Here is a 53,906-nt window from a genome sequence, read left to right on the forward strand (position 1 = left end):
ACCTCACCCGATACATTCTCCTCACTGAGGTTGCGATTCGGGAACTCATGAAGCAGCCGGAACGCGTGACGGATGATATTCTCTTCGATGCCATGAAGGATGAAAGCTTGGAGAGCGCCATCTACCAGGAACGGAAGCAAGGATGGCCAACATTCCACAGGTTCATCTCTTCACATGAGGCCAAAGCGGGTCTCATGCGCAGAGTGCCCGCGGAAGGGAGATGCGCATGGAAAGTGGAAGATGAAGCCGAAGCGGATGCATTATGGAGAAACCGCGAATCCGTCATGATTTCCGAGGATGTCAGTACGGCGTTTCAGATACTCCACACGGATACTACGGGATGGAACGTGGTGGCCTATAATGACATGCAACGTGTCGCCACCATGATGGGGGGGTTCATTACGCCGAGGACGCGTGAACAAATCGCAGAACGCATCCGGGACCCTTCCTTCTGCATCATTCGCGGCGGCGGGGAGGTGCGGAACGCCAACACCGGACAGAAGGAGTTCATTGCGCCCGCAGATATCCAAGTGCACCTTCCGAAGGATCTGCCACCGCATCCCATGATGCGGAAGGAAGACGAAGAGTATCCGTTTACAACTCCGGAAGGCTGGCAGCGGGGGAAGAGCCCGTATTTTTTGGGTGCGGAAGACGTGAGCGCGGATCTTATTTGTAACCCATTTTCCGTCGCAGCGGTGGAAGACTTGTGCTGTGCCTTCGGGTGGGAACACCATGGGTTCGCATCCTTTGCCCGCAAGGAAGCTGAACGGTACATCCGCGACGAGGTGAACCCAGGCCGTAAGAATCCCATACGCTGGCTCCTGGCAGAAATCTTTACCATCGATTCCCTCATTGATACGCAGCCGGGACGCCACGGCCTCAGCCGTTACCGGCACATTGATCCGCTGACGAATCAAGATCTCGGTCCCATGACGAACTACAACAGCCGGAACGTGCATCGCCAATTCCTGCCCGTTTGGGAGCGTCTCAAGGATGAGCCCATCTTTCGGCGGGGGAAGGACAAAGATCCGGAAAACCCCCGTTACCGGCTTCGCATCATCTGGCGCGCTGAGGCGTATCCCTTGGATGAGGAAGGAATGGACCTGATCCGGCGGGTCTGGAATTGCGATTAAGTGCCCGTAACGGGTTTCTGGGGGCAGAGGGAATCTGTACACTCTTCCCATGCCTATCCACCCCGACCGCATCCTTTGGGAAGATGATGCCTTCCTCGCCGTGAGCAAGCTCCCGCGGGAGCTGGTGGTGAAGGGCAGCGGCCCGGTGCAGCGTCTTCCCCTCCTGGATTTCCTCAAGAAGGACTATCCGGGGCTCCGTCCCGCCAATCGTCTCGATTTCGAAACGTCCGGCGTGGTCCTGTTCGCCAAGACCAAGGCGGCGCTGGAAGCGGCCATTGCCCAGCAGAAAGCGGGAGAGTGGGCCAAGACGTACCGGACGCTCGTCGCGGGCTATGTGAAGGCGGATCGGGGGGAAATCGCCAAGCCCCTCCCCGCGCGTACGGGCAAGGGGGACGCGCACGCCCTCACAAGGTACCGCGTCCTGGAGCGCTTCGCCGGAGTCACCTCCCTCGAGGCGGAGATCATCACCGGCCGCCATCACCAGATCCGGCGCCACTTCAGCCTCATCGGCAACCCTCTCGTGTTGGACCACGTGTACGGGGAAGAGAAGTTCAACAGGGCGTTCGCCCACGAGTTCCGGTACCATCACTTCTTCCTCCATGCGTTCTCCCTGGCCTTTCCGCACCCTTTTACGGGGGATAAGGTGCGGGTAGAGGCAAAGCTGCCGATGGCGTTTGAGGAAGTGTTGGGGAAATTGAGGGGAATACAACATGAGAAATGAGAAATGCAAAATGGCCGTCGGCGCCGTTTGGGGAAAAGGAGGCATTTCACATTTTGCATTTTGCATTTATCATTCCGGGGCATGCGTGTCCTCTCGGGTATCCAGCCCTCCGGCCAGCTCCACCTGGGGAATTACTTCGGTTCCATTAAGCCCAATCTGGGGTTCCAGGGCAAAGCAGACCAGGGCTTCTTCTTCATCGCGGATCTCCACGCCCTCACCACCGTGCAGGATGCGGGCGTGTTGCGCCAAGCGCGGGAAGATATTCTGCTGGATTACCTGGCCTGCGGTTTCGACCCCGCGAAATCCATTCTCTTTTGCCAATCGCACGTGCCGGAGCACACGGAACTGATGTGGATCCTCTCCACCGTCACGCCCATGGGCCTACTGGAACGCGCCGTGAGCTACAAGGAGAAGGTGGAGAAGGGGATGACGGCTTCGGCGGGGCTCTTCACCTATCCCGTCCTCATGGCTGCGGACATACTGCTGTACCAGGCGGACCGGGTGCCTGTGGGCAAGGACCAGAAGCAGCACCTGGAGATCGCGCGGGACATCGCGGTGAAGTTCAATAACCTCTACGGAGAGACCTTCACGGTGCCGGAGCCGATGATCCGGGAAGAAGTGGCCGTGGTCCCCGGCACGGACGGGCAGAAGATGAGCAAGAGCTACGGAAACACCATACCGCTCTTCGGCGACGAGAAGGCCGCGAAGAAGGCCATCATGGGGATCGTGACGGACTCCAAGGGGGCGGAGGACCCCAAGGATCCCGATACCTGCGTCATCTTCCAGATCCATAAGCTGTTCCTTTCGCCCGAGGGGCAAAAAGCCCTCGCCGAGGAGTACCGGTCCGGCCTTCCCTATGGGGAGGGGAAGAAGAAGCTGCTCCAGGCGTATCTCGATTTCAGCGCCCCCCTGCGCAAGAAACGGGAAGAGTATGCCGTAAAACCGGATCTCGTCCGGCAGATTTTGGAGGAAGGCGCGCTGAAGGCGAAGGGTATTGCGGAGGAAACGATGACAAAGGTCCGGGAAAAGGTGGGACTCCTCTGAAAACGTACGTTCCCCCTTCCTCTTACCCCTCATCCTAGCCCTCTCCCGCCCTTCGACCTCGCTCAGGGTCTGCGAGGAGAGGGCATACTCCTTCACAAGAAGATCTCATTCCCATGAATCAGAAGCTTATCCTCGCGTCGGCCAGCCCCCAACGGAAGACGCTTCTGGAAGGCCTGGGGCTGCCTTTCGACGTGATTCCGAGCACGTTGGATGAAGGGGTGCATCCGGAATGGGATGATCCCGCGCGCCGTGCGCGCCTGCTGGCGGAACTCAAGGCCAAGGAAGTGGCGCTGGCACACCCCCGCGATTGGGTGATCGGCTGCGACACGCTGGTGGAATCGCCCGATGGCGTCATCTTCGAAAAGCCCCGTGACGAGCGGGAAGCGCGCGCCATGGTTGCGGCGCAGAGCGGCAGGACGTCGGTCGTGCATTCCGGCCTCTTTGTGATCACGCCGGAGGGGGCGCATGTGGAGGGGGTGTCTTCCTCCCGGGTGCGCTTCAAGCAACTGACGGAAGGGGAGTTGGATTGGTGGATCCGTACGAATCAATGGCAAGGCCGTTCGGGATCCTTCCAGATAGACGGGCTGGGTCAGTTGATGATTGAGGAGATCACAGGGGATTGGACGGGTGTCGTGGGGCTGCCGGTGTTCCTCCTCGGGGAGTTGCTGCGGGAGGCGGGGTATCCTCTCCACGTGTAAAGACGAAGGGTGAAGTCAAAAATGTGTACACATGTGTGTACACAATATATAGGATAAGTCCGACTCGTTCGACAATAGACGGCATCCGTCTTCTCACTTACTTCACTTCATCCTCAATGGGGTCGTGCCCTTCGCCTGCCCTGGTGAGATCGTCGCCAAGGTTGCCGTCACCGTAGATGGCTTTATCGGATTGTTCCTCTTCCTCCTTCTTTTTCTTCGTGTCGTCATCATCTCCTCCAGATCCTTTCTTCTTGCCGCCGCCGATGTGCGCTTGGTTCGTCATGACCGTAGTATATATCTCTCCCTCCCGGCCTCACAATGCGGAAAGGCGGAATGTTCGCAGCTTCTTGCGGGCTTCCCGGAAGGCGGGGAATCCCGTTTCCACGGTCCGCCAGTAGGCTTTGGTATGTCCGCGGTGCAGGCGGTGTGCCAGTTCGTGCACGATCACGTACTCCAGCAGGTCTGCCGGGAGGAAGAGCAGGGCGGGATTGAGGGAGATGCGTCCCCGGGAAGAGCAGCTGCCCCATTGGGACGTGGCGTAGCGGAGGACCACGTCCCGCAGGGGGACGACGAGGGTGCCGCGGTTCACGCGCAGCACGAGCGCGGCCAGGGACGGGCGTTCGCTGCGGCAGAGGAGGCGCCAGAGGAAGCGGTGGAGCGTCCGTCTGTCCGTTTGCGGCCCCACGGCAATATCCCATCCGTCCCGCGTGCGACGTCCCAGGGTTCTCTTTCCCGGCCGGAGGGAAAAGCGGCAGATCCTTCCGTGGGAGAGGGCGAGGGCGAGGTCCGTTTGTCCTTCCAAGAGGGGGTGGAACGGACGGACGGCGGTCTGTGTACGCTCGCGGCGGAGGACATCCCGCATGCGGCGCAGCAGGATCTCCACATGTTCCCGCTCCTCACGAGCGGAAAGGTTGCGGGCGAGGCGGATGACCACGGTCTCCTCCCGCAGGACGGCGCGGGAGTGCCGATTTCTTGTACGCTCGATGCGGTGGTCGGGGTTGTTGTTCATGAGGAGGAACTCCCGCTTCCGGATTGCACAGCCTGCCCTGCGCATGCGTTGATCGTTCCCAATGCCACAGGGAGGACGTCGGTGCCCGCATCTCCTCGCTGGACGGCGCGGAGGGTGGCTTCTTCACTCAGGAGGCATGCTTGCAGCATACCGTGCACGGTGGAGCCGGAAGCGCCGGCCGCTTCCAGGTCCGAGAGGAGCAAGGACGTCCAGGCGAGGGCGCGGTCTGTGCGCAGCAGGGTGCGGGCGGCGAAGAACTTGGAACGGAAAACGCGCTGGAGCTTGCCGCGTGCATCGGCCACTTGGACGGTGTCCTCGTAGACGTCGCTGTCGATGCCGTTGATGATCAGTTGGATGGCCTCGCGGAGGGCATCGACCTGCGTGAAGAAAGCCTTGCGGATGCCGTCATCCACGCCGGCGAGCAGGGCGCTGTATTCGCGCTCGCGGCGCAGCTCCTCGCGTTCCAGGGAGAGTTCCGAGCGGTAGCAGCGCAGCAGCGTGGGGAGCTTGGTATCCCGGTTCGCCTGGCGCAAATCCGCGCGGCAGGCAATGCGGAGTTCCGTGCGCATGCGGAGGTAATCCGCATGTTCCCGCGCACGCGTGGCATCGCGTTTGGAGCCCGCCACCAATTGCTTGCGCATGTTCAACGCCCGTGCGGCGCGTTCGGCCTGCCAGGCATCGGCGGAAGAAGACCCGGATCCCGTGGGAACGGTTTGCGCACACACGGATCCGACCGTGAACACCAGGAGGACGGCAGGGAGGAGGAACAGGCGACGCATGGGAGGATGATAAATGCAAAATGAGAAATGAGAAATGAGAAATGGTCTAACCGCAAACTCCGCATGAGGAAATACCCTCGTCCTTCTTCATTCTTCATTTTGCATTCTTCATTCTTTACCGTCCCCCGTCCCTACCCGGCAGTTCCGTCCTCTGCAAGAAACGGAACGTGGAGAGGATTTGTTCCGGCTCCGTGAAGATGGATTCCAGGTCCTTGATCTTGGCCGCCTTCGCGGCCACGAGGTCCGGATCCGTGGTGCTGAGGGTAAGGGTGGCGCGGACGATGGTGTAGGTGCCATTCAAGCCTTGAGTGGGGAAATCCCGCACGAAGAGGTAGGTTTCCGAGAGGGAGCGGAGGTCGTCGTTGGTGAAGTACGGCGTGGTGAGTGCATAGGCCTGCCTATCCTGCACTTTCCATCCGGCGAGGCGCATTTCCGGCACCTGCTCCTTTTTGAGCGTGGAGCGGAGGGTGGTGAAGACAATCTGGTTGCGGACGCCGTTCTCCTCGGGAACCAAGGCTTCCAGAACCGTCGTCTTCCCTTCTTCACGCACGGCGTAGGTCTTGGGATAGCGGAAGGCGAAGGAATACTCGGCGGACCGGTATGTGTTCCAATCCGCGTCGCGCACATCCTGCACACAGCGGACGAAGGAGGAGGCAGGCAGAGGGGGAACGGCGCTCGCCGATCCCGCGTAGCGGCCTCCCAATGTCATCGCGCCGGTCGTGGTGAGGACGAGTCCGCAGGCGAAGCCCGTGAAGAATGTGGAGGCTTTGATGACGGGGAGTGTAGTTCCGAGAGGGCCGATGTATGCATTGCTCCGGTGCTAAATTGTTTTCTTTGATATCTCCTCCTCCTTCTCCAGGTATTTCAACACCGTTTCCACGAACGTGGAATGGCTCCATGTGAGGGGGGCGACGGAGAGGGGGGCGCCGGTCTGGGGATGGTACTGTTCGGCGAGGATACCCGCGGGGGAAGCCCGGCTTGCAGCCCAGTGCAGCGCTTCGCGGGCGTAGAGGAGGTCTTCGGGCTTCTTTGCCCGGGCGATGCTCCACTGGGCGTCCCAGAGCGTGGTGATGATCCAGGGGTTGCCGGGGAGATCTCCCCCCACGGGAACCACTTCCTGGTACCGGTCACCGGGGTACCGCGCCATGCCGCCTATGCCCATGCGCACCTTGAGCTGCTGCCGGAGCTGCTGCATGGTGGAGATGACACGGGGGTCATCGGGCGGGAGCACGTCCAGAAGCCATACGGCGGCCAAACTGGCGTCGGGCGTCAGGTTGCGGCTGAGGGTGGCGCCGTCTCGGCGCTGGATGTACTTCACGAAGCACTTCGTCCCCTCGTCGAAGAGGTGGAAGAGGAGCGCCTGCCGCATCTGGTCCGCCACGGTTTGGTACCGCTCCGAGTGCTGGTGGTGCCCCAGCACGTTGGCGATCTGCGCGGCGGCGTGCAGTCCGGCGATGGTGCAGGCGGTGGTGTACGTGAACACCCCCCGGAATTCCTCCCATGGGTCGTAGCTGGCGAGGGGAAGGCCGGTCTGCTCCTCGCGGAAATCGCACAGGAATTGCGCGGCCCGCTTGACGAAGGTTTCGAACATCTCCTGCAGGAACTCGAAATCCTGCTGGCGCTCGAAGTGCTTCCCCAAGGCGTAGATCACGAGCGCGGTCTCATCCTCCTGGATGGGCAGCTGCGGCTCGCCGTCCTTGAACCAGGGGTGCCACGTGGAGCCAGGGGAACCGTCCGGGTTGTACTTGTGCAGCAGGTAGCCGTCGGGCATCTGGATGGACGCGCAGAATTGGAAGAACTTGCGCGTCACCTCGCCGTACCCCGCCCGGTCCAGCGCCAACGAGACGAAGGCGCCGTCCCGCGGCCATACGTAGGAGTAGGTGTCGCGGTTGAAAGCCATGATGTCCGCGTCCGCCGCGGCCACAATGCCCCCCTGGCGGTCCACGTGCGTCCGGATGATGAGGAGGCTGCGCTTGAACAGGTCCACGATGTCCGGCGCCAGCGAGCCGAACGCCGGCTGCGTTTTGTTCACCCAGCTCTTCCAGTAGTTGTGGCAGTTGCGGTGCAGGCGGTCCGGCGTTTCCGTGAGGACGGTCTCCTGCAGGTGCAGTACTTCGTCCAGCGACATCCCTACGCACACCCACAGCACTGCTTCCGTTTCGCCGGCGGCAGAGACGTCGCAGTGGAGGCTCACGGTGGAATCCACGGAACCCTGCTCCACGGGATTGCGCGCCAGTACGCCGTCTTCGGCGTCTTTCCACGTCCCTTCCAGACCGCGGAAGTGAGATTTTCCCACCGTGAAATCCGAGAGCCCCGACCGGCGCAATTTCTCGCGGCTGCGGAGCGCGGTGGCGTACGTGCCGTCCCCGGACGCGGCGGGAGGGGTGGGGCGGGTGGCATCCGGCAGACCGCCGATGAGGAAGTAGCGCTTCTGGCGGAAGTGGATGACGCTGTTGGTGTACGGCTCGTAGAAAGCGGTGTCCTTCTGCTTGTCGCTGTAGATGTGGAAGTCATGGTTGAAGAAAATGCGTACCTTCTTCGGCTGGCCGTCCTTGCTCCGCAGGAAGAAGTGCCGCATGAGCAGGTTATGCACGGGATGGACGTAATCCCTCAGGGTAACGGACAAGCCCAGTGCGTCATTCTCGAGGAGGGAGTTCCCCACCAGCGTCTCTTGCGCGTACCGGGGCGCCACTTTCCACGAAGGGTCATTGAGCCAGGCGAAGCCTCTGCCCTCCACCCAAAAGCCCACGCGGTGCACTTTTCCGTACGTCGTCTGGTCCTCCATCCCCACGGAGGGGTAGTAGAAATCCCGCAGCTGCAGCGCTTCGTCGAACGTGGCGAGCAGGGTGCCGTTGCCGATGACGAGGGAGCGGGGCATCTGAGGTAAGCGGGAGAAGTGATTCTTCCGGAGAGTTTTCAGCTGTCAGCTCTCAGAGGATGGGAGAGAGGAACGCGCGCGCGTTCGTGCTGGTCGCTGAGAGCTGAAGGCTGACCGCTGTTGCTCCGCTTCCGCTGCGACGCGTTGTCGCAGGTCGCACAGCGCGTGGGAGTATCTCCGGTACGCCTCGTAGGGGGATTCGTAGGGGCTGAAGTACTTGTGCACGTCCCCGTCGCTCCAGTACTTGGTGGACATGTAGTAGAAGTGGTCGGAGGTCTGCAGCTTGCGCCAGATTTCCAGGAGGAGGGGATTGTCCAATGCCTTCACCTGCTTCTCCAGCGCGTAGACGGCCTCCAACGCCGCGCCCTGGATGCGGTTGCCCTGCCAGGCGGAGAGGTCGCGTTCCATGTCCGCCCAGGAGATGAAGTGGTGCGCGTCGTATTCTTGCGTGTGCTCCCGTTCCCACACATCGATCACTTCCGAGGGCGTCGCGGTACGGATGCCCCGTTCGCGCCAGATGCGGGGGAGTGCCTTGAGGAACTCGAAAATCCCCGTATCCGCCCACTGGTGCTCGCCGAACGTCTCGTAGTCCATGAAGAGGTTGATGCAGTGTCCCCCGCTGGCCAGGAGCCAATCCGTGAAGGTGTCCGCATGGAGCGGGAAGCCGATCCAGGACTTGTCCGAGAAGCGGAAGGCCACGTCGTCGGAGAGGCGGTAGTTCTTGAGGAGCACGTGGATGTGCTCGGCGGGGCGGGGGAGGGGGCGCTGCTTCCGTATCGTCGCTTCCATGGTGCGGGAGAGGCGGAAGGAAGGCGGGACGAACGGTTCGTTGGGGCTCCTGCCCCGCAACAGGTGGTCGGCGCCCTCGGCCAGCACGCCGTGGAACCCCATGAGGCGCGCGATGTGCGCGAGCTCGTTGCGGTAGATGAGCTCCGTATTGCGGAAGATGCGGGGCGTTTGGCCGAACAGTTCCCGTACGGTGCCCACGTGCTTCTTCACCTGGGAGACGAACTCCGGGATGGATTTGAGGGAACTGAGGGAGTGGTAGTACGTCTCCGCCAGGAACTCCACCCTGCCCGTGGCCGCGAGGTCCCGGAAGGACTGCAGCACGTCCTGCCCGTACTCCCGGCACTGGTCCAGGAACACGCCGGAGAGGGAGTAGGAAATCCGGAAATCGTCGTACGTTTGCAGGAGCTCCAGCATCAACTTGTTCGCGGGCAGGTAGCACTTCTCCGCCACCTTGCGGAACACGGCCTTGTTCTTGTGCTCATCGAAGTACTGCGGCTCCCCTTGGCCGATATCCCCGATCCGCAGGTCGCGGAGGCGGTAGGGTTGGTGGACCTGAAAGTAGAAAGAGATCAGAGGGGTCATGGGAGTGGAGGGAGGAGGGGAGAGAGGAATCCGAAGAAACCGAGGAAACCGAAGAAAGACGATGGAATGACTCCTCGGACTCTTCGGTTTCTTTGGATTCCTCGGTTTCTTTTTGCCAGATACTGCATTGCAGAACAAACAGGCATGTTCAGGAATGGGAAAGGTTAGAATAAATAGACCTCACCTTGTCCGCCTGGTTCCTCCACGTGAGCCGCTGCAAGATCCGCGGAGCCTCCGTCTTGAGCTGCAGGGCGAGCGGCTCTTCCCGCAGGATCGTGAGGATGCAATCCGCCATCTTCTCCGCGTCCCAATAATCCACCTTGAACGCGTGGTCCAGCACTTCCGCCACGCCCGATTGCTTGCTCACGATCACGGGCGCGCCGTGCGCTATGGCCTCCAGCGCCACCAGACCGAATGGCTCCGAAAGAGACGGCATCACGAACACGCTGGCCGCTTGGTAGAGCGACTGCACCTCCCGCTTGTCCACCTTGCCTGTGAAGATCACGCTGTCTTGCAAGCCCAATGCGCAGGCGCGGTCGATCAATTGCGGCATCATGGGGCCGTCCCCCGCCATCACGAATTCCGCATCCGGACGGTGCGCGCGAACAAGGCGGGCGATTTCCAAGAACTGCCAGGGATTCTTCTGCACCGTGAGCCGTCCGAGGAACAGGATGAGGGGATGCCTACGGCTGCCGTAACGCGCCAGGAGGGCGGGGGGGGCCACGTCCCTGGGCTGGTCGTGACCGTTATGGACCACGGAGATCTTTCCGGACGGGATCCCGTAGTGGCTCACGAGGAGCTTCTTGGTGTAGTTGCTTACGGCGATCACCCGGTCGGCGGCCATCAGCCCCCGGCGCTCCCTCTCTGCGATCCAGGAGTTGGGATGGAAGTCCGTGCGGTCGAATTCCGTCGCATGGATGTGCGTGACGAGCGGTTTCCCGTGATGCTTCGCCGCGCGCAAGCCCGCTTCATACGTCATCCAGTCGTGGCAGTGCACCACGTCCGCAGCCACATCCTTGGTCAACTCCACGCTCAATGCCGTGAACTGTTCCACGGCCTGGGCAAGGTCCGGCCCGTAGAGGTGCGGGTTGTCTTTGGCGATGCAGTCCTTCTGCCACCGTTCCTCATACGAGCGTACGCCGTCGTAGGGGTCAAGGATGCTTGGCACCAGCACCTGCGACTTCATTTCTTCCGTGGGGAAGCGCACATCCAACTGGTCTTCCCCCTCGCCGAGGTTGTGCGGCAAAACCAACGTCACACGGACGCCGTTCCCCAGGAGCCCGCGCACGAGTCCCTGGCATGCGACACCCAATCCTCCCGAATGGTGCGGGGGGTACTCCCAGCCAAACATCAGCGTATGGAGTTTCATGGAATGGTGTTTGTGTCTGCGTGTCCGTTCTCTGAAAAATTCTTCAGAGAATCAATAGATTGTATCACAAATCATTTTGTTGGGCTATGGCTTATCCGCCCCCTCAAGACAGGGAAGCAAAGAACCTATGGACGAATGCAAAAAAGTATCTCTCAATACTATGTTGATGACCCTTCCCCTCAGGATGCGGTGCGGAACATCTTGATGATCGCCAAAAGAATGATGGCACCGATGGTTGCGGTGACGATGGAACCCGCAAAACCGTACTGCGTGATGCCCAGTAGGCTGAAGATGTAGCCGCCGATCACTGCACCAACGATACCCACGATAATGTCGCCCACAAGGCCAAGGCCGTACCCTTTTACCACTTGGGATGCGATCCAGCCTGCAATGAGACCGATGAGGAGGTACGCAAGAAGATCCATAGAATAGAGGGGGAGGAACTGGAAAATCGTATGTACGACGGGGACCGGAACGGGCACTTACAGCCGGTATTGCGGTTTGGGATGGTCAAAACGCGGGAAAACATGGTATACTACTCAGATTTCCTCGCTCATGCGGGGAAATGCAACATGGTCTCCCTTTTCGCCTCTTTCTGGCAGGTGTTGATCACCACCCTTCCGGGACAGCTCTTCCTCTTCAGCGGGGTGGTGCTGGTCATCGGCTTGGGTTTGAAGGTGTGGGACCGGGCTGTGCAGTGGTCGTTCGTCAACACCATGGCCCTCGCCGATATTGAGAAACGTCACCCGCACCTGCCGTCCAGCAAGATCATCGCCATCATTTTCCTGTGCAATATCCAGCTCCTCGTCCTCTCGATGTACACGGTGAGCGGTTCGCTGTTCCTGCGGGAAGCGAATTACTACTGGCTCTACCTGGCCGTCATCTTCATCATCAGCACCGTCCTGTGGATTTTTGCGGAGATGCGCGGGCAACGTTCCGCCGAGTACGGCCTTGCGTTCAACGTGGGGACGACAGTGGCGTTCTTCTTCCTGCTCCTGCAACTGAGCTTGATGCAGTCGGGAGGCGTGGAGCTGTGGCTCCTTCTTTCGCTCTTCGTCTGCTGCATCATCCTCATGTGGTTCGTTCTCTCCCGCATCCTGTTGCGGGCGCCACGCATCGTGCTCATCGCCACATTCGCATTCTGGCTCCTGCTTTCGCAGCTCCAGTAAGCCCATGGAATCCGCGCAGCCCCAGCGGCCTTGGAATATCTGCCTCACCCGGCAATGCAGCGTCGCCGATATCCTCGTGGGCATCGGGTTGGCCGGCATCCTCCTCGCCGTCATCTTTGCGCTGCGCAGCGAGCACGGCCAGCCTCCGGGAGCGGTTTCGGGGGGGAAGGGGACGCCGGACAACCCCTACCGCATCGCCAATTGCCGGGAACTCCAGAACATCGCGGACGTGCCCGCCGCCGCCTACGTCCTCCTGCGGGACATCGATTGCTCCGCCACGGCGCAGTGGAACGGTGGCGCGGGATTCTTCCCCATCGGGTACTACGATTACGGCTTTTCGGGCATGTTCGACGGCGCGGGGCACATGATCCGCGGCCTCACGATCAACCGGCCGTCCACGGATTACCTGGGGCTCTTCGGGAAGACGGACGTGGGCAGCGTGGTGCGTGACATCACGGTGGAAGCGGACGTGCGGGGCAGGGATTACGTGGGGGGGGTGGTGGGGTGGGCGGTGGGAGGCTCGTTCACCAACGTGTATGTGCAAGGCAGGGTGAAAGGGCGCTCCGGCGTAGGAGGCCTGGCGGGGGTGAGCCAGGGGGGGCTGCAGGATACGAGCGCCGATGTGCGCGTGCAAGGGCTGGGGAAGTGGATCGGAGGACTCGTGGGATGGAACTACACGCGGGGGGTGGTGGATGGAAGTTCCGCCACGGGGGATGTGGATGGGGATGAGTACGTGGGAGGCCTGGCGGGGGTGAGCCATGGAGGCTTCATCCGCAAATCCTTCGCCTCGGGGAATGTGAAGGGGCGGGAGAGCGTGGGGGGCTTGGTGGGATACGTGGTAGGAAACGACGAGAACCCGAGCATCGTGCGGAACTGTTACGCCTCGGGCATCGTGTCCGGCACGTCCAAGGAGGGGGAGGTGGTGGGGTGGACGGATGACAACGCCGTCGTGGAAGAGTGCTTCAGCTTGCGGGGGGCCGCTCCGGAACCGGGGCGCTGAAAAAAAGGCGTGAGGTCCGCTCACGCCCGGAAGATACAGCGTATGTCGGTGTTATTCGTCGGTACTCGTTTTCAGGTTGTCAATCTTGTCCTGGAAACTGCTCATCTGACGCTCGTACTTCGTTTGGAGCGCCTGTAGGTGGGTGATCGTCCGCTCTATGGCCGTCCGGCGATTCGCGTTCTCCGCTTCGGCAAGCTGGTCGTTCTTCTTCTCGATGAGAACCTCCAACTTTGCGATGTTCTTCTTCAACGTCGTGATCCTCACTTCCAGCGTGCGGATGAGCAAGGCAGCTTTGTCCGCGGCCGGCGCCGGGGAAGGCTGCGGGTTGGATTCCGATACCGGAGCGGGGGATGGTTGGGGATTGGATTCGGAGACGGGTGACGGGGAAGGCTGCGGGTTGGATTCCGACACGGCTTCCGTTCCCGTCCTCTTCTTCACGCCGTTGAGGATTTCCTGCCGGCGCTCCTGCACGTTGCTCTTGATCTCCTGGCGCCTCTCCTTTGCCTGCTCGCGGAGCTCCTGCAATCGATCCTTCGCGTGCTGCCGGAGTTCCTGGCGTTTCTCCTGTGTTTCTGCCCGAACCTCCTGGCGCCGCTCCTTGACGTCGCTCCTCACTTCTTGGATCCGCTCCTTCGCCTCGGTACGCAGTTCCTGGCGCGCCTCAACGGCATTTGTGCGCGCTTCCTGTATGTTCTCCTTCGCCGCCTCCCGTATCTCTTGCCTGTTCTCGATGACGGTCTCACGTACGGTGTCTGCTTGCGGCACGGCCGCCGCGGGTGTAGTGACCTGTTCGGCCGCGGGCCGGATTTCCGGCGAGACGATCGAGGCGTTCAAGCCCATGTAGGTTGTACCCGTCGTAACGGCCAGTGACACGGCGGAGACCATGAAGGCGGTGGCGAGCACGTGGAGTCGTGTTTGTGTGTTCATACTGTGGGGGGAAAGAAAGGAAAGAGCGGAAAGATCGGATAGTGTAAATTACTGCTGCGATGCCGCGGAAGAAGCATCCTTGGCATCTGCCAGTTCCTCCTGCAGTTCCTCGAGCGCCGCCCGCATTTCATCCAGACCGTCCTGCATGTCCTCCACTCCCTCCTCCATATTCATCATCATCTCTTCGTAGAATTCGATACGTTCCTCAATACGCTCGATCTTCTCCTCATCGTCCGTTTTCTCCAGCTTGGCGTTCTCCTTATCGATCTTCTTCTGCGTATTCGCGATTCTCTTCTCCAGGTTCGCCATCTTCTTTTCGGTGCGCTTGATCTGGTTCGCCAGCTTCTTCACTTCCTTTTCCATCTGTTTCTTGGGCGAGCCGAACATGTCCGCGGAGCCTTGGCCTTGCATCGAACCGTTCGCCGGCCCGAAGTTCTGTTGCCCCTGTGGGGAACCCGTCGTGGGCACGCCGTTTATCCAGTAAATCTGGGCGTTGGGATTGGGGGGTGCGGTATTCAGAGGCGAGTAATTCTGGATCGGCATCAGTCCCTGGTACGGCTGTTGCGTACCCGTATCCCCGGGCATGGGTTGTACCGGCTGCATGGGTTGCTGCGGTGGCATCCATGGCTGGGGAGACATCCCTCCTCCGCCGTTTCCGGCGGGGGATGGGGCGCCCCACGTCTGTCCCTGCGAGGAAGCGGTTCCACCATCCGTTGCCGGCTGCAGGCCGTAATCCTGCGCGCGGTAGATGGTCCATCCGGAAGCGTTACACACGGTGACATTGCCTTCCCATTTGGTCGTTCCGGTCTCAAAGCACACGTCATGGCCGCCATTGGCTTTGATCGCCTGCGCGATGACGTCGGCGGAGAGGCTTGCGCCCGGGACCATCGTGTCGCCCTGGGCGGAGGAGCCGCCTGCGCCGCCGGCCGTATTGGCGGGAACCACTTGTGCCACGAAGCTCGTGCCCGTTATGGCCGTGAGCGACACGGCCGCCGCCACTATCCCCGTGGTGAGAAGGTGGATATGTTTTTGTTTGGACATAGAGAATGAAGGAAAGACATGTATATAATACAACAATATGACAAAATGAGCAATGAGTGAGATTTACGCAGCAGAAAGGAACAAATTGATGATTTGTCATCAATAATAAACACTCATTCCCCTTTCGGCGCGTCCCGTAGGCCCAAAGGCAGCTCATTCCCTTTTTTGAAGTACGCTTCGCATTTCTTATCTTCCACCAGGATGTGGTTGACCAACCATTCCCTTGCGTAGGTGACGATGCGGCGGAAGAGGGAAGGGAGGTCCGCTGCGGAGGATTCCACTTCCTCCAAAAACAACGCAATGCGGTCACGGAAGATATCGTGCTGCCGGCGGTGGAATGCGATGCCGGGGTAACGGTACCGTTCCAGGTACTCCTCCTCGGAAGCGAAGTGGTAGAACGCGTAATCGCTGAGGGATTGGAGAAGAGGGAGTACGTCGGCGCGTTTGATATCCCGCGTATCCGCCAGCGCCCCCATCACATTCAGTATCCGGAAGAATTCCTGATGTTGCTCATCAATCTGGTCCAGGCCGACGGAGTAGCGGGCTTCCCAAACAAGTTTCGCGTCCATGCGAAAAGGAATGTAGGTGGAAGAATACAGTATTCCGCATGGGTGCATCCACAACAACGGTTCATTCCGTCGTTTTCCCGTCGAAATGGTCATCATGGTCCCGAAGTGCGTCCGCCTTGGTGGCATGGACCACGCTGTCCTTATGCTCGGGAGGGGAGTAGATGGTGTACAGCTTGAGGTCGGCGGTCGGGGAAACGTTCACGACGTTATGGCGCGTTCCGGCGGGGATCACGATGCCGTCATCATCCTTCACGGGGTGTTCCACGCCGTCCAGCAGAACCTTCCCTTCCCCCGCCTCCACGCGGATGAACTGGTCCAGCTCGTGCACTTCCTCGCCGATGTCCTCCCCGGGCTTGATGCTCATGAGCACCAGTTGGCTGTGTTTGGCGGTGTAGAGGACGCGGCGAAAATCGGTGTTCTCCCGCGTCACGGTATTCAGATTGGTGATGTAGCCGTGCATAGACCTCCTTATAGCACGGAAGAGGCGGAGAGGCCAGAAAAGATTCGGCTATCAGGCGGTGCGCGCATGGCGGAGGCGCGCGCGGGTGTGCCAGCCGATGCTGCGCATCCGTTCCCACGAGAGCGCATCATCCTCCTGCCTTTCCTCATCAAGGGCGTCCTTCTTTCTCCGGTTCCACGGGCGGAGCGGATGGAAGAACAAAGCGAACGATCCGGTGAGGAAGAGGAGCGGCGCGAAGGGGGAGCGGAGCAACCGGGGGAGGGAATGCGGGGCAGCCCTCCCGCTCCTGCCGAGGAGGAGCCACAGCGTTCCCGCGCGCTTGTACAACATTCCAGGCAGCCGGAATGCAAAGAGGGCGCTTTGCAGGAGGGCATGCAGGAGACCCCGCAGGAATGCCCCTACGCCTCGCAGAATAGCCCGGAGGACGCTGCGGAAGAGGGAGAGGGAAAACTGCGAGGTGGCACGGAACAGCAGCGAGAGGGGCCGCAGAAACAGCGTACGAGGAAACCGGAGTGTTCCGTGGAGGAGTCCTCTCAAGAGGGAGCGCACAAGGAACCCCAACGTGCGGGTGAAGAAGGATCGGACGGCATTGAGGAGCGGGCGGAGGGATCGGAACACGGTGCGAAGCAGGGAACCGAAGGCATGGAGCAGGTGCCGGAGGATGGAGAAGAGGGACGCGAGAAGGGGCACGGCAAGCTTGGCCAGCAACACCGCCGCTTCACCGGCGAACCGAAGGAGCATGAAGAAGAGCAGGAGCGGCACGGCGATCAGCGCGAAGAGGCTGTTGGCCCCACCTTTATCCTTCCGTTCTCCCTCCGTGGTTTCCCCGGGGAGTAAGTCGTCCACCAGCACCCAGACCACAAAGAAGCCGGCAATGGTGAGGAGGATTGCTTGCAGCATGAAAGTATTGCATAGTACAATATAATCAAAAGAAAGCAATACCCAATCCGTAACCGCTCACTCTTTTCTCTCTCAACAAAGAAGGGGGTTGGCGCGCCGCGGGGGGTGAAGGGGAAGGCCCTGCTTCGACATGGCCAGCCGACGAGTCAGCCCCGAAACCTTGCAGGGGCTGACGAGGAGGCACAGGGCCGGGCGGAGGGGAGTTCGGCGCGCCGGCGTTTTGGCCACTTTTTCGCCGGAAAAAGTGGCATCACAAAGAAATAAAGTGAGCGGTTACCTCAATCCATAGCTAACCAAAACTGGGAAAGCCGTCCATTCCGCTTCCTCACTATTCCGAAATCACCTCTGATGAGTCACATTCTCGAATCTCTCTAAGGGCAGAGCCGTCTGTCTCATGGAGGTTATTGGCAACAGAAGACGTTTCGGAATAACGCATCAACCTCCTCCACGAGCTGTTGTACATCCGCTTGAGGATCAAAACTCGCGCCGGCCTCCCGGTTCCGTAAGACCTTAACCAAGCGGCTCTGCTCCGAACTCAAATCCTTGGCTCCTTCGAGCGCATCGAGCATTTGCGCAACGTCGTCGGTGTGCATGCTGTCCATCATGGTTATGGGAAGGGAAGGGAATCGGGGAAAGAAGGTATTCCGCTGCCGGACGCGAGTCAATCATCAGCACGGTCGAGAGGCTCCGTTCCGTTTTGCGGAGCCGAGAGAGCGTCGTGTTCCTCCTCGGGATGGAGCCATGTGATGGTTCCGTCGCGGTTGCACCGGAACTCTCGGAATCCGTTCTTTGCCTTCAGCGCGGTGAAATTCTTTTCGAATGTCAGGTCTTCCGCAGGCCACACGTCCTTTTCCGTTGTCATCCAGTCCACGTGCAACTGCCGCAGGTCGAAGGTGCAATAACCTCGCAAGGTCTGGAGTTGGTGGCGATGGAGACTGGGAGTGTAGTTGTCACCGTAGGAAAGGATGAGGTCTCGCACGTTCTTGAAGATGGGGGGCCGTCCCTTCAAATTCGGTTGCTGTGATTGTGCAATGGATCCCCATTTACCTCTTTCCCGGAAGAGAAAGAGCAAATGGTCAAAGTCTTCGTCAGCTTCCATGCACGCGAGAAGGGGTGGATAGCCGTGGTGGGCAAGAATGGCCGCCGCCGCCAAGGCCCCCTCGAAGCAGTGGGCTACCCTGTCCCGCACCACCCTGCGAAACGAGCGCAGCCGCGCCACACCGTCGGATTCGAAGTTATACGCGATCGTGTTGATGAAGTCCTGGGTCTCTTGAGGTGTTTTGCAGGCGGCGATGATGTTCCGTTCTTCTTCCGTAAAGCGCTCTTGGTCATGGGGAAGGCAGAGCTTCATGCTGTGCATTATGCAGATGGAAGCTCGGATTGCAATGTGACGGAGAGTGCAGTGGGCTCCCTGCCCTTGCGCCCGGCATTATCGTACCGTGGAGGCACGCGAAACCCTCCGTCTCCCTTGGAAGGGTGGAAGCCTCGTGTTCCTATTTCGAGAGCCGCTCACGCCACTGGCGCAGGGAATCCTGAATGATGTCCGAAATGTTATCGCGGAGAGGGGGCATGTTATGGCTCCATTCCACATCGCCGTTGGGATGGATGCGGAAGAGAGATCCCTCAAAGGAACAGTACATGGGGACATTCTTCTCCTGCGCCATCTGCGCTATTTGCTGAATATTCTCTTCAAACGCCGCAGGCCGGAAGGGATCATCAAGGGTGCCGAGTCCGCCCAAAGGGAGGGGTTCCGCATGCAAAGACATGTCTCCAACCTGGTCATCAGAGAAGTTATTCATAGTAATAATATAATAGCGAAAATACATCAAATGTCAATATATCATCCAGAGCCATGCATCGTTTCCCTTTCCCGGTACGGGAATGGCTCGTCTTCGCCACGCACTGCAAGAGATTGTTCCCGCGCACGTCACAACAAAGGTGCATATCAACAGGCTGTATTGGATGGCTCTCCTTCACTTTTTGGCGATGTACGCGCTCATGTACGCCATGGTCGACAGGTTCAGCAATGTCTACCTTAACCTGAACACCTTCTACATGGCCGGTCTCATGACTACCCCCATGCTCATCCTCGAAGGCCTCTTGATGGGAGCCATGTACCACAATACGAAGGCTCTCGTAGCCGTCATGGCGGCGGGCGCAGTGCTCTTTGTCGCGTTCTTCGTCTTCATCCGACAGCAGACCGCGATCCGTGACCGCGCATTTCTCCGTTCCATGATCCCGCACCACGCGGGAGCCATTCTCATGTGCGAAAAGGCTTCCCTAGAAGATGCGGAGATCCGGAACCTGTGCGGATCCATCGTGCAGTCCCAGCAGTCAGAAATAGACCAAATGAAGGGGATATTGCGACGATTGGCGGAATAGATTCAGTCCTCAGAGCCGGATGAAGCCGTGTGGAGCGGGCGAGCGGAATCGAACCGCCATTCCCAGCTTGTCCTTCGACTCGTCCGCCTCGGCGGACTCGCTCAGGGCAAAATTCTCTTCGAGAATTTTGGAGCGGGTAACGGGAGTCGAACCCGTGTGTCCAGCTTGGAAGGCTGGCGTACTACCGCTGTACTATACCCGCTTACGGTGATGCGATGGTTAAGGAGCAGGATGGCCTGCCCTCCGTAGCTACGAGGAGCGAAGGAGGTTGTAATAGCCACTATACGACGCCCGCAATGATCGGCTTGGGGAGTATAGGGAGGGGCAAACCTCCTGTGAAGCACTCCCTCCCAGCCCCTCTCGTTTCTCGTTCGTATGCCCTTCACGGTTTCAACCACTGTCCGTCGCGATAGTTGGCTATACATTTTCCTCCTTGAGGCATGCCGTCCGAATCATATGACACAGAATGAAGAGAAGCCGAAAAGCGTGCATATTCGTCTCGTTCCGGATTCGTATGATCGTAGGTAGCTCGTTGGTAATTAAACACGGTCTTTTCCCCATCAATGATCATCTCTGCTTCAAATATCAAGACACCCTTATCATCACTGTTGGATCGTGTAATGGAATATTCCTTTCCTTGAAGATGCGTCGCGAGAAGCGCCTCAATTTCTGCCTGATCAGGAAAGTGTTCAGTTGGTTTTTCCAAGTCATCGTCGTACGAATCCATACTTTCTGACATGTATGAATTATAGCAGAATATCTTTGGATGTACATCACGGCGCCCGAGAGCAGGATCGACTTGCGCGTGGGCGGAAGCTATCTCTTCTGCATGCGGTCGTCGGACGGCAAAAAACTACTGGAGCACAGTGGCATTCCCGAGGGAAAGGACAGCAATGATGCACGGCAGGGGTGGGAGGAGTCCTTGGATAAGCTGCAGGAAGCCGTAAGGAAGAGATCGAGGTAGTGCCGTTGTTATTACGATTTCTGTTTCCACCTTTTCCCGGCGGAAAAGGTGGAGCCCAGCCTTCGTCCCGCAATGCAGGACTACGGCCGGCAGGCAAAACGCCGGCGCGCCGAACTCCCCTCCGCCCGGCCCTGTGCCTCCTCGTCAGCCCCTGCAAGGTTTCGGGGCTGACTCGTCGGCTGGCCATGTCGAAGCAGGGCCTTCCCCTTCACCCCCCACGGCGCGCCACCCTCCCAAGGGGTATCACAGATGAATGAAAGAATATGTGCGTGTAGATTGAATTGATACTTTTCTATGTAGTAGCGGAGAGCACCTTCTCCGCCAGTTCCCTCATCTTCGCCTCATCCGGCTTCCGCCACGGATGGCACGTGAGGAGCCGCCGCATGCTCAGGAGGGATCCCATCACCAAGCCGCGCTTGCGCAGCATCTCCATGGCGTACGCGGAGCACGTCGGGGTGTGGCGGCAGTAGCCGTAGGGGTAGAGGTGTCGAAGGGGGCCATGATCGGGCGACAGGGTCCCCTGGTAGAGGCGGATCATGCCGTTGGCAACGTTGCGGGGGAGATGCCAAAGGGGGGCGAGAAGTGCTTGCACCATGAATCTTGAATACGTGAATTGTTCATAGTGTACGGAAGCGTTACCGTACGAGCTACTTATTTCCCTCTTCCTATGGTGATCACGACAGGAGACGTCCTCACCTTCCTGTACATCCTCGTGGGGATCATGCTCGTGGTGGTGCTCTACAACGTCTTGCAGCTCTTCGTGGACGTGCGCCGCATCGTCAAGCGCGCGGATCGCCTGACGGAGAAGGTGGAGTCCATCATCCTCAAGCCGCTGGCGATCGCCGATGAGGTGCTGGGGAACGTAATGGCGCTGTTCGAGGGGAGGGGGAAGAAGGAGCGTAAAGGATTCGATCACAAGAAGGTTCACTGATAGTCTGGGGGGTATGGTGAAGAAGGGGGCAGCGTCGGCGGAGGAGAGGCTGGTGCGGGCGTTGGAGCAATTGAACCGTGCCGTGGCGGACATGCCCGCGAAGTACGGCTATGTGTTTGATCGCAAGAAGTCCCTGGCGCACTCGTTCTTGCAGGGGGCGGCGCGCGGGCTGGGGTTTGTGGCGGCTATCGCCATTCTGGTGCCCCTCATCATCGCGTTCCTGCAGAGCTTCGACTGGGGCCCCATCATCGGGAGTTTCGTGAAAGACATTGTGGAGCAGATGGAACAGCTGCAGAGCGCCCCTCGCTGATCCTCCGGTATCCTCAAATAATGGGTTGCTTATCCACGAACACCCGTATGTAGAGGCGATGGAGCATGTCGAGCGTGGCTTCCACCAGCTCCAGCAGCAGGGCGTTGAGGCGGCGGATGCGGGCGTAGATCTGGTTGAGGCGGAAGGCGTCGCCGGGGCGGGAGGCGCGCGCGGTCTTCTTCGCCATCTTCCGCAGGTGCGTCATTTCTTCCTGCACATGGTCTTGCAGTTTCTTCTGCAGCACCAGGGGTGATGTGGGCATGGCGGCTATGGCCTGGTCCCGCGCGGAAATCTGCTGGTCATCGCCCTGGTCCGTACTGGAGCCGGCCCCGGCCCCTCCCAAATCACCCGAGCGGTCTTCGCCCGTGCGTTCGCTCACGCGGTTGGTAAAGCTCTCGATAGTGCTCAAGTCCTGCAGGAGCGTCTCCAATTTCTTGGGTTGGCTCACCACCAACTTCGCCGCTTCCACGTGGGAGGTGAGGGAAGGGCCTATTTCGCGTGATGTGAGATCCGCCATTCCATAGCTATTTTCTCTTTTTTTAGCCAAAAAGTCAATCCCGCGGGATCGCACTTCACCCACGCACCAGGAAGCGCCGGCCCTCACCGGGAAGCTTTATGACAGGTATTCCCGGCTCTGCAACCTGTAACCGCGATGAACGTTCGCCGGGGGAGATGGGGAGGCAGGGAAAGGGAGTGGAAAGGGTAAGCAGACACTGTTGTCAAATATTTGAACAGAAAGGAAAGATGACAGTGATGCCGTTGCTTCCTCCTGTCCGGCTGCGTACAAAGGGGCATCACGTTCTTTTCCCTTACATCCCATGTCCATCGACACATGCCCGTCTTCCGTACACGATGCACCCGCCGGTGTGGCCGACCTGCGTGCCGGCCTTGCGCTTCCTGCGCCGGAGGAGCCCCGGACGCAACGTGAGCTCTTCGCCTTCATGAATATTGTTCTGAATGGGGAATTTGGAGAATATCGCACGCGCTTGGCAGATTCCGACCATCCCGATTTCACAACCTTGCGGGGCTTGGAGCGGCAGCTGATTTTTTCCTGCGACGGATCGATTCCGGAGGATGCCGCCCTGACGGAGGAACAACGGGAGGCGGTAGAGGCGGTGATGAGCATTTTCCATCCATCCGTCAGAAGCACCCCGCAGGCCGGCTTGAAGCGCGTCCTCCTCCATGCCCGCGAACGCCTCGGTCGTATGATCTATGGATGAGCCGACGTGATACACTATGGCCATGAACGAAGAGCGAACGATTTTTCATCAGATCAGGGACAAGGAGATACCCGCGGACATCGTCTACGAAGATGACGACGTCCTGGCGTTCAAGGACATCCACCCCAAGGCCGCCACGCACCTCCTCTTCATCCCCAAGCACTTCGTGGCGTCCATTGCGGATGTGACGCCCGAGACGGCGCACCTCCCCGGCATGCTGATCCTCAAGGCGCAAAAATTCGCCAAAGAGCAGGGGATTGCGGGCTACAAGCTCACCTTTCACGTGGGGAAGGGAGGGGGGCAGGAGGTGATGTACCTGCATTTGCACCTCTTAAGCGGTGAGAGGTTGAAGGAGTAGGTGGGAGGATGCAGATGATGCAGAAGAAACAGAAGATGCAGAGGAAGGATATGCATACTGCTTCCGGGGCAGTGGAGCATCATTTCCTCTGAATCCTCTGCATCATCTGCTTCTTCTGATTCCTCCGTCAGGCGCTATACCCGGCTGCCTCGGCCTCCGCGGCACTCTTGAACTCCACCCTATTCTCCTCCTTGATCTTCTTCCCCGCTGCGGAATCGGCGGCGTAGTACTTCTTGCCGGTCTTGGATGCAACGAAGCCGCTGACGGAGGAGGATTCCTTCGCGCCGGTGCTCGCTTCCTTCCCGCCACCTTCGGTGCCGTCAGCTGGCAGGGCAGGTGTCTGCTGCTGTTGGTCCGCTGATTTGGCGTCCTTGGCCACTGCGGCCTCTTCTTCCTTCTTGCGCTCTTCCTCCTCGCGCTCGCGCATGATGCGCTCCATGGTCTCCTTATCAATCGGCTTGAGGGCCTTGATGGAGAGGCCGATGCGGCGCTCGTCCACGTCGATGTTGATCACCTGGGCATCCACTTTCTGTCCGATGGTAAGCACCTCGGCGGGATCGGTCACTTTGTGATGCGCCAATTCGCTCAGGTGCACCAGGCCGTTGATATCCTTCTCCAGTTTGAGGAACGCGCCGTAATCCGCGAAGCGGACGACGGATCCCGTCACCTTCTTGCCCACGGGGTAGCGCTCGGCGATCTCCTCCCACGGATCCTTGGTGAGCTGTTTGATGCTGAGCGAGAGCTTCTCCCCGTCCACGCCGATCACCTTCACGGTCACCTTGTCGCCCACCTGGGCGTACTCGGCGGGGTTCTTCACGTGGCCCCAGGCGATCTCGGAGATGTGGACCAGCCCCTCCAGCCCTTCGAAGGCCACGAAGAGCCCGAACTTGACGATGCCGCTCACGGCACCCTCGCGCACATCGCCCGGCTTGAGCTGCTCCAGGGCTTTGGCGCGCTCCTCCGCCATGGCTTCCCGCTCGGAAACCACGATCTTCCCGGCCTCCTCGTCCATGGTGATGATCTTCACCGTGAAGGTGTGGCCCACGTACTTCTGCAGGCGGTTGATGATTTCGGAAGCGTCCGCGTTGTTCACGCGGGGGTAGTGCACGGGGGCGAGCTGGCTCACCGGCAAAAAGGTGCGGATGCCGTCGATATTGGCAAGGAGGCCGCCCTTGTTGGCTTCCTGTGCCGTGAACTTCATGGTCGTATCTCCTTCCACCAGCTTATGGAAGCGTTCCCAAGCCTTCTGCTGGCTGGCCATGCGGAGGCTCATCACCACCATCCCTTCGTCGTTCTCCTCTTCCAACACCAACGCGGAGACGGAATCACCGACCCTGAGTTCCTTGAAGGTATTGAAGGAATCGCGCAGTTCGCGTCCGCTCACGATGCCCGTGGCCACGCCCTGCAGGTCCAGGAGGAGCTTATTCTTGCCGCGGAACACCACGGTACCTTCCACCAATTCCCCGGGCTGCACGCGCAGGATGGGAGGGGATTCCTTGAGGAGTTCATCCATCATGGATTTCTGTTCGACGGGCACGTTTGCCATAGGAGAAGAAGGGTGCGAGGGGAAGGAAGTGAAGAGGGGAGTGGAGCCGTCCTCGCACGAGCGACGGGGATCCAGTGCGTATACTTTATACGAGTGGGAGAGGATGTCAAAGGAGATCCTTGAATGAAAAGGTTGTAGGGGGTAGGTCGTAGGTGGAGCAGCCTATATTCTCTTTGAGAAAATATCCTGCTCTACAACCTACCACCTACAACCTACTCCCTCACAACACAGTCTTGTCTACTTTCATCTGCCCCTCGGACGGCAGTTTTTGCTCCTGGTTGGTCTTGGGGTTGTAGATCTCGTAGTAGAGTTCGATCAGCTCCTTGGTGGTGAGTCGGCGGGAGAGCAGGCCGATGTTCTGCAGGCCGGTTTCCACAAGGTTTACGCGGTCCTTGAGCGTGGTCTGGGCCCCCGCGAAGTCCCGGTGGCGCTGGGCGATGTTCGCGGTGGAGTCATCCGGGCTCATCCAGCCGAAGAACTGTTCAATGAGGGTCTTCTGGCGGGGGTTCACGTCCACGGGGATCACCACCAGGAACCGCTTCTGCATGATGTCCGCAACGTCCACCAGCTTCTCGATGAAGTCCGCGTACCCCAAGGTCTGCTTCCGCAGGAGCTCATTCTGCTGGTCATGCGCGAGCGCGCGGAGGTGCACCAGGTACGGGTCAATGTTCATCTTGGACGACCGCACCACGATCTGGAGCGGGAAGTTGAGCGTGTTCATGAAGGATTGGTACCCCGCAATGATGCCCTGCTGCTCCGTTTCGCTCTTCAGGTTGAAGTTGAGCGCTTCCACGCCCAGCACGGCGCGCAACCCGCCGTTCTTGAGCACCACGGTGTCGTGGTGGATCTCCGCAATGGGAAGGAAGCGCTGCGTGGAACTCAGCGTGCCCTTCTTGCGCTGGCGGACGGTGTCTTTGGCCGAGGAGAATCCGGGAACGGGCATGGTCAGGGTTGGGGGGAGATGTCGCGGAAGACGCCCTTATAGGCGGAGAGGTCCTCCGGCGGTTCCGCGCCGGGAAGGTCATCCACCTGCACGCTCTTGCGGTCCACCGGACGGCTCGGCGCCTGGTGTTCGGCCGGTGCCGCCTCCGGCGGGGGCAGGCCTTCCTCCGGGGGCAGGGAGAGGGGATGGTCGAGCATGGAACTCAACTCCCGGATGCGGTTCTCCGTCTTCTGGACGGGGGCATTCCCCGCCAGGATGTTTTCCTTCCGTTTCTCCGCCTTCTCCGCTTCCAGGGCGCCTCCCGTGCGGATGTGGATGGTGAGGCCCCTTCGGGGCGTCCACACGCGCTCCGGGGGCTTGTTCATCTTCTCAATGGAGAGCAACACGATGCGGAGCAGGCTCAAATCATTCACTTTCACCAGGGCGAAAACCACCGAGACGGCGGCCGGGATCCACACGAGGACCGTGGGGACCAACCCCATCTGTCCCCCCGCGGCCTTGGCGACCAATGCGTACAGCATGTAGCTGAAGCCTCCCCCGAGCGCGATGATCAGCACCTGCTTCAGGGTCAGCGGGCCCACGATGCGGTCCTCGATGTACACGTTCTGCGGTATTTTGACGGGATCGATGGCCATGAGGTGATGTTCAGGGAAATCCAGATATTGTAGCAGAAAAGAGGGGATTGGACAATTCCTACAACGTCGTACGTATGGCGTATTTCCTCGTACGTATTATCCCTTCAAGGACATACGCAATACGTAATACTTAATACGAAATACTAACAAGTTACGTCAACCAGCGGCGACTTCTTCCTCCTGCTCCAGGGGTGCCGGCGCTTTGCCGTCCCCATGGAGGAACTCGAGGTTGTCCTTGTCCTTGCGGATCACGTGGATGGTATCGCCCTTGCGGAAGATGCCCCGCAGGATGTGTTCGGCGATTTCGCTCTCGATCCGCTCCTGCACGGTCCTCCGCACCGGCCGCGCGCCGTATTCGGGATCAAAGCCTTCCTCGGCAAGGAGGTTGATGGCCTTGGGGTCGATATCCAGGATGTAGCCCTGCTCTTTGAGGCGGTCCGTGAGCTTCTGCAGGTGCATCCGCACGATCTTGCGGATGTGCTGTTGGTTTAAGGCGTTGAAGACGATGATATGGTCCACGCGGTTGAGGAATTCCGGCCGCAGGTTGTCCTTGAGCTCCTGGATCACTTCCTGGGACTTCTCCTCGTAGGCGGCTTCTTCCCCGCGCGCCTCGTCCGCCAGCTGGAACCCGATCTTGGCCGCCTGCTTCGTGAGCTTATCGGCGCCGATGTTGGAGGTCATCACGATGATGGTGTTGGTGAAGTCCACTTGCTTGCCCTGGCCGTCCGTGAGTACGCCGTCCTCCAAAATCTGGAGCAGGACGTTGAAGAACTCGGGGTGGGCTTTCTCCACCTCGTCGAAGAGGACCACGGAGTAGGGCTTGCGCCGCACGGCTTCCGTCAGCTGTCCGCCCTCCTCGTATCCCACGTACCCCGCGGTGGCGCCGATGAGGCGGGAGACGTTATGGCGCTCCATGAACTCCGACATGTCGATCTTGATGAGCGCGTCCTCCCGGTTGAACATCTCCGCGGCGATGGCGCGCACGAGCTCGGTCTTCCCCACGCCCGTGGGGCCCAGGAAGAGGAAGGAGCCGATGGGTCTGCGCTGGTCGGAAATGCCCACGCGGCTGCGCCGGATGGCCCGCGCCACCTTCCTGAGGGCTTCGTCCTGCCCCACGATGTGCTTCTTGAGCACCAGTTCCATGTTCGTGAGGCGCTTGGCCTCGCTCTTGAGGAGCTTGGTGACGGGGATGCCCGTCATGCGGCCGATCACCTGCGCTATGTCATCCTCGGAGATCACCACGGGCGACCTGCGGTCCCCGTCCAAACTGCCCTTCATCTTCTCCAACGCCTCCCGCAGGTTCTGCTGCTCCTGCTTGAGCTTGAGCGCCTGGTGGTACTTCTGGTCGCGGACGGCATCCTGCTGCTTCTTGAGCAGGTGCTCCAGTTTCTCCTCCGTCTTGCGGATTTCCGGGTTCGTCTCCGACGCCTGCAGGCTCTTGCCCGCGGCGGCCTCGTCCAGCACGTCGATCGCCTTGTCCGGCAGGTAGCGTTCCGTGATGTAGCGCTTGCTCAGGTGTACGGCGGCCTCGATGGCCTCCGGCATGATTTCCAGCCTGTGGAAGTCCTCGAAGCTCTTCCGGAGCCCCTGGAGGATCTGGATGGCGTCCGGTACGCGCGGCTCTTGCACCAAAATGCTCTGGAAGCGGCGCTCCAGGGCGCGGTCCTTCTCCACCGTGCGGTACTCGTCGATCGTGGTGGCGCCGATCACGCGCAGCGTCCCGCGGCTGAGCGCGGGCTTGAGGATGTTGGCCGCGTCGAGCGAGCCTTCCGCCGAGCCCGCCCCCACCACCGTGTGCATCTCATCTATGAAGAGGATGATGTCGTTCTCGCTCTTGGTGGCCTCCTTGATGATGTCGTCGAAGCGCTGCTCGAATTCCCCGCGGTACTTGGTGCCCGCCACGAGCGAGCCCATGTTGAGCACCAGCAATCGCTTGCCGCGCAGCAGGTCGGGGACATTGCCCTTGGCGATGCGTTGGGCAAGCCCCTCCACGATGGCCGTCTTCCCCACGCCCGGCTCGCCGATGAGCACGGGGTTGTTCTTCGTCTTGCGGTTGAGGATGCGGATCATGCGCTCGATCTCCTCGTCGCGGCCGATGATGGGGTCGATCTTGCCCTCCTTGGTGCGCGCCACCAGGTCATCGGTGAAGTAGTCCAACACGGGCGTCTTGCTCTTGGGGTCCCCCTTGCGCCGCCGCAGCCCCTCGGGGTCCGCCATCTGCGGCTGCATGCCCACGATGGCGCCCTGCAGGCCGTGGAAGAACGCCTCCAGCGACTGCTCCAAGTTGCGGTTCTGCTGCTTGAACTGGTTGATCTGGCCGAACATCTCCTCCACGCGCAGGCGCAGGTCTTCCGGATCCACCTGCATGTTCTCCAGGATGAGCGTGGCGGCGTTCTTGCCCGTGGAAACCAGGGCGTGGAGCAGGTGCTCCGTACCCACGTTGGCGTGGCGGAACTTGTGCGCGGTCACCACGCTCTGCTCGATCACCGTGTGGAGGAAGGTGGAGAGGCCGTGCTTCACGTGCTGGCCTTCGATATTGGTGGACTTGAGCGCCTTGAGGAGGATGCGTACGTTCTCCTGCGTCACGCCGGCTCCCGTGAAGATCGAGAAGCCGAGCGACTTGGGTATGGAGAGGAGGCCGAGCAGAAGATGTTCGGTCCCGATGTACGGGCTTTTGAGGCTCTTGGCTTCCTGCTCCGCGATCTGCAATGCAAGCTTGGCGTTGGGCGTGAAGCGGTCGAACGGGTGCATGGAGAGGGGAAGGAGGGAGTGAGGAGAACTGGCAGTCTAGAATAGTGAGTGCCAGTTGTCGAAATAATTCTTAGTATTCTATCAGACGAGGGCACGAACCTTTAATGACAAGGAAGAGAAATACTCGTTCTGCTAATCATAAAGAGAATACGAAATTTATTCAAAGAATTTGGGTTGCAGATAGGAAGAGATCGAAGGGGGTTTGGAGGAAGTTAAGAATGATAGACACGCTGGGTAACCGGCCCCTGTTTTCTACCGTGTCCTCTTCATCCTCGTCTCCCGCCAATCCTCGAAGAACAGCATGAGGACGGTGGCGATGGGGATGGAGAGCATGATCCCCAGGATGGGATGGACGATGGAAGGGAAGCTGATGCCGATGAGCATGGCAAGCAGGATGACGATGGGGGAGAGGCCGATGGTGCGCTTCATCACCAGCGGAACGAGCAGGTTGCTCTCGCACCACTGGATGACGTAGTAGATGAGGGCGAGCATCACCGCCCACAGCAACCCCTGCTGCGTGAGCGCAATGACCACGGCGGGCACCGCGGCGATGAAGATGCCGATGACGGGGATGAGCTCCGTGAAGCCCGCGAGGATGGCCAGAGTGAGGGCGTAGGGCATGCGGAGGATGACGAGGGCGAGGAAGACGAGCACCGTCACGGAGAAGCACAGGAGCAGTTGGCCGCGCGTCCACTGGGCGAGTTTCCAATGGATCAGTTCCGATTTGTCATCCACGTACAGCCGCAAGCTCCACGGGAGGAAGCTGCGCACCCAGGACACGATCTTCTCCTTCTCCAGTTGCATGAAGAACGCCAGGACGAGAACGACGATGAGGTTGAGGAAGAAGTTGAGCGCGGAGCCCGCCACTTGCATCGCGAAGAGCAGGGAATCGGCGGGAACGGAGAGGTTGCGTCCCAGGGTTTGGAGGGCGTCGGCGAGGCGCTCGATGTTCATGTACGCCAGCACCGTCTTCAACAGGTCCGTAAGGCGCAGGTTCACTTCCGGCGTGAAGAGGGGGAGTTGGATGCTGGGAGCCAGGAGGAAGGCGTTGACGCGGGCGTTGAGGAAGGCGCCCAGTTGCTGGATCTGGTCCGCCACCACCGGAATGAGGGAGATGAGGAGGAAGATGGCGAGGAAGAGGGCGATGAAGTACTGGAGGAGCATGGCGACGCCCCGCGGGATGCCCATCCTTCCCAGGAGCTTGACGCCGGGATCCACGATCACCGCCACGAACACCGCCAGGAGGAAGAGGACGATCTTGTCCTGGAGGAGGTACAGCACCAGCACGCCCACGGCGATGGCCAGGATGACGAACGTCGCCTGCACCATGCCCGAAACGGAAAGATGAATGGTCACGGTGGGAACAGCCCTGTGCGGCGGGAGGCGCCGGGAAGGCTCCCCGCCCCCGTCATTCCCCCTGCCCTCCCGCGCACGGAGGAAGAGCTTCTGCGCCTTCTCCCCGATGATGCGGAGCCGCGTGAAGGCGTTGCCACGGCCGTTCGCGAACGGCGTGGCGTTGGCCGGGGATTTCTTTTTGGGGCTGCTCATGTGCCCAAGGTAATGCTGCTGATGACGAAGTTCATGATGGCGAAGACGAGGAGGGAGAAGATGAGCCCCGCGATGGCCCCCCACAGGCGCTTCTTCGCGCTATCCACGCTGGTAATGGAGGTCACGCCCAAGCTGCCGACCGCCCACTGGTACCCCGCGATCATGATCTGGACCAGGGCGAGCATCCCCACCGCTGCGAAGAGGTATTGGATCAGGTAGGCCAGCAGCACGGGAAAGCAGGCGAAATGAACTTGCCCCGTGAGGATGTTGCAGGTGACGCCGTCCACCGTGTACGGCTCGCGCGGAATGACGGTGGGCGCATCTTCCGGCAACGCCGCAGCTCCCATGGGGAGCAGGAGGAGGCCGAGGAGAAGCCACGGGCGGAGGCGGAGCATACCGGGAACAGTGTGAGTCACGGAGCCCTTGTGCGCGATAGCGCGTGGCAGTTTTCTGGTGGCCAGGGGAATTGTTCTGGTGTTCTATTGTTATATTGTTGAGCAAATACGCAGGCGCGCTTGCGGTGAGTAGAACAATATAACACTATAGCAATCGTGCTGCGCTTTTCTTGGAACACAACCGAGCGGCCGATCGTTTGCCTCGCCCCCATGGCGGGAGTGACGGATGCGTCGTACCGGCAGTTCATCAAGCGGCTGGCGCCGGACGTGATCCTCTATTCGGAATTCCTGAGCACGGATGCGCTGGCGCACGGGTCGCGGAAGACGAAGGAGATGATGCACTTCCGTCCGGAGCTGGAACGCCCGTTCATCGTCCAGGTCTTCGGCAAAAAACCGGAGCACTTCATCGAAGCCGCGCGGGTGGTGGAGCAGATGGGCGCGGACGGCGTGGACCTCAATATGGGGTGCCCCGCGGCCAAGATCGTGAGCAGCTCCCACGGTTCCGCCCTCATGAAGAATCCGGATCTCGCCGCGGAACTCGTGGCCGCAACGGTGAAGGTGGTCTCCATCCCCGTGAGCGTCAAGACGCGGTTGGGGTGGGATTCCGCGGACAGCCTTATCCCGTTCTGCCGGAAGCTTGAGGAGGCGGGCGCGGCGGCCTTCGCCGTCCACGGTCGGCGGTACACCGACAAGTTTACGGGCATGGCGGATTGGGAGCCCATCTACGAACTCAAGAAGCACGTGAGCGTGCCGGTGATCGGGAACGGGGACATCAAGTCTGCCGACGATGCGCGCGCGAAGCTCCATAATCTCGACGGCGTGATGGTCGGCCGCGGGACGTTCGGGAATCCGTGGGTCATGAAGGAGATTTGTGACGTCCTCACCCCCACCCCCCATCCCCCTCCCCCTTCGGGAGAGGGGGGGCACGCCTTTCATCCTCCTGTCACTTTTCAAGAAAGGGTCCCTTTCATCCTCGAGCACTGCCGCCTCGCGGTGGAGCTCAAGGGCGAGGAGCGGGGGATGAGGGAAATGCGGCGGCACCTCTCCGGTTACGTGAAGGGATTCCCCGGTGCGGCGGAGATGAGGGCGAAGCTGGTGAGGGTGGAGAGGTTGGAGGAAGTGGAAGAAATATTGTCTTTTAAGCAGGGAACAGGCTAATGAAATCTGTATTCCATGAGGGCCTTCTTTCATCCAAAGCACTCAACCGAATTTGATAGTTATGATCTTCCTCGAGTATGTATCTACGACCTGACAGTGATCGAAAAACAACACAATAATAATTGCCAGGATATGATATGGGTGTAGGTGAAGGATCTAGAAGCATCAATAAGGAATTTCCAACTTTAGAACCAATTCCGGAAGCCCACGTTTGTTTGCCTCCTAAAATAACTTTCCTTTGCTGTTGCGGTGCTGCATTTATTTGTTGAATGACTTGGGCGAATGCTTTTCTATCGTGAAAATGTACAATGTGAAATTTTCCATCTTTTAGCAGATAGCCTTCAACATTTGTAATAATTGAATCAGGCAAAACAATGATTCCTAACGAACGTTCGAGCATTTGGTTTGCCTCTGCCAGATCAAGGTTTATGACTGGTTGTTTAAACAAGCATGAATCCCAATTGAAAGCAGTACCATCTTTGTCGGGATCGCCACACATGCGTGTTATCCGTGGTACAAGGTTAGACTCTGCCTGACGAATAGCATCTCGATGCTGTCTAACAGCTACTGTAATGACGGCAAGACCCCCAAGAGCCATGGCAAGATCTTCAAATGTTCTCGGAATCAATTGAATTCTCACACTGAAGAAAACATGCAATATCCAGAGTAATAGTTCTATGATTATAGAAAGTGTAAGGAGGTATGTGACCCACCAATATTTGTGATACCAGAGGAATATCCGGTCGAAGAGTCGGTTGGCAAATAACTTCACAACAAAATGATACATGTTCAAAGAAATAGATGACAAGATGACTATTTAGAACAAACATCACGCCTGCACCTTCACCCCCGGCCCCATCGTGGGGGAGATGGAGATGGAACCGATGTATTCGCCCTTGATGCCCGAAGGCTTGGCTTCCTGGATGGCCTGGAGCACGGTGTTGAGGTTCTCTTCCAGCTTCTTGGCGCCGAAGGAGAGCTTGCCGAAGACGGAGTGAATAATGCCCTGCTTGTCCATGCGGCACTCGATGCGGCCTTTCTTGAGCTCCTCCACCGCTTTCCCTATGGCATCCGTCACCGTCCCCGCCTTGGGTGAAGGCATGAGGCCTTTCTGGCCCAGGATCTTGGCCACCTTCCCCAGGTCCTTCATGATGCGGGGCATGGCCACGGCGATGTCGAAGTTGATCTTGCCGTCCTGGACGTCCTTGATCAGGTCCTCGTTGCCCACAATGTCGGCGCCCGCCTTCTTGGCTTCATCAATCTTGTCGTCCGTCACGAAGGCTGCCACGCGTACGGCCTTGCCCGTGCCGTGCGGCAGGGCAACGGTGGTGCGCACCAGCTGGTCGGCCTGCGTGGTATCCGCCAGGATGCGGATGTGCAGTTCCGCCGAGGCGTCGAACTTGGTCGTGGAGAGCTGTGTCAAAAGTTCCACCGCCTCGGGGACGGGGTAGGACTTCTTGGTGACCAATGCTTTCTTTTCGGCGTACTTCTTGCCTCGGCGCCGGGCGAGGGGACTCCTTTTGGAGGTCATGGAAATGGGGGGAACGTGGTACAAGTGTCGTGATGAGACTCCCACGAAGTGCGGTGATTGTGCATGAAAAACTTGCAGTCCGCAAGAGGGGTAGGGAGGAGGATTCCGATGTTGCCGACGACTCCGAGGATTGTCAGGAAGAAGCCCAATTCTGCATATCATTCGTTCGTCGACAGGCTCGGCATCCTCACTTCTTCCTCTTCTTCATCAGGGGCTCCAGGGACGGCAGGGAGAAGGAGGGGGCGGCATCCGCGTGGTGGATCTTCCGCACGCTCCAGGCGAGGAAAATGCCGTAGAGGAAAATGACGAGGGGGTTCACCCACCAGCGGGGCGCCATGCCCACCGGTTGGTAGACCAGGTAGGAGAGCAGGGTATAGCCGCCCAGGAACCCGCTGGCGATGCCGATGAACTTGAGGGTGAAACGGTAGAGAAGGAGGGGGATCGTCTTGGATGCGGGGTCGATTGCCCGGAGGCGGTGCTCGCTGCGCAGGAAGATGATGCCGCCGAAGCCGAACACCATGAGGAAGACGAGGTAGGTGAAGGGGGGAAAGTCCACGCCGGCGAACACGCCGATCACCGCGGCCAGGCCGCTCATCGTCATCAGTACGGCGCCGAAGAATTGCAGGAGCACATGGAAAACAGCCCTCGCCACTTCCTCCGGCTGCGCACGGTCCGCCAGCAGCGCGGTGATGAGCACCGGAACGTACACGGCCATCACGACGAGCGCGAACAGAGCGGCGTATCCCACGAGCTCAAGGTTCGCGGGGCTGTTCGATGACAGGACGGGGAACATAGGTCAGAGGAAAGAGCGGAAGATAGCGTACGTTTTCGCCACCCTGACTGCACGTTAATCCCATTGCTACGGGGAATGAATAAATGAGAAATGCAAAATGCAAAATGACGGAAATGTATCGTCACGTTCAATCAAGATTGTCATCTCAGATTTCCCATTGTGCATTTCTCATTACTCAATCGTCACTCCCATGCTCCGCGCCGAACCGGCGATGATCTTCTCCGCCGCTTCGATGCTCCCGGCGTTGAGGTCCGGCATCTTGGTCTCCGCGATCTTCCGCAGCTGCGCCTTGGTGATCTTGCCCACTTTGTTCTTGTTCGGCTCGCCGCTGCCCTGCTCCAGCTTGGCGGCCTCCAGGATGAGCGCCGTAGCGGGGGGTTGCTTGACCACGAAGGAGAAGGTGCGATCCTCGTAGACCGTGATCACCACCGGCAGAAGCTTCCCCATTTGCCCTTTGGTCTTCTCGTTGAACTTGGTGCAGAAACCGCTGATATCCACGCCCGCCTGCCCCAGGGCAGGTCCCAACGGCGGGGCGGGGTTCGCCTGCCCGCCTCTGGCTTGCACTTTGATGACTTTCTTAATGGCTTTAGCCATAGCGGGGGGACTGTACAGAAAGGACGGAGCGTGTGCAAGTTGTTCTTGGTCCTTACTTCGACAGCTCCGTGAGCAACGCCGCGATGTCCGCATCCTTCCCCTCCGCCACGTGGAATTCGAACAGCCGCTCTCGCACGCGGAGGAAGACGATGCGCTCCGGGGCGATGGCGGGATCGCGGAACGTGAGGAAGTTCACCACGGGCTTCTGCGGCGCGGAGAACGTCTCGTCCTTCAGCTCCGTCATCCCGGGGGAGAAGGAGGCGTGAAGCGCTTCCTTGATGGCATTGAAGTAGGTCTTCACATCGGGGCTTTCGATCCACGAGGCCCAGGCCAGGCGGTCCTCCTCCCGCAGGAGCACCGCGCTCTTCACGTTCTGCGGTTCGGGGACGATGCGCGCGATCAATCCCGTTTCCCGCGCCGTCGCCGTTTCCATGCGGAGGGAGGAGAGGATCTGTTCCACGCTCGGGCCCGTCTGCTTGGGCACGCCTTGTCCGCTCGCCACCGGGGGTTGGAGGTTGGCGGGGAGGGAAGAAGGGAGTGCGGGGGAGGTTATCACGGCGTCCGCAACGGCCAACGCCAAGAGGACGGCCGTGAAGCCGAGGGCGGTGAGGAGGGGGGTGCGGCGCACGGCGGGAGTATAGCACAGCGGCCGCTCGCCCCCGTCTCACCAGGGTACGGGCAGGTACACGTACACCAGGCTCCCGTTGTTCTTCGTATTCTCTTCTTCGCGGGAGGTGGCGGCCGTGGAAGTGAAGGTGACGGAACCGCTCATGGTGGAGGGGAGGGAGAACAGCACACGGACCTCCTTGTGCAGCGTGAGGGAAGAACACGTCACGCCGTTCCCCGAGCCTTCGCACTCTTCGGATGTACCCGGCCCCTCGACGTACGAGGCGCCGGAAGGCGCGGTGATGGCCAGGGAAATATCCCCTTCCTCCGCGCTGGATCCGCTCTCCCTCACGCAGGTGGAGTAGAGCAGCCGCCATCCCCATGACTCACCTTCCGTTTGGGTCCACAGGGAAATGACGGGAGGGCAAGGAGAAACGTCACTCAACGCCGCCGTGGCGGCAGGCGTGGAGGAGGGGGCGGAAGACGAGGAGGGGGGCGTGACGGGCGTTTCCGTTGCCGGCACCGCAGTCACATACTCCAGACGGTAGAGGATTTCGGCCACTTCGCCGCGCGTGAGCAATTGGTCGGGGTCCCGGACGGAAGCGGGGAGCGTCCGCAGGAGGTAGAGCGCCGTGACGTACGGCTTGTACCATGCCTCTTCCTCCCATTCCGTGTATGCGATGCTGCGGGCTTGCACCAGCATCTTCGCCGCTTCCGCGAGCGTCACGGTCTGTGCGCCACGGAACGTGCCGTCGGGGAACCCCTCAATGATGCCCGCGCGGTAGGCTTTGCAGAGGTCCTTGTAGAACCAGAACGAGGGGGTGATATCGCTGAAGGGGGATGTGGGGCAGGAAGCGGAATAGATGGGCGACGGCATGGTGCGAATGAGCAGCCGCACGAACTCCGCCCTGTTTACCGGCTGTTCGGGGCGGAACGAGCCGTCCTCGTATCCCTGCGCATACCCTCCCTCCGTGAGCCAATCGATGGATGCCATGCTGGGGTGATCTTCGGGGACATCGTCGAAGAAGGCCGCGCCGGCGGGCGGCGAGAAGCGCCAAACCGTCCCTCCCACAAGACCCGCGAGGACGAAGACCGTGGCAATAGTAGTGCGCTGCACGGCGATGAGTGTACCATATTTCCATGGCGCTCGACCGCCCCAAAGCATCCCGCCCCGTGGAACCCTCTTCCCTCCCGCAGGAGGCAGGAGCCGTGGATGCGGCGCTCCGCCCCAAGCGGCTTGCGGAGTACGTGGGGCAGGGCAAGGTGAAGGGACATCTCCTCATGCACATCCAGGCGGCCAAGGCGCGCAAGGAGTCCCTGGGACACACGCTCCTCTACGGGCCTCCGGGTTTGGGCAAGACCACGCTGGCGCACATCCTGGCGCGCGAGATGGGCGCGCAGATCCGCATTACGAGCGGGCCGGCGCTGGAGAAGCCGGGGGACCTGGCCTCCCTCCTCACCAACCTCCAGGAGGGGGACGTGTTCTTCATCGACGAAGTCCACCGCCTGCGCCCCGTGGTGGAGGAAATGCTCTACGCCGCCATGGAGGATTTCGCCTTGGACTTGGTGATCGGCAAGGGGCCCACCGCCCGGTCCATGCGCCTGCAGATCAAGCCGTTCACGCTCATCGGCGCCACGACCAAAATCGGCGCCATCAGCGCCCCCCTCCGTGACCGCTTCCTCCACCAGTTCAAGCTGGACTTCTACAACCTGCCGGAAATGCAGCAGATCGTGGAGCGTTCCGCCGGCCTCCTCCGGGCGCCCCTGGAGGACCGCGCGGCGCACCGCATCGCCCGCTCCAGCCGCGCCACTCCCCGCATCGCCAACAGGCTCCTGCGCGCCGTGCGCGACTACGCCCAGGTGCGGCGGCAGGGGAGGCTGGACGTGACGGTGGTGGAGGAGACGCTGCAGGCGTTGGACATCGACGATGACGGGCTGGACGCCACCGACCGGCGCATCCTGGAGACCATCGTGGATACCTTCGGGGGAGGTCCCGTGGGCCTCTCCACCATCGCAGCCGTCCTGGCGGATGAGGAGCAGACGGTGGAGGACGTGTACGAGCCGTTCCTGCTCCAGCAGGGCTTCCTCCAGCGCACCCCCAAGGGACGCATGGCCACCCGCAAAGCGTACGAAAAGCTGGGGAGGGAGATCCCGAAGGGCGCACAGGCATCCCTCTTTTCCGGAGCGTGAGAGGGTACACAAATGTGTACACAATGAACACCCATGCCAAGCAGCGGTTCGGCCTCCCGATCCGTCAATCCACGAAGTCCACGGAACCGATCATCTGCCGGAACATCTGCGCGTAGCGGTCCAACGATGCGGGCGAGGATGCCAGGGACCACACGAACGCTCTGCCCTCCCTCAGCAGCCAGATCTGTTCGAAGGCGACCGTGGTCTCGCCGTCCAGGCTTCCCGTAAACGCAACGCGGTGCGCGGGCATGCCGTCGATGAGGAGCGAGTGCGAGGCCAGGAGGGTGTAATCGGTGAAGATGTCCCGTTCATTCTCCAACGCAGCCGCGGTGTATTCCTCCAGGGTGAGGCGCGGGGCGCTCAGCTCTTCTACCAGCAGGTTGATGTTCTCCTGCGCCTCGTCCTTCTCCGCTTCCAAGGGGGAGACGAAGAGGATGATGGTCTTCAGGGTGCCGGCGCCCTCCTGCATCACGTTCTGCATCTTCCATCCCTTGGGGTACCGAAGGGAGAACCCGTACCGGTTGTTGCGGTAGACCTGCTGCAGAGCCGCGGTGTAGAGGAAGCGCGTCTGCTGCATCTGGTCCCGGCGCCGTTGTTCCGCGGAAGCGCGGATGGCGCGCGGGCTCATCCTCTGGACCGTGGGAGCGTTGAGGGGAGAGGCGCGACGTTGTGTTCCGCCGTCCTCTGCGGGTTGGCGGAGCGAAAGGGAGAGGGCCAGGAGGAGGGCGACGCGCATGGACGGCATCCTATCTGCCTATTGCCGACGTGTACAACCGTCAATTCTGACCCAGGAGCGCTTGCGCTTCCTGCAGAATAGCCGCTTCAAACCGGGGCCGAGAAAAGTCCCTGGCGCGTGCTTTACACAGGTCCGGGGAGAAGACCATCTTGGGGAACCGCTCCATGACCGCAGCCAGCGACGTTTCCACGGGTTCCTCGAAGAACGCCGCTGTGCGCGCGTCCAGGGTTTCCTTCGCCCCGCCGCTTGCGAACGCGATCACGGGCGTGCCGCACGCCAGGGATTCCAGCGGCACCAGGCCGAAATCCTCATCCCCCGGGAACAGGGTGGCCGTGGCCCCCGCGTAGAGGCCGCGCAGTTCTTCCTGCGTCCGGTACCCCAGGAACTCCACCGTGGGTCCCGCCAGGGATTCCAGGCGCTTGCGGTCCGGTCCTTCCCCGGCGATCTTGAGCGGAACCTGCAAGCGGTTCGCAGCCTTTACGGCGAGATCAATGCGCTTGTAGGGGACGAGGGTGGAAGCAACGAAATAGTAGGGAGTGTTCTTCGTCGAAAGAGCATCGGAGAAGGAAGGAGGACTTAAGACAGAGGACTTAGGACTTGATTGTTCGAGCCAAAAATCATCAATCGGCGGATAGAGGACGGTGCTCTCGCGGCGCCAGTAGGCATTGATGCGGCCCTGTACCGTCCTGGAGGCGGCGAGGAGGCGGTCGGGCCGGTCGGCGGCTTCCGCATCCCACACCCGGAGCTTGTGGAAAGCGCGGGAGAGGTACGCGCGCCTGAGGAGGCCCGGGAGCCCGTTCCCCGCGCGGTCCATCACGTCGTGCGTGCGGTCCCACAGGTAGCGGGCGGGGGAGTGGACGTAGCAGAGGTGCTTGGGCCTGCCGTTGGTGAGGATGCCGTGGGCGAAGGCGGAGGAAGAGGAGAGGACCAGGTCGAAGCCCGAAAAGTCCCATTCCTCCACGGCGCGGGGGAATCTCTTCAAATAGAGGTGATGATTGAATGCACGATTGAAAATGGAAAATGGAAAATGATTGAGGCGCTCCGCAGAGCGTTGGAGCCGGCTCGTCCTTATCCGTTCCTTGGGGAACCAATCGCCCAGCTTCTTCTCGTCGTAGAGCAGGGTGTAGATGGGGGCGTCGGGGAACAGTGCCGCGAACACGCGCAGCACCTTCTCGGCGCCGCCTCTCATGGTCAGGAGTTCATGGACGAGCGCGACTTTCATCGGCGACAGGATAGCGGAGAAAGCCGCGGCGCGGACCGCGAAGTTCCGGGCGTCGTGAGAGGGGGAATCATGCCACGCGCGCCGCTTCCCCTTCCTGCTTCTTGCGGGCCTCATCCTCCCTTCTCCTGATCGTATACTCCTGGAGTATGCCCTTGAGGTACAGGCGCCCTTCTTCCCTCCCGCTCTTGATTGTATCAATGACGTCGTTGACACTGATATTGCGTCCTTCACTGCTTTCAAAGAATGGCCCCGATCTGACAGTTTCTTTCTTGAACCAATCGAGTAATTGATCTTGCTGTTCGGGGGTCAACGGAGGTAATTCGATCGTGTGCATAGTGGTATGGTACTAAGAAAATAGAAAAAGGGAAGAGTGAGAACAGCGGCTCAACGAAGGGGATTGCTAAGGATATAGAATATGTTATTGTCATTCCATGGACCATGAACAGCAGCGTGAGATCATGGAATGCATCGGGAAGATCGAGCGGGCGAAGGAGCAGCATCCCGAGCACTGGGATGCGGCGGTGGAAGAAGCACGCGAACGAATGGGCGCCCTCTTGCGAACCGATGGGGCGGAAGGCAACGACCCGGAATTGGCAAGGCTCTCCGATGCCATGAGGAAGCATGCGGAGGCGCAACAGCACATCATCTGTGTGACGCCCCAAGGGTATTTCCGTGATGTGTATTATTTCATCGGCAAAATTCGCAACGCAAGAAAACAAAGTCGCGAACACTGGGAAGCGGCGGTCGTGGAAGCCCGCGACTACTACGGGAATATCTTCTACGGGGATGTGATGGACGGCATTCCGCTTGCGCTCAAATTGCTCGAAGCCGAAATCAATGAGTACGAGGAGTGGAGGGACTATCAATAGGACACCATTCTGCGGCCACAGAGAAAAGGCGAGCCCCGGGGGGCTCGCCGTTCATGCCGGATTGAACCAGCGGTGGTTCTTCTCAGACAACCAGTTTTCCTTCCCGGTCCCGGGTGCTGATGGGCACTTCGGATGCAACGACCTTCACCGTGAATTCCCGCTCCCCCAGGGAGGTGGGCAACATCACTTTTTCGAAGGTGACGGTGCCTCTCAGGAGGTCGGAAGCAGCGTGGCGAATGTGCTTTTCCGTGAGCCTGCCTTGCAGGTACAGGTGTACTGCGTCGTAAGGGCTCATGACGAGGTGGTCGATGCGGTCTCCATTTCCCTCGGCGATGTCTTCATCGATGATCCTTTGTATTTCCGACGTCGCGAGCAAATGATCTTCTTCTTCCAGATATCCTCCGGACAAGACACTTACATACCACTGTCTTCCCTTCTTGAACCCAGAAGACTGAAAGATGTGGAAAATACCACCTACGATACGCGGAACTTCCAAAGTATCCTGCTGAGCGGCCATGGCAAAACCTCCTTTGTACGATGATGGAAAGAACCGATGGTGAATATGTCCTTTGGAGAAAAGACCGTCAAGGGAGGGGAGGTACGGGTGTGGTGGGTCGGCTTCGCTTTGGTATCGGGTGTCTGTATCGAATGTGATGTTCCTGGAGCCTGACTTTGCACAGCGTGGCCTGCCGACTACGGTCGGCAACCTTCGCTGCACGAAGGTTGGTGGGTCAGGTGGGGATCGAACCCACGGCCAATGGCTTAAAAGGCCACTGCTCTACCACTGAGCTACTGACCCATGAGGCAATGAACAAGATGGGACTGGCGCCCACTATACTGCTCTGCGAAGCCAGAGAATAGGACACCTTGACACATGTTAATAAAACTGTACATTACTACCATGTATCCGCTTGACGCAGATTTCTCCCAGGCAGCCTTCACCCTCCATCGGATGCGCTATCCCGATGACCTCATTGATGCGCAGGATTTCAAGGAAACCGCAAGACGCGCCGAGCGCCTTTTCTGCAACGTTGACCCCGTGAGGACGGACCTGAGGATGCAGGCATTCCAGGATTTGCTCGCCGCCCAAGAACATTGGGATCCTGAAGCGCAGGATGCTTATCAACGTGTGGAAGTCATCCGCGATACGCTCCATGAGCTGGCACGGGCGGTCGCAGAGCGGAATTGACCTGCCGTTCCGGAGGGGATGCCGTCCTGCAGTAGTGTATTCTTTGGATACGCGTATGGTTTCTCCCTATGATTGATACCCACTGCCACCTCGCCGATCGGAAGTTTGCGGAGGACCTCGACGCCGTTCTGGAACGCGCGCGTGAGGCGGGAGTGGACCGGATGATCACCATCGGGGACGGCATGGAGGAATCCCGGCGGTGCGTGGAGCTGGCGGAGAAGCATAGGAACGTCTTTTGCGCCGTGGGAGTGCATCCCCACAACACCAAGCAGTGGAAGGAGGGGGATCTTCATTCATTGCGGTTGATGGCAGAGGGGTCGAAGAAGGTGCGGGCGATAGGGGAGATAGGATTGGACTACCACTATGACTTCTCCCCGCGCGAGGTGCAGAAGAGGGTATTCGAGGACCAGTTAAAATTAGCCAAAGAAATTAACATATCATCCGTGGTACACAATCGGGAGTCCATCGGGGACTTGCGCGACATCATCGGGCGCGTGGCGCCGCAGAAGCTCGTCCTCCACTGCTGCACGGAGGAGTGGAAGGACGTGGAGCCGCTCGTCCGGCAGGGATACTTCCTTTCCTTCACGGGGATCGCGACGTACCCGAGCGCGGGGAACATCCGGGAGACGATCCGCCTGTGCCCCCTGGAGCGGATGATGGTGGAGACCGATGCGCCCTACCTTGCCCCGGGACCGTTCCGGGGGCAGAGGAACGAACCGGCGTACGTGACGGAGGTCGCCACGCTCATCGCGGAAATCAAAGGTGTGTCACCGGAAGAGGTGGAGCGGATTACCACGAAGAATGCGGAAGAGTTTTTCGGACTGTAGAAAACGCGATGAGACTGTACAATGGACGGGAAGCATTTGCGCTTGTAGCTCAATTGGATAGAGCGTCGGCCTCCGAAGCCGAAGGTTGTGGGTTCAAGTCCCGCCAAGCGCACCAAGTTTCGCTTCGCTCGCAAGAGCTCTCCCTGCCCTTCGCATCAACCGCGGGAGCTTTTCTGCAGCAGCGCCTTCACCTTGGGCATGGCGGCATCAGCCGCCTTGTAGCCCGCCCGGATGAAGGCATCGAACTTGTCGAAGCGGAAGGCGGAGGCGGCGGGCTTGGGGGTGATCACCAGGTCGGCGTTGCGAATGTCGCGGAGGAGGTTTTCATCGTTGAAGCGGAGCCAGTCGCGGAGGAAGGGAGGAGAGAAACGGGTGAGGGTGCGGAAGCTGGGCGTGGTATCGGTGGCGATGACCGCGTCGGGATGCGCGTGCTTGCGCAACGCCCGCACCGGCACGGCGCCGAAGTTGCAGATGTCCACGAAGGTGTCGCCGCCGATGGTGACGGGGGAGAAGACGACGGGGATGGCGCTGGAGGCGAGGATGGCGTCCAAAATGGGTGTGGAGGGGGGGAAGACGTATTCCTCGATGCACGAGGAAACGTAGCGGGAGAAATTGCGGGTGACGATCTTCTCCCAGCGTATGGGCGCCTTCACCCGTCCAGCTACGCACAAAAAGGGGATCGTGCAGTCGCCGATCATGGCGCCGCGGAAGATGTGCGCCAGATGGTCCTCCAGGCGCTGGCGGAACAAGCCGCCGTGCAGGCCGCCGCTGAAAGGCCGTTCGCTGGGTTTGACCACGTTCGTCATCTTCACGCGGGGGGCGAGTTCGCGGTAGGTGGAGAGGGGGAGGCCCAACGCGTAAATGGCGCCGACGATAGCCCCCATGCTGCTGGCGGCGATCACATTCGGCCGCAGGCCTTCCTCCTCCAGGCGTTCAATGACGCCGGCGTTGGCCATGCCCAGTGCGGATCCTGCGGAGAGTGCGAGGCCCCAGGTCATCAGGAAGAGTGTAGCACCGAGGTTGTAGGGACGCCCCGGCGGGGCGTCCCTACAAATGGCCAATGCCGTGCGTGTGATACGGAAATCGGGTACCCTCTCCCCATATGGCACCCATCACCCAAGCCATCCTCCCCATCGCCGGCCTCGGCACCCGTTTTCTCCCGTGGACCAAAGCGGTGCCCAAAGAAATGCTGCCCATCGGCACGCAACCCATCATCGGATTGCTCGTGGACGAATGCATCGAACTGGGGATCCGCGACATCTGTTTCGTGATCTCCAAGGGGAAGGAAATGATTCCGCAGTACTTCGACCGGGATATCGTGTTGGAAGGGGAGCTGGCGCGGCGGGGAAAATCCCATCTGCTGGAAGAGCTCCAGCGCTACGACGCCACGCGCTTCCACGTGGTGTACCAAGAGCAGCAGCTGGGGGACGGCCACGCTATCCTGCAGGCCGAGGGGTGGGTGGAGAGCGACGAGCTGGCCATCCTCTTCGGCGATGACCTGTTCATCGGGGCGGAGAGCGGCCTCAAGCAGCTGCAGAAGGGGTACGGGGGGGCGGGGGGCGGTGAGAAGGCCGTGATCGCCGTGGAGAACATCCCGCGGGAACTCACCGTGAAGTACGGGATCATCGACGTGGCGTCGGAAGTCCCCTCATTGCCGCGCCTGAAGAAGGTCAAGGGGCTCGTGGAAAAGCCCACGTCGGAGGCGGCGCCCTCCACGCTGGGCATCGTGGGTCGCTACCTCATCCCCCGGTCCACGTTCGCAGCCCTCCCCAAGGTCCAATCCTCCACGAAGGACGGGGAAATACGCCTCATCGACGCCCTGATCGCGCAGCTCAAGGACGTGGAGATCTACGGGTACGAGTGTGAAGGCAAGAGGCTGGATACCGGCACGCCGGAAGGCTACCGCGACGCGCTGATCGCCTACGGGGAGCAGGCGTTCCATGAGCAGCAGTGAGGGTGTTGAGTGAAACCTCGGCGTAGCACCCGCCTTGTCCTCCGTAGACTTGGCGAAGGAGGAAGGAGCGAAGCCGGATGGAGCGGGATACGGGAATCGAACCCGTCTCTCAAGCTTGGGAAGCTCGCGTACTACCACTGTACTAATCCCGCAGTATTGAGGTGGTTGAAGGATCAGATCGCCCTCTTCCGCACGCTCTTTGCATCCTTCGCGTTGCGAAGGATGGAGCGGATGACGGGGCTCGAACCCGCGACCTTCGCCTTGGCAAGGCGACGCTCTAAGCCAACTGAGCTACATCCGCAGAAATGCGTATCTCTAGTGTAAGGAACATGAAGCATGAAGCCAACTGCCTGCCCACCGTAGCCCCGAAGGGCGCAGGCGGGAGCTACATCCGCTTGAGCCCGAAAATGCTACGGAGAAATCCCGGAGGATGCAAGGTGTAGGGCTTACGACTGCAGGAATCCCATACCAGAGAGCACTCGCAGAAAAGGCTCAAATCTGCTATAATAGTTTGATGCGTGCATTCTCCAGGTTTTGGGCGCCGTGGACGGGCATTCTTGGGCTTCTGGCCGCCCCAAAGGCGTTTGCCCAGGAGGGCGGCGCCGGCAACGGTTTCCTGAGGCTCTTGGAGCCCATCGGGTCCTGCAACGTGTCCACCACGAACATGTTCTTCGGCTACATCAACTGCCTCTACCCCTGGGTGATGGGCGTGGCGGCCGGCCTGTGTGTCCTCTATGGCATTTGGGGTGGGTTGACCATGATCAACTCGGGGGGGGACCAGGCGAAGTACTCCGGCGCCACCAATAAAATCATGGCTGCTGTCGTCGGTCTCCTCATTCTCCTCTTCGCGAGCGTTATCCTGCAGACCATCAACCCTCTCTTCTTCCGGCCGGGCCTGTGATGCTCAAGAATCTCCTCCGCGCAACGGCATACGCAATGCTCCTGGCGCTTCCGTCCGCGGCATCCGCCGCCTACATCCCCCCGCTCATTTGCACCGGACTACCCGGGTGCAACAACAGCAACTTTCCGGGGCTCCTCGGCAACGGCATCCCCGTCATCGGGAGCGTATTGGTGGGGCTCGCCGCGGGGCTCTCTGTGGTGGCCGTCCTCTACGGGGGATTGCTCATGCTCCTTTCCGTGGGGGATGAAGGGAGGGTGACCAAGGGCAAGAACAGCATCATGTACGGGCTGGGCGGCTTGGCGCTGGCGTTGAGCGCGCAATCCCTGGTCTCCTTCCTCGTCACCGAACCCCTGCTGCAATTCCGTACGGTAGGCGGGACGCTGGGCCCCATCCAGGGGCTGCTCATTGCGGCGGTGACCATCGGCGTCAACGTCTTCAACGCCCTCCTCATCCTCGTGGTCCTCTACGCAGGGTTCCGTCTGGTGTACGCCCGCGGCAAGAGCGAAGACGTGAAGAAGGGGATCAGCACGCTCAAGTATGCGTTCATCGGCGCCGTGGTGGCCAATCTGTCCCGCGCCCTGGTGGAAGCATTCATCTCCATGATCACCTGGTAAATGGCCTCCCTCATCCGTCTCCTCTCGGCCTTCCTCCCCACCGCCCATGCGGTGGAACTGCAGGAGATCGGGCAAGGGGGGCCGGGCATCGACCGCATGTGGCAGATGATCAGCTCCATCTTCCCTTTCAGCTTCGGCGCGGAAATGACTCCGCAGGCCATCTTTTACAGCATCAACGTCCTCATCCTCACCACCATCGCCAGCGTCGCGGTGGTCCTCCTAGGCTACGCGGCGGTGCGCATCACCACGTCCGGCTTCGACGAGCAGGGCATCGCCCAGGCCAAGACCATTGCCAAGAACGTGGTGATCGGCCTCCTTGCGGCCATGGTGGCGGATGCCGTGGTGTATTGGGTGTTTGAGCTGATCTTGGCGATTGCGGGTTCCTGAGGCGGTGCGGGTTCACGGTGGAGGGGAATTCCGCTATCCTTTCGGCATGTCCCGCCAGTACGTCACTACGGCCATTGATTACGCGAACGCCGCCCCGCACATGGGGCACGTGATGGAGAAGATCATGGCGGACGTGGTGGCCCGGTGGTTCCGGTTGCGGGGGGATGACGTGCGCTTCCAGGTGGGGATGGACGAGCACGGGGTCAAGATTCAGCAGACCGCGGAGAAGCAGGGGATCACCCCCGCCGCGCTGGTGGAGAAGCTGAGCCCCGTCTACCGGGATCTCTACGCCGCGCTGGATATCTCCTTTGACGTCTTTGTGCGCACCACCGACCGCGAGCGTCATTGGCCCACCGTCACGGCCCTGTGGGAGAAGCTCCGGCAGGCCGGCGCGCTGGAGAAGCGGTCCTACATGGGTCTCTACTGCCCCGGGTGCGAGCGGTTCCTCACGAAGAAGGACTTGGTGGAGGGCAAGTGCCCGCTGCACAACGTGGCGCCCCAGGAAGTGCGGGAGGAGAATTACTTCTTCCTGCTCGCCAAGGAAGGGAAGAACCTCAAAACGCTGCTCACGGCGGCGGAGGGCGGCTACCGCATCATCCCGGATTTCCGCGCGCCGGAGACGCTCTCCCTCATCGAACAGGGATTGGAGGACGTCTCGTTTTCCCGTCCGCAAACGAGCCTCTCGTGGGGCATCCCCGTCCCCGGCGACCCCGGCCAGGTGATGTACGTGTGGTGCGACGCCCTCGCCAACTACATCTCCGGCATTGGCCTTCTCACCGATCACGAGGAGCTTGAGTGGTGGAATGATGCCACCGTCACGCATGTCATCGGCAAGGACATCGCGCGGTTCCACGCATTGATTTGGCCGGCCATGCTCCGGTACGCCGGCATCCGCACGCCCGACCGGCTCCTCATCCACGGGTTCCTCACGAGCGAGGGGCAGAAGATGAGCAAATCCATCGGCAACGTCGTCGTTCCCCAAGACGTCATCGACAAGTTCGGCGTGGATCCGCTGCGCTTCTACCTCTCACACCAGATTCCCGTGGGGAACGACGGCGACTTCTCCTGGAAACGCTTTGAGGAGCTGTACGAGGGGGTACTGGGGAACCAATTGGGGAACCTGCTCAACCGTGCGCTCGTGCTCCTCAAAAAAGAGGGGGGTTCCTTGGGTGATTTCGGCAAAGACCCGTTCTCGACGGACAAGAAATGGCTGGCATACGAGAAGAGCTTGCATGAATTCCGATTGGAAAATGCCGTGGCGGAAACGCTCGCACTCGTCACGGGCGCCAATCAGTTCGTGGACGAGAGGAAGCCATGGGCGATGAAGGGAGAAGAGAAGGGGCAGGTTCTCTCCACACTCGCGGAGGGTTTGCGGCATATCACGCTGCAGCTCCTTCCGTTCATCCCCCGTACGGCGCAGAAGATGGCGAAGCAATTGAACCTGCCGTACACGGAGAGGATGTTGGGGAAGGACTTTGTGATCACCGGGCAGATGAAGGAATGGGGAGGGGAGAAGGCGTGGAAGAGCGTTGGAGAGCCGGAGATCCTGTTTCCGAGGCTTCAGGGGTAGCGGTTGTTGAAAGAATACGAAAGGAAGGACTTGAGGATGCGGGCTTTGGCATGGAGCTTTTCTTTTCAGGGGCTTGAATGACATTCCCGAAGTCCGAAGTCCGATGTCCAAAGTCCTCGCTTCCATATTGCATTCGCTCTTCCATTTGCTACCATAGATCCGCTTCCCAACCGGCCGAACAGCGAAGACGAGGCAGTGGTGATGGGAGCAGCGATTCATTCCTTCCCCCTTCCTTATGTTCGATCCGATGTCGGAGCTCTCAGGCACGCCTGCGCAGGACGATGCCCTCGGCGGTACGCTGCCCAAGGGTGGCAATGGCGGAGGCCGCTACGCGCAAGATATCCATTCCGTCACCATCCACGCTCGCCAGCGCACGTTCTACGTAGACCTCAAGGAGAGCGGCAACGGAAAGTTCTTCAAGATCTCCGAGAAGTCACGCGGCGGACAGAAGACCACCATCATGTTCGACGTGGAGGACCTCGATAAGATGATCGAGGCACTGCAGGAGATGAAGACGAAGTTGTGATACGCGTAGACGTATCCGTATTTCGTATCCCGTATTGCGTATCAAGTTGTGTGAGAAGTAATGAGTACACATATGTGTACACATTCACTGCTGGCGTCCGCGTGCCCATTCGGCACCGCCCATTGGCCTCTTGCCGGCGGGCTGGACGGTGACGAGGTGGAGCGTGGTGTTGCCGGCGCAGGGGAGAGGGTGCGAACCGGGGACGAGTTCCAGGGAGCTCTCCAACACTTTGAGTTGCTTCCCATCAACGGTGAACGCGACGCCCGGCCACGGATTCAATGCCCGCACCTTGCGGTCGATCTCCTCCGCCGTCATCGCCTGCGGATCCGAAAGGCCGTCTTTTCGCGTCAGCTTGCCGCAGGGCACAATCCCTTCGCGGGCTTGCGGAGAAGGCTGCAGGGGTCGGAGGAGGGTATCGCGCAGGAGGGTGGCGCCCAAGGTTGCGAGGCGGTGGTGGAGGGTCTGCGCCGTCTCCCGCGGGTCCATGGCCACCTTCACTTGGGAGAGGATGGGTCCCGCATCCAGTTCCCTCACCATGTGCTGCACGGTGACGCCCGTCTCCGCATCCCCGGCCAGGATGGCGTGCTGGATGGGGGAGGCGCCGCGGAAGCGCGGGAGGAGGGAGGCATGCACGTTCACGGGGGCGGCGGTGGGGAAATCGAGGATTTCCTGCGAGAGGATTTGCCCGTAGGAAACCACCACCAGGAAGTCCGGGCGCTGCAAGCCGAGGGCGAGGAATTCCTTGCGTATGGCGCGGGGCTGCAACACGGGGAGTTCCAGTTCCAGGGCGGCGGTTTTGACAGCGGGGGGGGTGAGCGCCTGCTTGCGCCCCGTGGGCTTATCGGGCTGGGTGATCACTGCTTCGATGTGGAAAGCTTCCTCCTTGGCCAGGAGCCGCAGGGCAGGGACGGCGAAGGGGGAAGTGCCGAGGAAGATGATGCGGAGAGGGGATTGTCCCATGATGCAGGAGTGTACCGGTAGGGACGCGACATGTCGCGTCCTTACGAATATTGCTACAGTGAGCCTATGACATCGTCGAATCCCAAGAAACGTCCGGCCATGATCGCTTCCGTGGTCCGCGAGATCATTGCGCCGGCGTTGCGCGGCTGCCCGCCTGCGTGCGGCATCGTCACTATCACGCGGGTGGAGGTTTCCCAGGATGCCTCCTACGCAACCGTCTACATCAGCGCCCTCAAGGAACCCAAACTCGCCCTCGCATCCCTGGAGGAACGGCTGCGCGAGATCCAGCATCAGGTGGGGAAGAAGCTGCAGATACGCCTGACGCCGCGCGTGCGGTTCCGTTTGGATGAGAGCGGGGAACGGGGGGCAAAGATTGAACAACTGATCGATCGGCAGTTACAGGAATGAAGGACTTAGGGATTAGGACTTAGGACTTAGGGATGAGGACTGTGGATCCGGCGATGATGGCTATGCATATGTCATTCAATCTGGACGAAAGAGATGCAGATGACACTTCGAATCACCTGCAACACGAAGTTGCCGGCGCGCGTTGAATGGATCTTCCATCACCCACTACACTCCACTCCTTTACCTTTCCCTCTTCGGGCGTGAGGATCCGGAATGAAATTTTCCTCATCCCGCAGCCACAGTCCCTATGGCAATCGCCAAGGCAGACGCAGACCGGGCAACGGATATCCTCAGTACGGCTCGTCGCGTCCGCTGCATGTGCCACCGCAATCCCGACGGGGATGCCATCGGCGCGCTCCTGGGGTTCGGCTTGCTGATGGAGGAGCTCTTCCCCCACATCGAAGTCTTCTTCCACTGCGTGGATCCCGTGCCGGAGACGTTCCACTTCCTGCCCGGGGCGCGGCGCGTGAGCGTCCCTCTGCCCATCGAGGAGTTCCGGCCCACGGAGGATGCGTGCGTGTTCCTGGATTGCGCGGAGCCCAAGCTCACGGAACTGCAGGAGAGCCATCCCCAGCTCTTCGACGGCACCTTCCGCACCGTCGTCATCGACCACCATCCCAGCAACCCCAAGTTCGGCACGGTCAATTTTGTGGTCCCCGAGGCCAGTTCCTCCTGCGAAGTCATCGTCCAGCTGGCGGATTTGCAGGGGTGGGAGCTCTCGCCGGACATCGCCACCTGCCTCCTCACGGGGGTCTATACGGATACCGGAGGGCTCCTGCACAGCAATACCACCGCGCCCGTGTACCGTACGGTGGCGCGGTTGTTGCGCTCCGGCGCCCATCGCCAGAGCGTGGTGAACGCCGTGTTCCGCTCGGCCAAGATCAGCACATTGCGTCTGTGGGGGCGGGTGTTGGAGAAGGTGTCCGTCACGGAGGAGGGCGGCGCCATTTCCGCGGTCACGGAAGGGGATTTTAGGGCGACGGGAGCCGATTACAGCGAACTCACCGGCGCCATCGACTACGTCAATGCGGTCCCGGGGATGCGCTTCTCGCTCATCCTCTCGGAACGCGAGGGCAAGGTGAAGGGGTCGCTCCGCACGCTGCGGGACGACGTGGATGTTTCCCAAATGGCCGGAAAGTTCCACGGGGGAGGGCACAAGAAGGCGGCGGGATTCGCGCTTTCGGGCTCATTGCGGCCGGAGGTGCGGTGGAAGGTTGTGGAGGAAGAACGACCGACGGACCGGGAGGAAGAGAAGGGAGGGGGGTGAATGTTTCTCGTTTCTCGAATCGAGAAAAGCCCTCAGCTGCCGAACAGGGGAGCTTCACCCGCACTCCCTTGTCATTCCGTCTTTTCATCCTCCTCCTTCGTCGCTTCCGGCGTGGCGGTTGAGTCCTGTTCCGCAGGTTTCGCGGCGGCAGGTGCGGCGGAAACGTCAAACAGACTATCGAGGTTGGCGGAGGGAGGAGTGGTGGACGGGGTTTCCGCCTTTACGGCTGCGACGGGCGGCGTCACGTCCGCGGGGGTGGCAGGAGGGGCTTCCGGCACGGGCGTTTGCGGAGCGGTCACTACCGGAGCCGGAGCATCTGCGGGTGGCTCGACGGGCGTTGCGGCGGTGGGTTCAGCGGGAGGTGCAGCGGGAGGTGCAGCCGGAGCGTCCTCCGCAGTATTCTCCGGAGGGGTTTGTGCGGGGGTGGTTTCCGCAGTGGGCGCCTTGAGCATGCTATGGGCATTGGGAGGCTCCACGGGTGACGGAGGGGGTTCCGGCTCGGTGGGAGCGTTCTTGCGCGCCTCAATGGCCTGTGCGCGTTCCTGGACCGCTTCCGTGGCGCGCCGTGCCAGCATCTCCTCGGGCTTGGTGGTCACCACGGCCGCTTCCTCCGGGGAGGCGACGATCTCAATGGCCACGTGCTTGTTCCCCGCGAAGAAGATGCCCTGTCCCACGCCGGAGTTGAGGAGGATGTATTTCTCTCCGTCCGTCAGGTAGAAGAGCTTCTGGAGGTTATCCACGGCCGTGGGGGATTGCTTGAGGAGCACCTGCAGGGAGGAGTTGGTGATGATGGGCTTGCCGTACGGCGAATTGACGAAGTCCTCCACGTCCTGCGTGATGGTGGTGATCCCCAAGTAGTACTTGCGGGCGCGCTTGACGATGCCGTACAGGAAGCGGGCGGAATCCTCGTACTGCATCAGGTTCCAGGCCTCGTCGATCACCAGGTAGCGCCGCTTGAGCTCGGTGCGCACGCGGTTCCAGAGGTAGTTGAGCACGATGTAAATGGCAATGGGCCGCAGCTGCTCCTCCAAATCACGGATCTGGAAGACGATGAGCTGCTTATCCAATTCCACGTTGGTCTGCCGGTCGAACAGCCCCGCGAAGCTTCCCTGAGTGTACTTCTGGAGCACCTTGGCCATGTTCTCGCCGCCGTCGGTAGTCATGAGCACGTCCACCAGGTCCTGCAGGGTGGGGGGCTCCAGGTCGCCGGGGTTCTGGGTGGCCAACGTGATGCCCTTGAGCGCGTAGGTATCCAAAATCGCCTTATCCAACACCCCGTCCTCCGCCGGCGTGAGCGAGCCCAGCATCAGCTTGAAGAGGCCGTGGAGGTTGATCACCGCGGCGCGCAGCACTTCCCCCGCCTCCGCTTCCTCCCCGCGGATGGCGGCGGGCAGGTCAAAAGGATTCACGCGGAAGGAGCTTTGGAGCGAGAGGGGGATGTAGGAACCGCCGACGGTCTTGCACAGGTCGCCGTATTCGTTTTCCGGGTCAATCACCAGCACTTCGGTGCCCAGCATGAGCGCCCGGAGGATCTCCAGCTTGATGGTGAAGGACTTCCCCGCGCCGGAGATGGCGAAGATGTTGGCGTTGGCGTTCGGGAGGTCAAAACGGTCGAAGATCACCAGGCTTTCGTTGTGCCGGTTGATGCCGTAGAGGATGCCCCGGTCGCTCGTCAGGTCGCAGCTGGAGAAGGGGAAGCTGGTGGCCAGCGGCGACGTGTTCATGTTGCGGTTGATCTCCAATTCGTCCAGGCAGAGGGGCAGGGTGGAGGTGAAGGCGTGTTCCATTTGGAAGTAGGCGGGTTTCGTGAGCACCAGCTTGCCGCCCAGCATGGATTCCACGTCCGTCTGCATCTTCTTCAGCTTCTCCTCGTCATCCGCGTAGAGAGTGAGGTACAGCCCCAGCTGGAACAGCTTCTCCTGGCCGCGCGCCAGCAGGTCGCGCAGCTCTTCCGCATCCTGGAGGGCGGCTTCCAGCGCCGGGTCGCGCACGATGCCGCGCTGCTCGAGCATGCGGATGCTGGAGCGCAGCTCCGCCACCTTCTTGCGGAGCATCTTCATGATGGACTTGTTGCTGGAGGGGTAGATGTACTGCGCAATATCCATCTGTGCGTCCGTGTTGATGGTCTGCGACAGCCAGTTGGGGTAGATGTAATTCGGCCAATTGTAGGCGTACAGCGTGCGCGTGTGCTGGTCGTTGAGCATCAGTTCCGTGCTGCGCACGTCCATGGCCGACGGCGCGATGATATCCAGGATCTTCTGGAGCCCCTCCTCGTAGTGTTTGAGCGCCGTCCTCTCGTCCAACGTCAAATCATCCCCGGCGGAGAGGCCTCCCTTGTCGATGCCGGGCTCGGCGCGGAGGTTGAGACCGAGCAGTTCATCTATGGCGAGCAGAAGCGGAGAAGGTCCCGCAGGAGCCTTGGGCTTCGTCGCCGTAGGGAGAGCCTTTGGGGGGACGGGGGGGGTGGCCACGTGGGCGCAGTGAAATCTAGTAATTATAGCGGAAAAACCGTGTTTTTACAACGGATGTTGACAGAAGTACCTATTGCGTATT

63 protein-coding genes and 5 tRNA genes (1 of these 68 cut by a window edge) are annotated in these 53,906 nt (G+C 60.3%); 26 read left to right on the forward strand and 42 right to left on the reverse strand.

All coding sequences use genetic code 11. The features are described from left to right. The 4 genes from WC698_00875 to WC698_00890 form a co-directional block, all read left to right on the forward strand. Positions 1-1,133 carry the 3' portion of a hypothetical protein gene (locus tag WC698_00875; GenBank protein MFA6038806.1) on the forward strand. 214 nt of this gene lie to the left of the window's left edge, so the window shows 1,133 of its 1,347 coding nt (coding positions 215-1,347); its start codon lies beyond the left edge, outside the window; it ends in the stop codon at positions 1,131-1,133. Positions 1,134-1,182: 49 nt separating this feature from the next. Next, positions 1,183-1,854: an RluA family pseudouridine synthase gene (locus tag WC698_00880; protein MFA6038807.1), complete on the forward strand. Its 672-nt coding sequence runs from the start codon at positions 1,183-1,185 to the stop codon at positions 1,852-1,854. Between the two features lie 81 nt (positions 1,855-1,935). Further along, positions 1,936-2,898, forward strand: coding sequence for a tryptophan--tRNA ligase (trpS, locus tag WC698_00885; protein ID MFA6038808.1), 963 nt, complete (start codon positions 1,936-1,938; stop codon positions 2,896-2,898). A 113-nt stretch (positions 2,899-3,011) separates the two neighbouring features. After that, positions 3,012-3,596: a Maf family protein gene (locus WC698_00890; protein ID MFA6038809.1), complete on the forward strand. Its 585-nt coding sequence runs from the start codon at positions 3,012-3,014 to the stop codon at positions 3,594-3,596. 97 nt (positions 3,597-3,693) lie between these two features. Here the strand turns inward: WC698_00890 and WC698_00895 are convergent, their stop codons facing one another. The 8 genes from WC698_00895 to WC698_00930 form a co-directional block, all read right to left on the reverse strand. Continuing rightward, positions 3,694-3,879, reverse strand: coding sequence for a hypothetical protein (locus tag WC698_00895; protein ID MFA6038810.1), 186 nt, complete (start codon positions 3,877-3,879; stop codon positions 3,694-3,696). Positions 3,880-3,909: 30 nt separating this feature from the next. Next, complete coding sequence (locus WC698_00900; protein MFA6038811.1) at positions 3,910-4,605, reverse strand: YgjP-like metallopeptidase domain-containing protein; 696 nt, start codon at positions 4,603-4,605, stop codon at positions 3,910-3,912. Then, positions 4,602-5,384, reverse strand: a complete 783-nt coding sequence (locus WC698_00905; protein ID MFA6038812.1) for a hypothetical protein — start codon at positions 5,382-5,384, stop codon at positions 4,602-4,604. Before WC698_00905 ends, WC698_00900 begins: the two co-directional genes overlap by 4 nt. 115 nt (positions 5,385-5,499) lie before the next feature. Then, complete coding sequence (locus tag WC698_00910; GenBank protein ID MFA6038813.1) at positions 5,500-6,093, reverse strand: hypothetical protein; 594 nt, start codon at positions 6,091-6,093, stop codon at positions 5,500-5,502. A 111-nt stretch (positions 6,094-6,204) separates the two neighbouring features. After that, the gene (locus WC698_00915; protein MFA6038814.1) at positions 6,205-8,262 is read right to left on the reverse strand and encodes a glycoside hydrolase family 15 protein; all 2,058 of its coding nucleotides are present in this window, start codon (positions 8,260-8,262) and stop codon (positions 6,205-6,207) included. Between the two features lie 45 nt (positions 8,263-8,307). Beyond that, positions 8,308-9,633 (reverse strand): glycoside hydrolase family 57 protein, encoded by a 1,326-nt coding sequence (locus WC698_00920; GenBank protein ID MFA6038815.1) that lies wholly within the window; start codon positions 9,631-9,633, stop codon positions 8,308-8,310. 148 nt (positions 9,634-9,781) lie between these two features. Further along, positions 9,782-11,002, reverse strand: a complete 1,221-nt coding sequence (locus tag WC698_00925; protein MFA6038816.1) for a glycosyltransferase family 4 protein — start codon at positions 11,000-11,002, stop codon at positions 9,782-9,784. 179 nt (positions 11,003-11,181) lie between these two features. Further along, a complete protein-coding gene (locus WC698_00930) occupies positions 11,182-11,427 on the reverse strand; it encodes a GlsB/YeaQ/YmgE family stress response membrane protein (protein MFA6038817.1) in 246 nt (81 codons plus the stop codon). A gap of 147 nt (positions 11,428-11,574) precedes the next feature. Between WC698_00930 and WC698_00935 the strand changes: the two genes are divergently transcribed. Both WC698_00935 and WC698_00940 read left to right on the forward strand, forming a co-directional pair. Next, positions 11,575-12,171 (forward strand): hypothetical protein, encoded by a 597-nt coding sequence (locus tag WC698_00935; protein ID MFA6038818.1) that lies wholly within the window; start codon positions 11,575-11,577, stop codon positions 12,169-12,171. Between the two features lie 4 nt (positions 12,172-12,175). Then, the gene (locus tag WC698_00940) at positions 12,176-13,171 is read left to right on the forward strand and encodes a GLUG motif-containing protein (GenBank protein ID MFA6038819.1); all 996 of its coding nucleotides are present in this window, start codon (positions 12,176-12,178) and stop codon (positions 13,169-13,171) included. A 51-nt stretch (positions 13,172-13,222) separates the two neighbouring features. Here the strand turns inward: WC698_00940 and WC698_00945 are convergent, their stop codons facing one another. From WC698_00945 to WC698_00980, 8 genes are all read right to left on the reverse strand, one after another. After that, a complete protein-coding gene (locus tag WC698_00945; protein ID MFA6038820.1) occupies positions 13,223-14,098 on the reverse strand; it encodes a hypothetical protein in 876 nt (291 codons plus the stop codon). Between the two features lie 48 nt (positions 14,099-14,146). Further along, positions 14,147-15,139, reverse strand: a complete 993-nt coding sequence (locus tag WC698_00950; protein ID MFA6038821.1) for a hypothetical protein — start codon at positions 15,137-15,139, stop codon at positions 14,147-14,149. A gap of 113 nt (positions 15,140-15,252) precedes the next feature. Beyond that, on the reverse strand, positions 15,253-15,708 hold the full coding sequence (locus tag WC698_00955) for a hemerythrin family protein (protein MFA6038822.1): 456 nt from the start codon (positions 15,706-15,708) through the stop codon (positions 15,253-15,255). A 61-nt stretch (positions 15,709-15,769) separates the two neighbouring features. Beyond that, complete coding sequence (locus tag WC698_00960; GenBank protein ID MFA6038823.1) at positions 15,770-16,168, reverse strand: cupin domain-containing protein; 399 nt, start codon at positions 16,166-16,168, stop codon at positions 15,770-15,772. A gap of 51 nt (positions 16,169-16,219) precedes the next feature. Then, positions 16,220-17,068: a hypothetical protein gene (locus WC698_00965; protein MFA6038824.1), complete on the reverse strand. Its 849-nt coding sequence runs from the start codon at positions 17,066-17,068 to the stop codon at positions 16,220-16,222. A gap of 401 nt (positions 17,069-17,469) precedes the next feature. After that, a complete protein-coding gene (locus tag WC698_00970) occupies positions 17,470-17,661 on the reverse strand; it encodes a hypothetical protein (protein ID MFA6038825.1) in 192 nt (63 codons plus the stop codon). A 68-nt stretch (positions 17,662-17,729) separates the two neighbouring features. After that, positions 17,730-18,419, reverse strand: coding sequence for a hypothetical protein (locus tag WC698_00975; GenBank protein ID MFA6038826.1), 690 nt, complete (start codon positions 18,417-18,419; stop codon positions 17,730-17,732). A 142-nt stretch (positions 18,420-18,561) separates the two neighbouring features. Then, positions 18,562-18,867, reverse strand: coding sequence for a hypothetical protein (locus WC698_00980; GenBank protein MFA6038827.1), 306 nt, complete (start codon positions 18,865-18,867; stop codon positions 18,562-18,564). Between the two features lie 82 nt (positions 18,868-18,949). Between WC698_00980 and WC698_00985 the strand changes: the two genes are divergently transcribed. Continuing rightward, positions 18,950-19,450, forward strand: coding sequence for a DUF305 domain-containing protein (locus WC698_00985; protein ID MFA6038828.1), 501 nt, complete (start codon positions 18,950-18,952; stop codon positions 19,448-19,450). 128 nt (positions 19,451-19,578) lie between these two features. Here the strand turns inward: WC698_00985 and WC698_00990 are convergent. Next, positions 19,579-19,652 (reverse strand) — tRNA-Gly (locus WC698_00990). 180 nt (positions 19,653-19,832) lie between these two features. Further along, positions 19,833-20,189 carry a hypothetical protein gene (locus WC698_00995; GenBank protein ID MFA6038829.1) on the reverse strand — a complete coding sequence of 119 codons (357 nt, stop codon included), beginning with the start codon at positions 20,187-20,189 and terminating at the stop codon, positions 19,833-19,835. A 27-nt stretch (positions 20,190-20,216) separates the two neighbouring features. On the opposite strand from WC698_00995, the gene WC698_01000 reads away from it, so the two are divergent. Further along, positions 20,217-20,414 (forward strand): hypothetical protein, encoded by a 198-nt coding sequence (locus WC698_01000; protein ID MFA6038830.1) that lies wholly within the window; start codon positions 20,217-20,219, stop codon positions 20,412-20,414. Between the two features lie 292 nt (positions 20,415-20,706). Here WC698_01000 and yidD read toward each other — a convergent pair whose 3' ends face one another. Continuing rightward, the gene (gene yidD, locus WC698_01005; protein ID MFA6038831.1) at positions 20,707-21,009 is read right to left on the reverse strand and encodes a membrane protein insertion efficiency factor YidD; all 303 of its coding nucleotides are present in this window, start codon (positions 21,007-21,009) and stop codon (positions 20,707-20,709) included. A 72-nt stretch (positions 21,010-21,081) separates the two neighbouring features. Between yidD and WC698_01010 the strand changes: the two genes are divergently transcribed. After that, positions 21,082-21,345: a CASP domain-containing protein gene (locus tag WC698_01010; GenBank protein ID MFA6038832.1), complete on the forward strand. Its 264-nt coding sequence runs from the start codon at positions 21,082-21,084 to the stop codon at positions 21,343-21,345. Between the two features lie 13 nt (positions 21,346-21,358). After that, positions 21,359-21,655, forward strand: coding sequence for a DUF5665 domain-containing protein (locus WC698_01015; GenBank protein MFA6038833.1), 297 nt, complete (start codon positions 21,359-21,361; stop codon positions 21,653-21,655). Between the two features lie 13 nt (positions 21,656-21,668). On the opposite strand, the gene WC698_01020 is transcribed toward WC698_01015, so the two are convergent. After that, the gene (locus WC698_01020; protein MFA6038834.1) at positions 21,669-22,172 is read right to left on the reverse strand and encodes a hypothetical protein; all 504 of its coding nucleotides are present in this window, start codon (positions 22,170-22,172) and stop codon (positions 21,669-21,671) included. 301 nt (positions 22,173-22,473) lie between these two features. Here WC698_01020 and WC698_01025 point away from each other — a divergent pair, with 301 nt between their 5' ends. Together WC698_01025 and WC698_01030 are read left to right on the forward strand one after the other, a co-directional pair. After that, the gene (locus WC698_01025) at positions 22,474-22,875 is read left to right on the forward strand and encodes a hypothetical protein (GenBank protein MFA6038835.1); all 402 of its coding nucleotides are present in this window, start codon (positions 22,474-22,476) and stop codon (positions 22,873-22,875) included. A 22-nt stretch (positions 22,876-22,897) separates the two neighbouring features. Further along, complete coding sequence (locus WC698_01030) at positions 22,898-23,233, forward strand: HIT domain-containing protein (GenBank protein ID MFA6038836.1); 336 nt, start codon at positions 22,898-22,900, stop codon at positions 23,231-23,233. A gap of 127 nt (positions 23,234-23,360) precedes the next feature. Here WC698_01030 and WC698_01035 read toward each other — a convergent pair whose 3' ends face one another. The 6 genes from WC698_01035 to WC698_01060 form a co-directional block, all read right to left on the reverse strand. Beyond that, the gene (locus WC698_01035) at positions 23,361-24,779 is read right to left on the reverse strand and encodes a S1 RNA-binding domain-containing protein (protein MFA6038837.1); all 1,419 of its coding nucleotides are present in this window, start codon (positions 24,777-24,779) and stop codon (positions 23,361-23,363) included. A 220-nt stretch (positions 24,780-24,999) separates the two neighbouring features. Then, entirely contained in the window at positions 25,000-25,722 is a 723-nt protein-coding gene (locus tag WC698_01040; protein MFA6038838.1) for a TraC family protein, read from the reverse strand. Positions 25,723-25,724: 2 nt separating this feature from the next. Then, complete coding sequence (locus WC698_01045; protein MFA6038839.1) at positions 25,725-26,357, reverse strand: PrgI family protein; 633 nt, start codon at positions 26,355-26,357, stop codon at positions 25,725-25,727. A gap of 156 nt (positions 26,358-26,513) precedes the next feature. Continuing rightward, positions 26,514-29,108, reverse strand: a complete 2,595-nt coding sequence (locus tag WC698_01050; GenBank protein MFA6038840.1) for an ATP-dependent Clp protease ATP-binding subunit — start codon at positions 29,106-29,108, stop codon at positions 26,514-26,516. 252 nt (positions 29,109-29,360) lie between these two features. Further along, positions 29,361-30,656 carry an AI-2E family transporter gene (locus WC698_01055; protein ID MFA6038841.1) on the reverse strand — a complete coding sequence of 432 codons (1,296 nt, stop codon included), beginning with the start codon at positions 30,654-30,656 and terminating at the stop codon, positions 29,361-29,363. Further along, positions 30,653-31,051, reverse strand: a complete 399-nt coding sequence (locus WC698_01060) for a hypothetical protein (protein MFA6038842.1) — start codon at positions 31,049-31,051, stop codon at positions 30,653-30,655. The genes WC698_01055 and WC698_01060 overlap by 4 nt, the downstream gene beginning before the upstream one ends. A gap of 156 nt (positions 31,052-31,207) precedes the next feature. Here WC698_01060 and WC698_01065 point away from each other — a divergent pair, with 156 nt between their 5' ends. Then, a complete protein-coding gene (locus WC698_01065) occupies positions 31,208-32,209 on the forward strand; it encodes a tRNA-dihydrouridine synthase (protein MFA6038843.1) in 1,002 nt (333 codons plus the stop codon). Here WC698_01065 and WC698_01070 read toward each other — a convergent pair. The 6 genes from WC698_01070 to WC698_01095 form a co-directional block, all read right to left on the reverse strand. Next, complete coding sequence (locus tag WC698_01070; protein MFA6038844.1) at positions 32,190-32,981, reverse strand: hypothetical protein; 792 nt, start codon at positions 32,979-32,981, stop codon at positions 32,190-32,192. The two genes, WC698_01065 and WC698_01070, sit on opposite strands and share 20 nt — an antisense overlap. 57 nt (positions 32,982-33,038) lie before the next feature. Then, the gene (gene rplA / locus WC698_01075) at positions 33,039-33,740 is read right to left on the reverse strand and encodes a 50S ribosomal protein L1 (protein ID MFA6038845.1); all 702 of its coding nucleotides are present in this window, start codon (positions 33,738-33,740) and stop codon (positions 33,039-33,041) included. Between the two features lie 187 nt (positions 33,741-33,927). Continuing rightward, the gene (locus WC698_01080) at positions 33,928-34,533 is read right to left on the reverse strand and encodes a hypothetical protein (protein ID MFA6038846.1); all 606 of its coding nucleotides are present in this window, start codon (positions 34,531-34,533) and stop codon (positions 33,928-33,930) included. A gap of 171 nt (positions 34,534-34,704) precedes the next feature. Beyond that, positions 34,705-35,127 carry a 50S ribosomal protein L11 gene (gene rplK, locus WC698_01085; protein ID MFA6038847.1) on the reverse strand — a complete coding sequence of 141 codons (423 nt, stop codon included), beginning with the start codon at positions 35,125-35,127 and terminating at the stop codon, positions 34,705-34,707. 52 nt (positions 35,128-35,179) lie between these two features. After that, positions 35,180-35,755 (reverse strand): hypothetical protein, encoded by a 576-nt coding sequence (locus WC698_01090; protein ID MFA6038848.1) that lies wholly within the window; start codon positions 35,753-35,755, stop codon positions 35,180-35,182. A gap of 36 nt (positions 35,756-35,791) precedes the next feature. Further along, positions 35,792-36,850, reverse strand: a complete 1,059-nt coding sequence (locus WC698_01095; protein ID MFA6038849.1) for an S-layer homology domain-containing protein — start codon at positions 36,848-36,850, stop codon at positions 35,792-35,794. 23 nt (positions 36,851-36,873) lie between these two features. On the opposite strand from WC698_01095, the gene ruvB reads away from it, so the two are divergent. Next, a complete protein-coding gene (gene ruvB, locus WC698_01100) occupies positions 36,874-37,923 on the forward strand; it encodes a Holliday junction branch migration DNA helicase RuvB (GenBank protein MFA6038850.1) in 1,050 nt (349 codons plus the stop codon). A gap of 64 nt (positions 37,924-37,987) precedes the next feature. On the opposite strand, the gene WC698_01105 is transcribed toward ruvB, so the two are convergent. The 3 genes from WC698_01105 to WC698_01115 form a co-directional block, all read right to left on the reverse strand. Further along, positions 37,988-38,659, reverse strand: coding sequence for a hypothetical protein (locus tag WC698_01105; GenBank protein MFA6038851.1), 672 nt, complete (start codon positions 38,657-38,659; stop codon positions 37,988-37,990). A 40-nt stretch (positions 38,660-38,699) separates the two neighbouring features. Then, positions 38,700-39,881, reverse strand: a complete 1,182-nt coding sequence (locus tag WC698_01110; protein ID MFA6038852.1) for a glycosyltransferase — start codon at positions 39,879-39,881, stop codon at positions 38,700-38,702. Between the two features lie 67 nt (positions 39,882-39,948). Further along, entirely contained in the window at positions 39,949-40,215 is a 267-nt protein-coding gene (locus WC698_01115; protein ID MFA6038853.1) for a hypothetical protein, read from the reverse strand. A 97-nt stretch (positions 40,216-40,312) separates the two neighbouring features. Here WC698_01115 and WC698_01120 point away from each other — a divergent pair, with 97 nt between their 5' ends. Then, on the forward strand, positions 40,313-40,750 hold the full coding sequence (locus tag WC698_01120) for a hypothetical protein (protein MFA6038854.1): 438 nt from the start codon (positions 40,313-40,315) through the stop codon (positions 40,748-40,750). A gap of 82 nt (positions 40,751-40,832) precedes the next feature. Here WC698_01120 and WC698_01125 read toward each other — a convergent pair whose 3' ends face one another. Then, entirely contained in the window at positions 40,833-41,159 is a 327-nt protein-coding gene (locus WC698_01125) for a hypothetical protein (protein ID MFA6038855.1), read from the reverse strand. Between the two features lie 315 nt (positions 41,160-41,474). Continuing rightward, positions 41,475-41,549: transfer RNA gene (locus WC698_01130), tRNA-Lys, on the reverse strand. A gap of 102 nt (positions 41,550-41,651) precedes the next feature. Between WC698_01130 and WC698_01135 the strand changes: the two genes are divergently transcribed. The 3 genes from WC698_01135 to WC698_01145 all read left to right on the forward strand — a co-directional run bounded on the left by WC698_01135 (position 41,652) and on the right by WC698_01145 (position 42,881). Next, positions 41,652-41,939 carry a hypothetical protein gene (locus tag WC698_01135; protein MFA6038856.1) on the forward strand — a complete coding sequence of 96 codons (288 nt, stop codon included), beginning with the start codon at positions 41,652-41,654 and terminating at the stop codon, positions 41,937-41,939. Between the two features lie 68 nt (positions 41,940-42,007). Then, positions 42,008-42,766 (forward strand): TatD family hydrolase, encoded by a 759-nt coding sequence (locus WC698_01140; protein ID MFA6038857.1) that lies wholly within the window; start codon positions 42,008-42,010, stop codon positions 42,764-42,766. 38 nt (positions 42,767-42,804) lie between these two features. Continuing rightward, positions 42,805-42,881: transfer RNA gene (locus WC698_01145), tRNA-Arg, on the forward strand. Between the two features lie 40 nt (positions 42,882-42,921). On the opposite strand, the gene WC698_01150 is transcribed toward WC698_01145, so the two are convergent. Next, a complete protein-coding gene (locus WC698_01150) occupies positions 42,922-43,764 on the reverse strand; it encodes a patatin-like phospholipase family protein (GenBank protein ID MFA6038858.1) in 843 nt (280 codons plus the stop codon). Between the two features lie 104 nt (positions 43,765-43,868). Here WC698_01150 and WC698_01155 point away from each other — a divergent pair, with 104 nt between their 5' ends. Beyond that, the gene (locus tag WC698_01155) at positions 43,869-44,720 is read left to right on the forward strand and encodes a sugar phosphate nucleotidyltransferase (protein ID MFA6038859.1); all 852 of its coding nucleotides are present in this window, start codon (positions 43,869-43,871) and stop codon (positions 44,718-44,720) included. A gap of 78 nt (positions 44,721-44,798) precedes the next feature. On the opposite strand, the gene WC698_01160 is transcribed toward WC698_01155, so the two are convergent. Beyond that, a tRNA-Gly gene (locus WC698_01160) sits at positions 44,799-44,872 on the reverse strand. 71 nt (positions 44,873-44,943) lie between these two features. Beyond that, a tRNA-Gly gene (locus WC698_01165) sits at positions 44,944-45,021 on the reverse strand. Between the two features lie 213 nt (positions 45,022-45,234). On the opposite strand from WC698_01165, the gene WC698_01170 reads away from it, so the two are divergent. From WC698_01170 to WC698_01190, 5 genes are all read left to right on the forward strand, one after another. Beyond that, positions 45,235-45,621 (forward strand): hypothetical protein, encoded by a 387-nt coding sequence (locus tag WC698_01170; protein MFA6038860.1) that lies wholly within the window; start codon positions 45,235-45,237, stop codon positions 45,619-45,621. After that, on the forward strand, positions 45,621-46,235 hold the full coding sequence (locus WC698_01175; GenBank protein MFA6038861.1) for a hypothetical protein: 615 nt from the start codon (positions 45,621-45,623) through the stop codon (positions 46,233-46,235). The genes WC698_01170 and WC698_01175 overlap by 1 nt, the downstream gene beginning before the upstream one ends. Beyond that, positions 46,236-46,622 carry a hypothetical protein gene (locus WC698_01180; protein MFA6038862.1) on the forward strand — a complete coding sequence of 129 codons (387 nt, stop codon included), beginning with the start codon at positions 46,236-46,238 and terminating at the stop codon, positions 46,620-46,622. It begins immediately after the preceding gene. 46 nt (positions 46,623-46,668) lie between these two features. Next, positions 46,669-48,192: a methionine--tRNA ligase gene (locus WC698_01185; protein ID MFA6038863.1), complete on the forward strand. Its 1,524-nt coding sequence runs from the start codon at positions 46,669-46,671 to the stop codon at positions 48,190-48,192. A gap of 247 nt (positions 48,193-48,439) precedes the next feature. Continuing rightward, on the forward strand, positions 48,440-48,718 hold the full coding sequence (locus WC698_01190) for a hypothetical protein (protein MFA6038864.1): 279 nt from the start codon (positions 48,440-48,442) through the stop codon (positions 48,716-48,718). 84 nt (positions 48,719-48,802) lie between these two features. On the opposite strand, the gene fmt is transcribed toward WC698_01190, so the two are convergent. Then, positions 48,803-49,678 carry a methionyl-tRNA formyltransferase gene (fmt, locus tag WC698_01195; protein ID MFA6038865.1) on the reverse strand — a complete coding sequence of 292 codons (876 nt, stop codon included), beginning with the start codon at positions 49,676-49,678 and terminating at the stop codon, positions 48,803-48,805. A gap of 66 nt (positions 49,679-49,744) precedes the next feature. Between fmt and rbfA the strand changes: the two genes are divergently transcribed. Continuing rightward, positions 49,745-50,086, forward strand: coding sequence for a 30S ribosome-binding factor RbfA (gene rbfA, locus WC698_01200; protein ID MFA6038866.1), 342 nt, complete (start codon positions 49,745-49,747; stop codon positions 50,084-50,086). A 247-nt stretch (positions 50,087-50,333) separates the two neighbouring features. Further along, positions 50,334-51,353, forward strand: coding sequence for a bifunctional oligoribonuclease/PAP phosphatase NrnA (locus WC698_01205; protein ID MFA6038867.1), 1,020 nt, complete (start codon positions 50,334-50,336; stop codon positions 51,351-51,353). Positions 51,354-51,424: 71 nt separating this feature from the next. Here the strand turns inward: WC698_01205 and WC698_01210 are convergent, their stop codons facing one another. Further along, complete coding sequence (locus WC698_01210) at positions 51,425-53,824, reverse strand: DUF87 domain-containing protein (GenBank protein MFA6038868.1); 2,400 nt, start codon at positions 53,822-53,824, stop codon at positions 51,425-51,427. Between the last annotated feature and the right edge of the window lie 82 nt (positions 53,825-53,906).

This window comes from Candidatus Peribacteraceae bacterium (assembly GCA_041661065.1).
In the GTDB taxonomy this organism is placed as follows: Bacteria; Patescibacteriota; Gracilibacteria; order Peribacterales; family Peribacteraceae; genus CAIKAD01.

What these genes read in the sequence shown, in the direction of transcription:
- rplK (MFA6038847.1), bottom strand. Translation starts at nt 35,127, where the DNA reads ATGGCTAAAGCCATTAAGAAAGTCATCAAAGTGCAAGCCAGAGGCGGG.
- WC698_01020 (MFA6038834.1), bottom strand. Translation starts at nt 22,172, where the DNA reads ATGGCGGATCTCACATCACGCGAAATAGGCCCTTCCCTCACCTCCCAC.
- WC698_01040 (MFA6038838.1), bottom strand. Translation starts at nt 25,722, where the DNA reads ATGCCCGTTCCCGGATTCTCCTCGGCCAAAGACACCGTCCGCCAGCGC.
- WC698_01050 (MFA6038840.1), bottom strand. Translation starts at nt 29,108, where the DNA reads ATGCACCCGTTCGACCGCTTCACGCCCAACGCCAAGCTTGCATTGCAG.
- WC698_00970 (MFA6038825.1), bottom strand. Translation starts at nt 17,661, where the DNA reads ATGCACACCGACGACGTTGCGCAAATGCTCGATGCGCTCGAAGGAGCC.
- yidD (MFA6038831.1), bottom strand. Translation starts at nt 21,009, where the DNA reads ATGGTGCAAGCACTTCTCGCCCCCCTTTGGCATCTCCCCCGCAACGTT.
- WC698_00985 (MFA6038828.1), top strand. Translation starts at nt 18,950, where the DNA reads ATGGCTCGTCTTCGCCACGCACTGCAAGAGATTGTTCCCGCGCACGTC.
- ruvB (MFA6038850.1), top strand. Translation starts at nt 36,874, where the DNA reads ATGGCGCTCGACCGCCCCAAAGCATCCCGCCCCGTGGAACCCTCTTCC.
- WC698_01135 (MFA6038856.1), top strand. Translation starts at nt 41,652, where the DNA reads ATGTATCCGCTTGACGCAGATTTCTCCCAGGCAGCCTTCACCCTCCAT.
- WC698_00980 (MFA6038827.1), bottom strand. Translation starts at nt 18,867, where the DNA reads ATGAATAACTTCTCTGATGACCAGGTTGGAGACATGTCTTTGCATGCG.
- WC698_01120 (MFA6038854.1), top strand. Translation starts at nt 40,313, where the DNA reads ATGGACCATGAACAGCAGCGTGAGATCATGGAATGCATCGGGAAGATC.
- WC698_00975 (MFA6038826.1), bottom strand. Translation starts at nt 18,419, where the DNA reads ATGAAGCTCTGCCTTCCCCATGACCAAGAGCGCTTTACGGAAGAAGAA.
- WC698_00995 (MFA6038829.1), bottom strand. Translation starts at nt 20,189, where the DNA reads ATGTCAGAAAGTATGGATTCGTACGACGATGACTTGGAAAAACCAACT.
- WC698_00940 (MFA6038819.1), top strand. Translation starts at nt 12,176, where the DNA reads ATGGAATCCGCGCAGCCCCAGCGGCCTTGGAATATCTGCCTCACCCGG.
- WC698_00945 (MFA6038820.1), bottom strand. Translation starts at nt 14,098, where the DNA reads ATGAACACACAAACACGACTCCACGTGCTCGCCACCGCCTTCATGGTC.
- WC698_00935 (MFA6038818.1), top strand. Translation starts at nt 11,575, where the DNA reads ATGGTCTCCCTTTTCGCCTCTTTCTGGCAGGTGTTGATCACCACCCTT.
- WC698_01010 (MFA6038832.1), top strand. Translation starts at nt 21,082, where the DNA reads ATGGTGATCACGACAGGAGACGTCCTCACCTTCCTGTACATCCTCGTG.
- WC698_01060 (MFA6038842.1), bottom strand. Translation starts at nt 31,051, where the DNA reads ATGCTCCGCCTCCGCCCGTGGCTTCTCCTCGGCCTCCTCCTGCTCCCC.
- WC698_00880 (MFA6038807.1), top strand. Translation starts at nt 1,183, where the DNA reads ATGCCTATCCACCCCGACCGCATCCTTTGGGAAGATGATGCCTTCCTC.
- rplA (MFA6038845.1), bottom strand. Translation starts at nt 33,740, where the DNA reads ATGACCTCCAAAAGGAGTCCCCTCGCCCGGCGCCGAGGCAAGAAGTAC.
- WC698_00890 (MFA6038809.1), top strand. Translation starts at nt 3,012, where the DNA reads ATGAATCAGAAGCTTATCCTCGCGTCGGCCAGCCCCCAACGGAAGACG.
- WC698_01000 (MFA6038830.1), top strand. Translation starts at nt 20,217, where the DNA reads ATGTACATCACGGCGCCCGAGAGCAGGATCGACTTGCGCGTGGGCGGA.
- WC698_00925 (MFA6038816.1), bottom strand. Translation starts at nt 11,002, where the DNA reads ATGAAACTCCATACGCTGATGTTTGGCTGGGAGTACCCCCCGCACCAT.
- WC698_00895 (MFA6038810.1), bottom strand. Translation starts at nt 3,879, where the DNA reads ATGACGAACCAAGCGCACATCGGCGGCGGCAAGAAGAAAGGATCTGGA.
- WC698_00905 (MFA6038812.1), bottom strand. Translation starts at nt 5,384, where the DNA reads ATGCGTCGCCTGTTCCTCCTCCCTGCCGTCCTCCTGGTGTTCACGGTC.
- WC698_00965 (MFA6038824.1), bottom strand. Translation starts at nt 17,068, where the DNA reads ATGCTGCAAGCAATCCTCCTCACCATTGCCGGCTTCTTTGTGGTCTGG.
- WC698_01170 (MFA6038860.1), top strand. Translation starts at nt 45,235, where the DNA reads ATGCGTGCATTCTCCAGGTTTTGGGCGCCGTGGACGGGCATTCTTGGG.
- WC698_01175 (MFA6038861.1), top strand. Translation starts at nt 45,621, where the DNA reads ATGCTCAAGAATCTCCTCCGCGCAACGGCATACGCAATGCTCCTGGCG.
- WC698_00930 (MFA6038817.1), bottom strand. Translation starts at nt 11,427, where the DNA reads ATGGATCTTCTTGCGTACCTCCTCATCGGTCTCATTGCAGGCTGGATC.
- WC698_01025 (MFA6038835.1), top strand. Translation starts at nt 22,474, where the DNA reads ATGTCCATCGACACATGCCCGTCTTCCGTACACGATGCACCCGCCGGT.
- WC698_01035 (MFA6038837.1), bottom strand. Translation starts at nt 24,779, where the DNA reads ATGGCAAACGTGCCCGTCGAACAGAAATCCATGATGGATGAACTCCTC.
- WC698_00915 (MFA6038814.1), bottom strand. Translation starts at nt 8,262, where the DNA reads ATGCCCCGCTCCCTCGTCATCGGCAACGGCACCCTGCTCGCCACGTTC.
- WC698_00955 (MFA6038822.1), bottom strand. Translation starts at nt 15,708, where the DNA reads ATGGACGCGAAACTTGTTTGGGAAGCCCGCTACTCCGTCGGCCTGGAC.
- WC698_01155 (MFA6038859.1), top strand. Translation starts at nt 43,869, where the DNA reads ATGGCACCCATCACCCAAGCCATCCTCCCCATCGCCGGCCTCGGCACC.
- WC698_00900 (MFA6038811.1), bottom strand. Translation starts at nt 4,605, where the DNA reads ATGAACAACAACCCCGACCACCGCATCGAGCGTACAAGAAATCGGCAC.
- WC698_00910 (MFA6038813.1), bottom strand. Translation starts at nt 6,093, where the DNA reads ATGACATTGGGAGGCCGCTACGCGGGATCGGCGAGCGCCGTTCCCCCT.
- rbfA (MFA6038866.1), top strand. Translation starts at nt 49,745, where the DNA reads ATGACATCGTCGAATCCCAAGAAACGTCCGGCCATGATCGCTTCCGTG.
- WC698_01055 (MFA6038841.1), bottom strand. Translation starts at nt 30,656, where the DNA reads ATGAGCAGCCCCAAAAAGAAATCCCCGGCCAACGCCACGCCGTTCGCG.
- trpS (MFA6038808.1), top strand. Translation starts at nt 1,936, where the DNA reads ATGCGTGTCCTCTCGGGTATCCAGCCCTCCGGCCAGCTCCACCTGGGG.
- WC698_00920 (MFA6038815.1), bottom strand. Translation starts at nt 9,633, where the DNA reads ATGACCCCTCTGATCTCTTTCTACTTTCAGGTCCACCAACCCTACCGC.
- WC698_01150 (MFA6038858.1), bottom strand. Translation starts at nt 43,764, where the DNA reads ATGACCTGGGGCCTCGCACTCTCCGCAGGATCCGCACTGGGCATGGCC.
- WC698_01030 (MFA6038836.1), top strand. Translation starts at nt 22,898, where the DNA reads ATGAACGAAGAGCGAACGATTTTTCATCAGATCAGGGACAAGGAGATA.
- WC698_01185 (MFA6038863.1), top strand. Translation starts at nt 46,669, where the DNA reads ATGTCCCGCCAGTACGTCACTACGGCCATTGATTACGCGAACGCCGCC.
- WC698_01045 (MFA6038839.1), bottom strand. Translation starts at nt 26,357, where the DNA reads ATGGCCATCGATCCCGTCAAAATACCGCAGAACGTGTACATCGAGGAC.
- WC698_01080 (MFA6038846.1), bottom strand. Translation starts at nt 34,533, where the DNA reads ATGTTCCCCGTCCTGTCATCGAACAGCCCCGCGAACCTTGAGCTCGTG.
- WC698_01105 (MFA6038851.1), bottom strand. Translation starts at nt 38,659, where the DNA reads ATGCGCGTCGCCCTCCTCCTGGCCCTCTCCCTTTCGCTCCGCCAACCC.
- fmt (MFA6038865.1), bottom strand. Translation starts at nt 49,678, where the DNA reads ATGGGACAATCCCCTCTCCGCATCATCTTCCTCGGCACTTCCCCCTTC.
- WC698_01015 (MFA6038833.1), top strand. Translation starts at nt 21,359, where the DNA reads ATGGTGAAGAAGGGGGCAGCGTCGGCGGAGGAGAGGCTGGTGCGGGCG.
- WC698_01180 (MFA6038862.1), top strand. Translation starts at nt 46,236, where the DNA reads ATGGCCTCCCTCATCCGTCTCCTCTCGGCCTTCCTCCCCACCGCCCAT.
- WC698_00960 (MFA6038823.1), bottom strand. Translation starts at nt 16,168, where the DNA reads ATGCACGGCTACATCACCAATCTGAATACCGTGACGCGGGAGAACACC.
- WC698_00950 (MFA6038821.1), bottom strand. Translation starts at nt 15,139, where the DNA reads ATGTCCAAACAAAAACATATCCACCTTCTCACCACGGGGATAGTGGCG.
- WC698_01110 (MFA6038852.1), bottom strand. Translation starts at nt 39,881, where the DNA reads ATGAAAGTCGCGCTCGTCCATGAACTCCTGACCATGAGAGGCGGCGCC.
- WC698_01140 (MFA6038857.1), top strand. Translation starts at nt 42,008, where the DNA reads ATGATTGATACCCACTGCCACCTCGCCGATCGGAAGTTTGCGGAGGAC.
- WC698_01190 (MFA6038864.1), top strand. Translation starts at nt 48,440, where the DNA reads ATGTCGGAGCTCTCAGGCACGCCTGCGCAGGACGATGCCCTCGGCGGT.
- WC698_01115 (MFA6038853.1), bottom strand. Translation starts at nt 40,215, where the DNA reads ATGCACACGATCGAATTACCTCCGTTGACCCCCGAACAGCAAGATCAA.
- WC698_01205 (MFA6038867.1), top strand. Translation starts at nt 50,334, where the DNA reads ATGGCAATCGCCAAGGCAGACGCAGACCGGGCAACGGATATCCTCAGT.